Origin of the sequence: Paenibacillus sp. J2TS4, from assembly GCF_018403245.1 — a bacterium.
Taxonomy (GTDB): Bacteria; Bacillota; Bacilli; order Paenibacillales; family NBRC-103111; genus Paenibacillus_L.
Map to the genome: position 1 here is coordinate 1 of NZ_BOSH01000021.1, position 57,671 is coordinate 57,671.

The 57,671-nt window shown below is 47.9% G+C and carries 60 protein-coding genes and 1 tRNA gene (1 of these 61 running past the window's edge); 57 read left to right on the forward strand and 4 right to left on the reverse strand.

Translation table 11 applies throughout. From position 1 onward, the window contains the following. Positions 1-19 precede the first annotated feature (19 nt). Positions 20-142 carry a hypothetical protein gene (locus tag KJS69_RS30070; protein ID WP_283777490.1) on the forward strand — a complete coding sequence of 41 codons (123 nt, stop codon included), beginning with the start codon at positions 20-22 and terminating at the stop codon, positions 140-142. Between the two features lie 465 nt (positions 143-607). Here the strand turns inward: KJS69_RS30070 and KJS69_RS27225 are convergent, their stop codons facing one another. Continuing rightward, positions 608-1,129 carry a hypothetical protein gene (locus tag KJS69_RS27225; RefSeq protein WP_213587056.1) on the reverse strand — a complete coding sequence of 174 codons (522 nt, stop codon included), beginning with the start codon at positions 1,127-1,129 and terminating at the stop codon, positions 608-610. A 207-nt stretch (positions 1,130-1,336) separates the two neighbouring features. On the opposite strand from KJS69_RS27225, the gene KJS69_RS27230 reads away from it, so the two are divergent. From KJS69_RS27230 to rsmI, 10 genes are all read left to right on the forward strand, one after another. Beyond that, complete coding sequence (locus tag KJS69_RS27230) at positions 1,337-1,525, forward strand: sigma factor G inhibitor Gin (protein ID WP_213587058.1); 189 nt, start codon at positions 1,337-1,339, stop codon at positions 1,523-1,525. A gap of 166 nt (positions 1,526-1,691) precedes the next feature. After that, positions 1,692-3,176 (forward strand): aminotransferase class I/II-fold pyridoxal phosphate-dependent enzyme, encoded by a 1,485-nt coding sequence (locus tag KJS69_RS27235; protein ID WP_213587060.1) that lies wholly within the window; start codon positions 1,692-1,694, stop codon positions 3,174-3,176. A 197-nt stretch (positions 3,177-3,373) separates the two neighbouring features. Further along, positions 3,374-4,033, forward strand: coding sequence for a dTMP kinase (gene tmk / locus KJS69_RS27240; RefSeq protein ID WP_213587062.1), 660 nt, complete (start codon positions 3,374-3,376; stop codon positions 4,031-4,033). A gap of 18 nt (positions 4,034-4,051) precedes the next feature. Further along, a complete protein-coding gene (locus tag KJS69_RS27245) occupies positions 4,052-4,381 on the forward strand; it encodes a cyclic-di-AMP receptor (protein ID WP_213587064.1) in 330 nt (109 codons plus the stop codon). A gap of 35 nt (positions 4,382-4,416) precedes the next feature. Continuing rightward, complete coding sequence (locus tag KJS69_RS27250) at positions 4,417-4,863, forward strand: YaaR family protein (RefSeq protein ID WP_213587067.1); 447 nt, start codon at positions 4,417-4,419, stop codon at positions 4,861-4,863. A 15-nt stretch (positions 4,864-4,878) separates the two neighbouring features. Next, entirely contained in the window at positions 4,879-5,856 is a 978-nt protein-coding gene (gene holB, locus KJS69_RS27255) for a DNA polymerase III subunit delta' (RefSeq protein WP_213587069.1), read from the forward strand. A 2-nt stretch (positions 5,857-5,858) separates the two neighbouring features. Beyond that, positions 5,859-6,662, forward strand: coding sequence for a PSP1 domain-containing protein (locus KJS69_RS27260; RefSeq protein ID WP_213587071.1), 804 nt, complete (start codon positions 5,859-5,861; stop codon positions 6,660-6,662). Positions 6,663-6,687: 25 nt separating this feature from the next. After that, the gene (gene yabA, locus KJS69_RS27265; protein WP_213587073.1) at positions 6,688-7,023 is read left to right on the forward strand and encodes a DNA replication initiation control protein YabA; all 336 of its coding nucleotides are present in this window, start codon (positions 6,688-6,690) and stop codon (positions 7,021-7,023) included. Between the two features lie 102 nt (positions 7,024-7,125). Continuing rightward, on the forward strand, positions 7,126-7,911 hold the full coding sequence (locus KJS69_RS27270) for a tRNA1(Val) (adenine(37)-N6)-methyltransferase (protein ID WP_213587075.1): 786 nt from the start codon (positions 7,126-7,128) through the stop codon (positions 7,909-7,911). After that, positions 7,908-8,786 carry a 16S rRNA (cytidine(1402)-2'-O)-methyltransferase gene (gene rsmI, locus KJS69_RS27275; protein WP_213587077.1) on the forward strand — a complete coding sequence of 293 codons (879 nt, stop codon included), beginning with the start codon at positions 7,908-7,910 and terminating at the stop codon, positions 8,784-8,786. The genes KJS69_RS27270 and rsmI overlap by 4 nt, the downstream gene beginning before the upstream one ends. Positions 8,787-8,977: 191 nt before the next feature. Here the strand turns inward: rsmI and KJS69_RS27280 are convergent, their stop codons facing one another. After that, positions 8,978-9,232, reverse strand: a complete 255-nt coding sequence (locus KJS69_RS27280; RefSeq protein WP_213587079.1) for an AbrB/MazE/SpoVT family DNA-binding domain-containing protein — start codon at positions 9,230-9,232, stop codon at positions 8,978-8,980. A gap of 377 nt (positions 9,233-9,609) precedes the next feature. Between KJS69_RS27280 and KJS69_RS27285 the strand changes: the two genes are divergently transcribed. Together KJS69_RS27285 and KJS69_RS27290 are read left to right on the forward strand one after the other, a co-directional pair. Further along, positions 9,610-10,881 (forward strand): HD domain-containing protein, encoded by a 1,272-nt coding sequence (locus KJS69_RS27285; protein ID WP_213587081.1) that lies wholly within the window; start codon positions 9,610-9,612, stop codon positions 10,879-10,881. 47 nt (positions 10,882-10,928) lie between these two features. Beyond that, entirely contained in the window at positions 10,929-11,696 is a 768-nt protein-coding gene (locus KJS69_RS27290; RefSeq protein WP_213587083.1) for a TatD family hydrolase, read from the forward strand. Here KJS69_RS27290 and KJS69_RS27295 read toward each other — a convergent pair. Then, on the reverse strand, positions 11,682-12,902 hold the full coding sequence (locus KJS69_RS27295) for an ABC transporter permease (protein WP_213587085.1): 1,221 nt from the start codon (positions 12,900-12,902) through the stop codon (positions 11,682-11,684). The genes KJS69_RS27290 and KJS69_RS27295 overlap by 15 nt on opposite strands. Continuing rightward, complete coding sequence (locus KJS69_RS27300; RefSeq protein ID WP_213587087.1) at positions 12,895-13,647, reverse strand: ABC transporter ATP-binding protein; 753 nt, start codon at positions 13,645-13,647, stop codon at positions 12,895-12,897. The genes KJS69_RS27295 and KJS69_RS27300 overlap by 8 nt, the downstream gene beginning before the upstream one ends. Before the next feature lie 495 nt (positions 13,648-14,142). Here KJS69_RS27300 and KJS69_RS27305 point away from each other — a divergent pair, with 495 nt between their 5' ends. The 44 genes from KJS69_RS27305 to pabC form a co-directional block, all read left to right on the forward strand. Continuing rightward, complete coding sequence (locus KJS69_RS27305; protein ID WP_249730731.1) at positions 14,143-15,282, forward strand: resuscitation-promoting factor; 1,140 nt, start codon at positions 14,143-14,145, stop codon at positions 15,280-15,282. A 147-nt stretch (positions 15,283-15,429) separates the two neighbouring features. Then, positions 15,430-15,975: a ribonuclease M5 gene (rnmV, locus tag KJS69_RS27310; protein ID WP_213587090.1), complete on the forward strand. Its 546-nt coding sequence runs from the start codon at positions 15,430-15,432 to the stop codon at positions 15,973-15,975. Further along, a complete protein-coding gene (rsmA, locus tag KJS69_RS27315; protein WP_213587092.1) occupies positions 15,976-16,866 on the forward strand; it encodes a 16S rRNA (adenine(1518)-N(6)/adenine(1519)-N(6))-dimethyltransferase RsmA in 891 nt (296 codons plus the stop codon). It begins immediately after the preceding gene. 58 nt (positions 16,867-16,924) lie between these two features. Then, positions 16,925-17,797: a sporulation peptidase YabG gene (yabG, locus tag KJS69_RS27320; RefSeq protein WP_213587094.1), complete on the forward strand. Its 873-nt coding sequence runs from the start codon at positions 16,925-16,927 to the stop codon at positions 17,795-17,797. 314 nt (positions 17,798-18,111) lie between these two features. Continuing rightward, positions 18,112-18,387 carry a biofilm formation stimulator Veg gene (gene veg / locus KJS69_RS27325; protein ID WP_213587096.1) on the forward strand — a complete coding sequence of 92 codons (276 nt, stop codon included), beginning with the start codon at positions 18,112-18,114 and terminating at the stop codon, positions 18,385-18,387. A gap of 96 nt (positions 18,388-18,483) precedes the next feature. Further along, positions 18,484-18,672, forward strand: a complete 189-nt coding sequence (locus KJS69_RS27330) for a small, acid-soluble spore protein, alpha/beta type (protein ID WP_213587098.1) — start codon at positions 18,484-18,486, stop codon at positions 18,670-18,672. Positions 18,673-18,805: 133 nt separating this feature from the next. Further along, positions 18,806-19,660, forward strand: coding sequence for a 4-(cytidine 5'-diphospho)-2-C-methyl-D-erythritol kinase (gene ispE, locus KJS69_RS27335; protein WP_213587099.1), 855 nt, complete (start codon positions 18,806-18,808; stop codon positions 19,658-19,660). Positions 19,661-19,778: 118 nt separating this feature from the next. Next, on the forward strand, positions 19,779-20,615 hold the full coding sequence (purR, locus tag KJS69_RS27340) for a pur operon repressor (RefSeq protein ID WP_213587100.1): 837 nt from the start codon (positions 19,779-19,781) through the stop codon (positions 20,613-20,615). After that, the gene (locus tag KJS69_RS27345; RefSeq protein WP_213587101.1) at positions 20,612-20,998 is read left to right on the forward strand and encodes a RidA family protein; all 387 of its coding nucleotides are present in this window, start codon (positions 20,612-20,614) and stop codon (positions 20,996-20,998) included. Before purR ends, KJS69_RS27345 begins: the two co-directional genes overlap by 4 nt. Before the next feature lie 122 nt (positions 20,999-21,120). Further along, positions 21,121-21,408 carry a septation regulator SpoVG gene (gene spoVG / locus KJS69_RS27350; protein WP_213587106.1) on the forward strand — a complete coding sequence of 96 codons (288 nt, stop codon included), beginning with the start codon at positions 21,121-21,123 and terminating at the stop codon, positions 21,406-21,408. 306 nt (positions 21,409-21,714) lie between these two features. Further along, positions 21,715-23,103, forward strand: a complete 1,389-nt coding sequence (gene glmU, locus KJS69_RS27355; protein WP_213587108.1) for a bifunctional UDP-N-acetylglucosamine diphosphorylase/glucosamine-1-phosphate N-acetyltransferase GlmU — start codon at positions 21,715-21,717, stop codon at positions 23,101-23,103. Positions 23,104-23,139: 36 nt separating this feature from the next. Then, positions 23,140-24,087: a ribose-phosphate diphosphokinase gene (locus tag KJS69_RS27360; protein WP_213587110.1), complete on the forward strand. Its 948-nt coding sequence runs from the start codon at positions 23,140-23,142 to the stop codon at positions 24,085-24,087. Positions 24,088-24,188: 101 nt separating this feature from the next. Further along, positions 24,189-24,803 (forward strand): 50S ribosomal protein L25/general stress protein Ctc, encoded by a 615-nt coding sequence (locus KJS69_RS27365; RefSeq protein ID WP_213587112.1) that lies wholly within the window; start codon positions 24,189-24,191, stop codon positions 24,801-24,803. Between the two features lie 312 nt (positions 24,804-25,115). Continuing rightward, positions 25,116-25,229, forward strand: coding sequence for a zinc ribbon domain-containing protein (locus KJS69_RS27370; RefSeq protein WP_374706748.1), 114 nt, complete (start codon positions 25,116-25,118; stop codon positions 25,227-25,229). 29 nt (positions 25,230-25,258) lie between these two features. Further along, complete coding sequence (pth, locus tag KJS69_RS27375; RefSeq protein WP_213587114.1) at positions 25,259-25,819, forward strand: aminoacyl-tRNA hydrolase; 561 nt, start codon at positions 25,259-25,261, stop codon at positions 25,817-25,819. Positions 25,820-25,911: 92 nt separating this feature from the next. Then, entirely contained in the window at positions 25,912-26,142 is a 231-nt protein-coding gene (fin, locus tag KJS69_RS27380; RefSeq protein WP_213587116.1) for an anti-sigma-F factor Fin, read from the forward strand. Between the two features lie 99 nt (positions 26,143-26,241). Further along, complete coding sequence (gene mfd, locus KJS69_RS27385) at positions 26,242-29,763, forward strand: transcription-repair coupling factor (protein WP_213587119.1); 3,522 nt, start codon at positions 26,242-26,244, stop codon at positions 29,761-29,763. Continuing rightward, the gene (locus tag KJS69_RS27390) at positions 29,750-30,844 is read left to right on the forward strand and encodes a peptidylprolyl isomerase (RefSeq protein WP_213587121.1); all 1,095 of its coding nucleotides are present in this window, start codon (positions 29,750-29,752) and stop codon (positions 30,842-30,844) included. The genes mfd and KJS69_RS27390 overlap by 14 nt, the downstream gene beginning before the upstream one ends. A gap of 369 nt (positions 30,845-31,213) precedes the next feature. Further along, positions 31,214-31,756, forward strand: coding sequence for a stage V sporulation protein T (gene spoVT, locus KJS69_RS27395; protein ID WP_213587123.1), 543 nt, complete (start codon positions 31,214-31,216; stop codon positions 31,754-31,756). Between the two features lie 144 nt (positions 31,757-31,900). Further along, positions 31,901-33,679, forward strand: a complete 1,779-nt coding sequence (locus KJS69_RS27400) for a putative polysaccharide biosynthesis protein (RefSeq protein WP_249730732.1) — start codon at positions 31,901-31,903, stop codon at positions 33,677-33,679. Between the two features lie 31 nt (positions 33,680-33,710). Beyond that, positions 33,711-35,183: a bifunctional methyltransferase/pyrophosphohydrolase YabN gene (yabN, locus tag KJS69_RS27405; RefSeq protein WP_213587127.1), complete on the forward strand. Its 1,473-nt coding sequence runs from the start codon at positions 33,711-33,713 to the stop codon at positions 35,181-35,183. Positions 35,184-35,284: 101 nt separating this feature from the next. Beyond that, positions 35,285-35,557: an HU family DNA-binding protein gene (locus tag KJS69_RS27410; RefSeq protein WP_213587129.1), complete on the forward strand. Its 273-nt coding sequence runs from the start codon at positions 35,285-35,287 to the stop codon at positions 35,555-35,557. Continuing rightward, positions 35,557-35,820, forward strand: a complete 264-nt coding sequence (locus KJS69_RS27415; RefSeq protein WP_213587132.1) for an RNA-binding S4 domain-containing protein — start codon at positions 35,557-35,559, stop codon at positions 35,818-35,820. The genes KJS69_RS27410 and KJS69_RS27415 overlap by 1 nt, the downstream gene beginning before the upstream one ends. Positions 35,821-35,958: 138 nt before the next feature. Beyond that, positions 35,959-36,240 carry a sporulation protein YabP gene (yabP, locus tag KJS69_RS27420; protein ID WP_213587134.1) on the forward strand — a complete coding sequence of 94 codons (282 nt, stop codon included), beginning with the start codon at positions 35,959-35,961 and terminating at the stop codon, positions 36,238-36,240. After that, complete coding sequence (gene yabQ / locus KJS69_RS27425; RefSeq protein WP_213587136.1) at positions 36,237-36,815, forward strand: spore cortex biosynthesis protein YabQ; 579 nt, start codon at positions 36,237-36,239, stop codon at positions 36,813-36,815. Before yabP ends, yabQ begins: the two co-directional genes overlap by 4 nt. Before the next feature lie 16 nt (positions 36,816-36,831). Beyond that, the gene (locus KJS69_RS27430; RefSeq protein WP_213587138.1) at positions 36,832-37,158 is read left to right on the forward strand and encodes an FtsB family cell division protein; all 327 of its coding nucleotides are present in this window, start codon (positions 36,832-36,834) and stop codon (positions 37,156-37,158) included. Positions 37,159-37,247: 89 nt separating this feature from the next. Continuing rightward, on the forward strand, positions 37,248-37,727 hold the full coding sequence (locus tag KJS69_RS27435; protein WP_213587140.1) for a S1 domain-containing RNA-binding protein: 480 nt from the start codon (positions 37,248-37,250) through the stop codon (positions 37,725-37,727). Positions 37,728-37,852: 125 nt separating this feature from the next. After that, positions 37,853-37,926 (forward strand) — tRNA-Met (locus KJS69_RS27440). Between the two features lie 320 nt (positions 37,927-38,246). Then, the gene (gene spoIIE, locus KJS69_RS27445) at positions 38,247-40,739 is read left to right on the forward strand and encodes a stage II sporulation protein E (protein WP_213587142.1); all 2,493 of its coding nucleotides are present in this window, start codon (positions 38,247-38,249) and stop codon (positions 40,737-40,739) included. Between the two features lie 389 nt (positions 40,740-41,128). Next, complete coding sequence (locus tag KJS69_RS27450; RefSeq protein WP_213587144.1) at positions 41,129-41,890, forward strand: vWA domain-containing protein; 762 nt, start codon at positions 41,129-41,131, stop codon at positions 41,888-41,890. Further along, complete coding sequence (locus KJS69_RS27455) at positions 41,874-42,797, forward strand: protein kinase domain-containing protein (RefSeq protein WP_213587145.1); 924 nt, start codon at positions 41,874-41,876, stop codon at positions 42,795-42,797. Before KJS69_RS27450 ends, KJS69_RS27455 begins: the two co-directional genes overlap by 17 nt. Positions 42,798-42,835: 38 nt before the next feature. Further along, entirely contained in the window at positions 42,836-44,263 is a 1,428-nt protein-coding gene (gene tilS / locus KJS69_RS27460) for a tRNA lysidine(34) synthetase TilS (protein ID WP_213587147.1), read from the forward strand. 47 nt (positions 44,264-44,310) lie between these two features. After that, positions 44,311-44,850 (forward strand): hypoxanthine phosphoribosyltransferase, encoded by a 540-nt coding sequence (hpt, locus tag KJS69_RS27465; RefSeq protein WP_213587149.1) that lies wholly within the window; start codon positions 44,311-44,313, stop codon positions 44,848-44,850. Positions 44,851-44,939: 89 nt separating this feature from the next. Then, positions 44,940-46,943, forward strand: a complete 2,004-nt coding sequence (ftsH, locus tag KJS69_RS27470) for an ATP-dependent zinc metalloprotease FtsH (RefSeq protein ID WP_213587151.1) — start codon at positions 44,940-44,942, stop codon at positions 46,941-46,943. 202 nt (positions 46,944-47,145) lie between these two features. After that, positions 47,146-48,084, forward strand: coding sequence for a quinolinate synthase NadA (gene nadA / locus KJS69_RS27475; RefSeq protein WP_213587153.1), 939 nt, complete (start codon positions 47,146-47,148; stop codon positions 48,082-48,084). A gap of 39 nt (positions 48,085-48,123) precedes the next feature. Continuing rightward, the gene (gene nadB / locus KJS69_RS27480; RefSeq protein ID WP_213587155.1) at positions 48,124-49,737 is read left to right on the forward strand and encodes an L-aspartate oxidase; all 1,614 of its coding nucleotides are present in this window, start codon (positions 48,124-48,126) and stop codon (positions 49,735-49,737) included. Beyond that, a complete protein-coding gene (nadC, locus tag KJS69_RS27485) occupies positions 49,730-50,596 on the forward strand; it encodes a carboxylating nicotinate-nucleotide diphosphorylase (protein WP_213587156.1) in 867 nt (288 codons plus the stop codon). The genes nadB and nadC overlap by 8 nt, the downstream gene beginning before the upstream one ends. Beyond that, positions 50,593-51,357 (forward strand): type III pantothenate kinase, encoded by a 765-nt coding sequence (locus KJS69_RS27490; protein WP_213587157.1) that lies wholly within the window; start codon positions 50,593-50,595, stop codon positions 51,355-51,357. Before nadC ends, KJS69_RS27490 begins: the two co-directional genes overlap by 4 nt. A gap of 229 nt (positions 51,358-51,586) precedes the next feature. Continuing rightward, entirely contained in the window at positions 51,587-52,459 is an 873-nt protein-coding gene (hslO, locus tag KJS69_RS27495) for an Hsp33 family molecular chaperone HslO (RefSeq protein WP_213587158.1), read from the forward strand. Positions 52,460-52,484: 25 nt separating this feature from the next. Beyond that, the gene (locus KJS69_RS27500; protein WP_213587159.1) at positions 52,485-53,423 is read left to right on the forward strand and encodes a peptidylprolyl isomerase; all 939 of its coding nucleotides are present in this window, start codon (positions 52,485-52,487) and stop codon (positions 53,421-53,423) included. A gap of 99 nt (positions 53,424-53,522) precedes the next feature. After that, positions 53,523-54,461: a cysteine synthase A gene (gene cysK, locus KJS69_RS27505; protein ID WP_213587160.1), complete on the forward strand. Its 939-nt coding sequence runs from the start codon at positions 53,523-53,525 to the stop codon at positions 54,459-54,461. Between the two features lie 77 nt (positions 54,462-54,538). Then, positions 54,539-56,137: an anthranilate synthase component I family protein gene (locus tag KJS69_RS27510; RefSeq protein ID WP_213587161.1), complete on the forward strand. Its 1,599-nt coding sequence runs from the start codon at positions 54,539-54,541 to the stop codon at positions 56,135-56,137. Positions 56,138-56,139: 2 nt separating this feature from the next. After that, positions 56,140-56,709: an aminodeoxychorismate/anthranilate synthase component II gene (pabA, locus tag KJS69_RS27515; protein WP_213587162.1), complete on the forward strand. Its 570-nt coding sequence runs from the start codon at positions 56,140-56,142 to the stop codon at positions 56,707-56,709. A 157-nt stretch (positions 56,710-56,866) separates the two neighbouring features. Further along, positions 56,867-57,671 carry the 5' portion of an aminodeoxychorismate lyase gene (pabC, locus tag KJS69_RS27520; RefSeq protein ID WP_213587164.1) on the forward strand. Its footprint extends 74 nt past the window's final position, so the window shows 805 of its 879 coding nt (coding positions 1-805); its start codon is at positions 56,867-56,869; its stop codon lies beyond the right edge, outside the window.

A 57,671-nucleotide genomic window follows, 5' to 3' on the forward strand; every position in this document is an offset into this window, starting at 1 on the left:
TATGCGGAATCTTTGATCGATGAAATGTCAAGAAGCTAGCTCGACCCAAGCAGTGGTTTCCGATGCCGACCTCGAAGTGATTCGAGAAGTGGCTCAACCGGTGCGGAAGGACGTGGCCAAGCGAATAAGCCTTGCCGGCTAGGATGCCGGTGGGGCTTTTTTCTTTATGTTTGGTTCTTTGATGGCCGGTGTCCGCATTTCTTAATGATTAGACCAAGGCTTGAATAAAACGATATGGAACAACCGACAATATGGAAAGAAGCCGCCTTTCGGAAAGATCGGGGAAAGCCTGCAAAAGTACAAGTCTTCGGCAGGTTCTCAGAGGAAAACAGCTAATGTAACGCAAAAGTTCATTTGAATAAGCCTTTGCCTGGTTTTCAGATTTTGATGGGGTTGGACATGTACGATTGCGTGTCTTCTTTAGTTTACCGATTTCATGTGAACTTACCCGATCTCCTGCATGTCATTGAACTTTTCGAGGAGTTCCTCAGTTTGAAAAAGCGAAATGAATGCTGTTGTAGTACCGCATTTCCTTGGACTTTTAGTTCTCCCCTTAATCTAAGTGCCAAAGAAAAGAAGCTCCTCTTTCTTCATGGCCCCTGATGGATCAAGTGGAATAAAGCGACAGCTCATTTCCGGAAATTTTGACCAGACCGGTGGAATTTATTTTTTTCAGTTTTAGGAGCAGCCCAATTCTAGGTAATAGCAACCAACAATGAATGTAAAGGAGAGTGAAGAATACAGAACCAGGTACCCAGACATATGCTATTCCAATAATAGCCGTGCCAATCACGAGCAGATGTAAGTGGATGGATAATAATCGCTGAATCCGGATATAGCTCTCAGGGAGATACCCGTTCCATAGAAGGTCCTTTTTCCAAACCCAAGTAAACTCCGCTGTTCTGGAAGTAAATCGAATCAACAGCCGAATGAGAATATAGTATAAATAATGAAAAACCGGCAAGCCTAGCAGCAGAGTAATCGTACCGCTATAGTGCCACATTAAGCCGACAATCCCCCATACCAGCAGCAATATTATGTAAATAGAAGAATAAATTTTTCCAAGGCCGCATTTCTTCAACAGCGCATAATTGTAAATCGTAGCCTCTTTTGATAGTCCCTTGTTCATGCCAGTCCCCCAATGAGATCCCCTTAGTTGCACTATAATAATAGTATATTGGAATTAGGAATAAAGAAAAAGAGCTTGTTTATCCAGAAGTACAGACACCACCGCGCGTAGAAGTACATAACAATAAAGAAAGCAAAATAGCGGATAGCGTTTTAAGAGTTTTCATTTAGGGTATACTGATAGAAAACGAGAAGCGGGGTGGGGAGGATGGAGGAGGCCAAACAGCAGTCGACATGCATCATTTGCGAACAGCCTAAAGAGGAAGGCATTCGAATTATTACACAATTTATATGTGCGACCTGTGAGGAAGAGATCGTTCATACTGATGTGCAGGATGAGAAGTATCCTTTTTTCATTCATCAGCTTAGGCAGCTATGGTATCGCAAAGACGCATAAATCTTCGATAAGAGCGCAAAAAAAGCTTTATTATCAAAGCTTTTTTTCATATAGTAAAGGGGAATAAGTGTTAAGCTTATTCTTCTTTTTTCTTGAATAGGGATAGGCGATCGGCATCGATTCCGTCGATAGTTAAGGATGAAGCGTATTGGATGGAGGATCAACCTTGTCAGTTAAAAAAGAGATAGTTCATGCACCGCTATATGAAACTTTGTTAGGCTGTCATTTTCAAAGAAATTCTAGTTTCCATGTCCCCGGGCATAAAGGAGGCCGGGCTCTTCCCGCACAATTCAAAGGAATGCTTGAACAGGTGATGTCTATTGATTACACCGAGATCACTGGTCTGGACGATCTTCACCAGCCCGAGGGAGTGATTAAGGAGGCTCAGGATTTGGCTGCCGATTGTTTTGGGGCGGATCGGACTTTTTTTCTTGTTAATGGAAGCACGGTAGGAAATCTGGCCATGATTACAGCGGTTTGCGGTCGGGGAGATATCCTTATCGTGCAGAGAAACGTTCATAAGTCTGTCATTCACGGCTTGATGATCGCGGGGGCCAAGGCAGTGTTTGTAGCCCCGCAATCGGACCCGGAAACTGGATTGGCCGCCGGAATTTCCAATAAAGACCTTGTGGAAGCCCTGGATCGGTACCCCCAAGCCAAGGCTGTTTTCCTCACCAACCCAAATTACTATGGAATGGCGATGGATTTGGAGCAGACGGTCCGTCTGGTTCATTCCAGGGGAATTCCGCTGTTGGTGGATGAAGCTCATGGAGCACACTTTGGCTTTCATCCGGAGCTGCCTCGGTCCGCTTTATCCGTGGGGGCTGACGCGGTCGTTCAGTCGAGCCATAAAATGCTGACCGCGTTAACCATGGGGGCGATGCTTCATGTGCGCTCCACCCGAATTGATCCTAATCAAATTTCCGGCAGATTGTCTATGCTGCAGAGCTCCAGCCCATCTTATCCGATTATGGCTTCCTTGGATCTCAGTCGGAGTATGCTTCAATCGAAAGGGAGCGAGCTGTTCACACCGGGACTTCAATGCGTCAAGGAATTACGGCAGCACATACTCTCCCTAGACGTTTTTGGTGTTGTAAGCGGTCATAAAAATGAAGTTTATGCTGCCCTGGACCCTTTTAAAATAACGCTGTGGGACCGAATCGGGACTTTATCCGGATTTGATTTGCAGCAGCAGCTAGAGCAGAGAGGCTGCATGACGGAAATGGCCGACCCCCGCCATGTTCTTCTGCTATTCAGTTTGGCTTCCGAGCCCAGGGACGTAAACCATTTGTTGAGCGCTTTATTAGATATTAACGACAAATTAGGGCTAAAAGAGAAGGAAAATCCACTGGCTTTGGCGAATAATAGGGTAGCCCCTCCAATGCCACCTATTTCTCAGCCCATTCCCTTCGACCTAGACCATTCGCTGCTACTTGATCATGTTCGAACGCTTCCGCTTGAGGAGACAGCCGGGTTTCGCTCCGCTGAAATGGTGATTCCTTACCCTCCTGGGATACCGGTATTATATCCGGGAGAACCGATTCTTAAAGAAACAACAGATTATTTGCAGGTTCTCGCTGCAACGGGAGCTCGATTTCAAGGAATATCGGATCGAAAGCTGTCCACTCTAAAAGTTGTAAAAGATCATTAACCATTGAGAAGATAGCTGCATAGGGTATATAAGCCCAATAGGTGATGAATTTAATCCAGTCAACATTGTTTAGCAGAGCAGGGAGTACGGAGAATAAGCAAGTACAGCAATTTTATAAATGATCTGACGCTTAGCGGAAATATTATAAAAAATAACGATTATACTACTTTTTGTTTATAGTCACCGGGAGGATTTCAGTGGAAGGAATATTCGTAACTTTTGAAGGTCCGGACGGATCCGGCAAAACGACACAGCTTAAAATGCTCGCCGAACGATTGCATAGCAAAGGATATGACGTCGTAGTAACCCGTGAGCCGGGAGGAACCCCGATCAGTGATGAAGTTCGTCGAATCTTGTTATCTCCGGATAATGAGGAGATGATCGATCAAACGGAAGTGCTCCTGTACGCCGCTGCACGGGCCCAGCACGTTCATGAGAAAATTATCCCTGCACTCGAGCAGAAGCGTATCGTGTTGTGTGATCGGTATATTGACGCAAGCGTTGCATACCAAGCATATGGTCTTGGCCTTGATCTGCAAACAGTTCTGGCCATAAGCCAATTTGCCAGCGGAGGATTGCAGCCTGTAAGAACTTATATGCTAGATGTTCCCGTCGAGGTAAGCCGGCAGAGATTGCTCGATAGAAGCTCTGGAGGCAGCGGTCCAATGCTGGACCGAATTGAATTGAAAGGCAACGAATATCATGCGAGGGTGAGGAAGGGATTTCTGGCGGTTGCTGAATCGAATCGGGAAAGAATTCGGTTAATACAAGCAGATAGGCCCCTGCAGGAGATAGCTGATGAAATTGCCGAAGATTTTGAAAAGCTTATACACCCCGACTCCAAAGTTAGGGTATAATAATAGGGAGGGATAACTATGAAACTTGTTATTGCCGTAGTTCAGGACAAGGACAGCAACCGACTGTCTAACGCCCTGGTTAAAGAAGGCTTCCGCGCCACCAAGCTGGCGAGTACGGGAGGATTTCTTAAGGCAGGGAATACCACCTTCATGATTGGGATTGAGGATGATCGGGTCCCGGAAGTAATGAAAGTCATTAAAGCAAACTGCAAGGTCCGCGACCAACTGGTCACTCCTGTATCGCCCATGGGAGGCTCGACGGATTCCTATATTCCATTTCCTGTGGAAGTACAAGTGGGTGGAGCTGCTGTCTTCGTAATCCAGGTGGAAAGATTCGAACATTATTAAGCGGTAAGTTTCCGCATTAAGGAAGGTCTGACGGGATGAAGATTATACCGGGCATGCGACCTCTCGCTAAAGATATCAAGCCACTGGATCAGTCGATGAACCAACAGATTCAGCCTAAGCATTTCTCCGAATTTATGCGGAGACATGATCAACAAGCTACATCAGACGAATTGCAACGGATAATGGATCAAATCCAACTGCAGGGCGAGCGTCTTTCGAAGTCGATGACGCTTAGAGAGCTGCGTCAGTATAAGCTGCTCGTCAAGAAGTTTCTGGAAGAGACAGCCCGGCGTGGCGTCCATCTCAAAGAATCCAAGGGATGGGACCGCAGAGGTCGGGCCAAACGTTATAAACTATTAGAGGAGATTGACGCCGTTCTCCTGTCTATGGCTGATGAACTGCTGGAGCAGGAGAACGGTAAGATCGAGCTGTTGAATAAAATAGGGGAAATTCGCGGCATGCTCATCAATCTCCTCTATTGAAACGAGGCGAGGCCATTGTCCTTTGAAGCGATAGCCGGACAGGCTCAAGCAAAAAGAATATTACAGAATGGATTGCGGACGGGACGATTATCCCACGCTTATATATTTAGCGGTCCGGCAGGATCAGGACGCAGAGAAATGGCGACGGCGCTTACGAAGGCCATTTATTGTACGGAACAGATCGACGATAGTTGTGGACAATGTCTCAACTGCCGCAAGGTAGAGCATAATAACCATCCCGACTTGGTCTGGATAGAGCCGGATGGCGCATCGATCAAAATCGATCAGATTCGTGAGCTGCAGAAGGAGTTCGCTTATCGTGCGACCGCTGCCCATACGAAAATTTATGTTCTGAATGAAGCGGATCGAATGACGATCCAAGCGGCAAACAGTTTGCTTAAATTTTTGGAGGAACCTATCACGAAGATCGTGGCTGTACTGATCACGGAGAATGGACATGCTTTGTTGCCGACGATTCAGTCCAGGGCTCAGTGGATTTCTTTTGTTCCGATGAATCCCCTAGAAATGTCTGCTATACTCAAAGAGGAGGGATTGCCGCCCACTTTGGTGTCCTCTGCGGTACATCTGACCGCCGGTTTGAAAGCGGCGAGGGAACTGGCCGCCGCCGACTGGTTCGCAGAAGCAAGGAATACGGTCTTGCAGCTGGCCAAGGAATCGTTGACGAAGCTTCCATCGGCCATGATTACATTACAGCAGAAAGTGTTTAAAGCTAACCTTGCTGAACATATGGAAACCTTGATCGATCTGTGGATGTTATGGTTAAAAGATATGGTTCGTTTGCGCTGCGGACATAAAGAAAATTTAGTTTATATAGATCAGACGGACTGGATGTCTCCACTGGCCCTGAGCCGAGAGGTGGAATATTGGATTCAAGGAATGGAGCGGGCGGTTGAAGTCCGGAAACGGATCAGGTTTCACGCCAATCCCCAGCTAACGCTCGAAAAATGGATGATTGACTTACAGGGGGGGTAGCTTTGTATTCAGTAGTGGGTGTCCGCTTTAAGAAAGCGGGTAAAATATTTTATTTTGATCCTATTGATTTGCCTATCGCTAAAGACGACAATGTCATTGTAGATACGGCTCGGGGATTGGAATATGGCAAGGTCGTCATCGGTAAGCGGGAGGTTCCCGAGAATGACGTCGTTTTGCCCCTTAAGAGAGTCATTCGCATCGCGGATGATCGAGATGCGGAATTGGTGCAAGGTAATAAAACGGCAGCTAAAGACGCTTTTGGAATTTGTCAGGATAAAATTAAAGAGCATCAGTTGAAGATGAAGCTCGTTGATGTAGAATATACGTTTGACCGCAATAAAATCATTTTCTATTTTACGGCAGAAGGCCGGGTGGATTTCCGCGAATTGGTCAAAGACTTGGCGAGTATATTCCGGACGCGTATAGAACTAAGGCAAATTGGAGTCAGGGATGAGGCGAAGCTGCTTGGAGGCATTGGCCCTTGCGGAAGAATCTTGTGCTGTTCCTCTTTTCTGGGAGATTTCGAACCGGTGTCCATCAAGATGGCGAAGGATCAGAATTTATCTTTAAATCCGACCAAAATTTCCGGATTGTGCGGAAGATTAATGTGCTGCTTGAAGTATGAGCATGATAATTACGAAAGTGTGAAGGATGAGCTCCCGAAGGTTGGGAAGATCGTAATGACCTCCTACGGAAGCGGCAAAGTACTAAGTATTAAAGCCAATGAGAAACTAATTAAAGTTCAACTGTTCGAACAGAATAGAATTTTGGACCTTCCTTCGGAAGACGTTGTCGAACAGGAATAGCGGATTTGAACGTCGGGGTGAAACCGTGGACAAAAAAGAACTTTTTTTACAAATTGAGCAGATGGAAGAACGACTGGGTTCGACTCTGGCCGACCTCGGTTCCTTGAAGAAACAGCTTGTCCTTTTAATGGAAGAAAATCACCGTTTGACGAACGAAAATCAACAGTTTAGGAAGTTATTAAAAAAAGACGCTTCTAATGAAGCCAAACATCAAGAAGGGAAAGAAACGCCAGTCATAGGGGAAGGCTACGATAACTTGGCAAGGCTTTACTATGAAGGCTTTCATATATGCAACATTTATTACGGACACCTTCGCAATGAAGGAGACTGCTTGTTCTGCTTATCTTTTTTGAATAAATGAACGAACCGTAGAGATGTCTCATCTCTGCGGTTTTTTTGCCACAGGGCTATTTATATTAATAAAGAATAATGTCCAATAAATTTGGTAAGAAAGGAAATAGTGATGGAATCGATAGTGCTCCAGCCCGAAGAACGAGTGGATGATTTATTAACAAATGATTTAAAAATTATTCAGAGCGGGGAAGTGTTCAGCTTTTCGATGGATGCCGTCCTGCTTTCCCGGTTTTGTTCCGTGCCTCCTCGGGGGAAAATTATAGATCTATGCACAGGCAATGGCGTTATCCCTTTGCTGCTGACTACCCGTACGAAAGCCAGCCTATGGGGAGTGGAAATCCAGGAGCGGCTGGCGGATATGGCGAAGCGTAACGTACGGCTTAACCAACTGGAATCACAGGTACATATGGTACAGGGAGATTTAAGGGGGATCCACGAGCATTTCGGATACGGGAAGTTTGATTTGGTTACGGTGAACCCTCCCTATATGAAAGCCAATACCGGCGATCAGAATTTGAACCCTCATGTGGCGGCGGCGCGCCACGAAATTTATTGCACGTTGGATGACGTGGCGGCGGCCTGCAGTCGGCTAGTGAGAACGGGAGGAAAGGTAGCGATGGTTCATCGTCCGTCGCGGCTGGTGGAAATATTACACGCGATGAGCAAATATAGGCTCGAAGCGAAGCGGATTCGGTTTGTCCACCCTCGGCAAGGAGAGGAGAGCAACATGGTATTAATAGAAGCGATTCGCGATGGTCGGCCGGAGGTGAAGCTGCTGCCTCCGCTAATTGTTTATAACGATAACAATGATTACTGTGAGGAATTAATGGAAATCTATTACGGAAGCCAGAGCACGGAAGTGGAGAAGGCAGCGGACAGAGGAGAGGAAGCATGAATATTCAGCAGAGCTTTCGACAGGAAGGAAAAGCGGGGACCCTATACCTGGTGGGGACACCGATAGGCAATCTGGAGGATATTACGTATCGGGCGGTTCGAATATTGAAGGAAGCCGATTGGATAGCGGCGGAGGATACCCGTCAAACGCGCAAGCTGCTGACCCATCTTGAAATTACTAATCGGCTGGTCAGTTATCATGAGCATAATAAAGAAGCCAGTGGGGCAGAGCTGATCCGCAGGATGGAGCAAGGCGAATCCGTCGCTTTGGTATCCGATGCAGGGCTGCCGGCTATTTCCGACCCTGGCTACGAGTTGGTTCGGGCAGCTATAGAGCAGCAAATCCCGGTAGTCCCGATTCCGGGGGCTAATGCCGCCCTTTCGGCTTTGATTGTGTCTGGATTGCCGACAGATAAGTTTGTTTTTGTCGGTTTTCTCCCGAGGGATCGCAAAGGAATAGTGAAAGAGCTTACTCTATGGAAATCGGTACAAGCGACATTGCTGTTCTACGAATCTCCTTATCGAATCGCCAAAACTCTCGGGCTGATGTTAGAGGTATGGGGGAACCGGGAAATCGCTTTAGTAAGGGAATTAACGAAAAAATACGAGGAAGTGGCAAGGGGCCGTCTAGAGGACTGCATCAAGCATGTAAGCGAAGTGTCTCCTTTAGGGGAGTATTGCATAGTTGTTGGAGGAAGTGAGCAGGCTAGCCTGGAGGCTGCTGAGGAAGAGGCATGGTGGAAAGAAATGACGCTGGAGGAGCATGTGGCACATTACGTGCGGCAAGGAGTCGATCGCAAGCAAGCCATCAAAAAAGCGGCGCTCGATCGAGGAGTGCCCAAACGGGAAGTCTACAATCAATTAATACAGGATTAAAAAACGAACTCTATTATAATAGAAGAAACACGTTAAGGTGAGAGTACATTTTCTCATGATGACATAAAAAACGGAAAAAAAGATCCCTAAGCGGCAGGCCTATATAATGCTTCTACACTTAGGGATTAGAGGAGATATGAAAAGGTTAGAATTAACAAATTATTGATTATACCTATTATACAACATAATTTTTATTTTGTCACAGGTGCAGGCATTTCTGTTACACAATTATGACAAACAATTTTTCCTTTAAAGTAAGTTACGTCTTCGGCATTACCGCAAAAGATGCACGCCGGCTCATATTTTTTGAGCATAATTCTTTCGCCGTCGACATAAATCTCTAAAGCATCCTTTTCTCCGATTCCTAGAGTACGGCGAAGTTCTATTGGAATAACAACGCGTCCCAGTTCGTCAACTTTTCTTACAATTCCGGTAGATTTCATCATTGGAAACTTCACCTCACATTATATTAATCGTCATTATTCGACATTATTTTACTTTTCTATAATACCAACTCTTCCCATAATAGTCAACTAGATTTGTATGACTATTTCTTCCATTTAAAGGTAAGAAATGGACCTAATGATAGTTACTAGTTTGAATATGTATAAAAATGGCCTAAATTTTAGGGTGTGGATCATATTTCTCTTGACTTCGCTGTTAACTTTCTCACTTTTTTGAGATAATTAAGGAAATAATTGGAGCGACGAAATTCCTTTTGTTATCCGATTTTTTATATATTTTTCGACAAACTCCTGACGACTTTGTCGAATTTCAGTCAAAATAGTTCTTTCTATTCGAAATTCAAAGGAGGAGCCGGGAGATGAAGGAAGAAAAAGTGTTTAAGGATCCGGTCCATAAATATATTTACGTGCAAGACAAGACCATTTGGGATTTAATCAATACGAAAGAATTTCAGCGTCTTCGTCGGATACGGCAGCTGGGCACCTCTTATTTAACTTTCCATGGGGCGGAGCACAGCCGATTTTCCCATTCTCTCGGAGTCTATGAGATTACACGCAAAATCATCTCTTTATTCGAACGAAATCGTTACCCCGATTGGCCGCGTGATGAACGGCTGCTCTGTCTGTGCGCGGCACTGCTCCACGATCTAGGTCATGGTCCCTTCTCTCATTCTATAGAAAAAGCATTCTCCATGAACCACGAGGAGTGGACTTGCCGAATCCTGCTTGGAAACACCGAGATCAACGAAGTACTGCGCCAAGTGGATTCCCGCTTTCCCGATCAAGTGGCGGCGGTAATCAACAAATCGTATACAAAAGAAATAGTGATCAGCTTAGTGTCCAGTCAATTGGATGCTGATCGAATGGACTATTTATTAAGAGACGCTTATTATACGGGCGTCAATTACGGCACTTTCGACATTGAACGAATTCTTAGAATGCTGAGGCCCTACAAAGGACATCTCGTCATTAAAGAAAGCGGGATGCATGCCGTGGAAGATTATTTGATGTCCAGGTATCAGATGTACTGGCAGATTTACTTCCATCCCGTTACTCGCAGTGCGGAAATCTTGTTGGATAAAATATTGATGCGTGCGAAAAGGTTATTCGAGGATAGATACCCATTTCGCTTCATGCCGAAACCGATTCCGTCTCTTTTTGAGAAAAATATATCGGTAAACGAGTATTATTATTTGGATGAAGCGCTTATGCAGACCGTTCTGATGTATTGGAGTGAGGAGAACGATGAAGTGCTTTCGGATTTATGCTCGCGTTTTTTGAACCGTCATTTATTTAAATATGTTTCGGTCAAGAAAGAAGACGAGGAATTAATAGAGGAATTAAAGAACTGGATGGGCAAGCTCGGATGGAGTCCCGACTATTATGTCGAAATTGATTTTCCTCAGGATATGCCTTATGATGTGTACCTACCTGGAGAAATGGAGGAGAATCTGCCTATATTGTTGCTGGACGAGCATAAAGGTTTGAGTGAAATATCGACTCGATCCGATATCGTTCGGTCGATCAGCGGAATCCGCAGAGGGCAGAACCAATTGTATTTTCCGGGGGAGCTGCGTTCTTTCAAGGAAGCGCCGGAGTCCATTAGAAGGTTATTAAATCCGGACCGCTAATAAGGCGGTCCGAAGCAGAGTCAAGAAAGGAGTAGAAATAGAACAATATGCTAACGGATACTCATGCTCATCTTAACAGTGAAAATTTTGACGAAGACCGGGATCAGGTCATTGCGAGGGCCGTGGAACACGGAGTCACGAGAATAGTCAATGTAGGCTTTAATCGGGAAACGATTCCCGCCTCCTTGGCACTCGCAGAAAAGTATGACTTTATTTATTCGACGGTCGGCTGGCACCCCCAGGACGCCAAGGACATGAAACCGGACGATTTGGAATGGATCGAAGCTTTATGCAGTCATGAGAAAGTCGTAGCCATAGGAGAGATTGGGCTCGATTATTATTGGGACAAATCCTTTAAAGAAACACAGGAGCAAGTATTTAGAGAGCAGATTCGATTGGCGCGTAGAGTGGGGCTGCCGATTGTCATCCATAATCGCGATGCCCATGCGGATATCGTTCGAATTTTGCGAGAGGAGCAGGCATCGGAAGTAGGCGGCATTATGCACTGCTTCTCGGGAAGCTGGGAAACGGCAAAATTATGCTTGGATATGAACTTCCATATTTCTTTTGGCGGCCCGATTACGTTCAAAAACGCAAAGCAGCCGAAGGAGGTGCTGGAGAAGGTGCCCCTCGATCGACTGCTGATTGAAACGGATTGTCCCTATCTGGCTCCCCATCCATATCGGGGGAAGAGGAATGAATCGGCTTATGTCCGGCTGGTGGCCGAGTCCGCTGCGCAGTTGAAAGGAATCGCGCTGGAAGAAATAGCCGAAATCACGACAACTAACGCTATTCGCTTGCTAAAGCTGAAGTGACGTCCGCTTCAGCTTTTTGCGCATTCCGATGAAGCAGTACATGCTGATGAACATCAGCATAATGGCGACCATGGCCCAGGAATATCCGACAGCTTCGCATTGCCACAGGAGGACGGCACTAAGAAGCAAGGTTTGGCCCAGCAGGCTGGCAAAAGAGATGCGAATGATCGCCGATTTTTTGTCGCCGGGGCTTATCGGATACAGCTTTAGCCAGAACGTATACCGATGGTATTGATCCAGGGAAGACATCTGGACACATGACATCCATACAAATACGGCGAATGCGGCGGTTTTCCAAATCGGATTCGGGAGTAGAATAAGGAGCAGAGCGCCGATCAGGGTTAATCTTATAGCTATGCTTGCCGTTTCCGAGCGGATGTAAGTCTTCGTAAATAAATATAAATATGTGGACTTAGGATGAAATGGAAAGCGCGAAGTAACAGCCGTCAGCCAACGCCGCGGTTTGACACGATTCGGCAGATGCTCCACTTCAATAAACCAGCTAAAAAACAAATAATGCATCGATTTGTGAGCTTGTTCTTTTTGAATAAGATATTCCCAGGGAACGGGGTATTGGGACATCTTTCTGTAGGCGATCCACAGAATAACGATCCATACCAGACTGAGCAATCCTGCAGCAGGAACTCCTTGTTCATATAAGGTATATACGACACTGGCTGAAGCTATCCATCTGACCCATCGAACGATCCAGCGAGAGCGCTTATGAACAACCTTGCCTTCTTGCCAGCTTCCCAATAAATTCCCCCATTTAACCAGCAATAAAAATCCGACGAGCAGTAGAAAAATCGGAGCTTCTGGCTTGGCAATTTTATAAAGCGGCCATAGCACCAGAGTCATCAGGATGGCAGCAGCGGCCTGCCAAAGAAAGCTGTACCGCAGCGCTCGGTTAAAATAGGTGCCAATGCGGCTTTCCGCCGGAAGCAGAAACACCCGATCGGCTTGCTGCAGAAAGGTCCGAATCGGACTGTGTGCGATCGGCCAGGTGATAAGGGGGACAACCAGCCAATAATATGCAAAGTTCTCTGGCAATGTTTCAAGCCACTGGATGTAAACATACATTCCTCCAATAAGCGCAAAGAACAAGAAACCTTGACTCAGGCTTCTTCCAACATAACTCCAATAATAGGCTGCCTCCTTCCAGAAGGCCCGGCGCCTGCTTCCCCATAGCTGAACGGGATTAATCATGGTTGATTCCCCCGTTTTGAATCAGTTTATAGAAGATATCGTCGAGTGATTCGCCCGGCAGCCCTGCCGTTTCCCCTAATTCGACAAGCGTCCCCGAGGCCAGGATAACTCCTTCATGAAGGACGAGAAAACGGTCGCAATATTTTTCAAGCGTCGAGAGGATATGAGAGCTGATCAAAAAACTGGCCCCCACCTGCTTGAATGTCACCATTAAATCCAACAGTGAGCGAATCCCGAGCGGATCCAATCCAAGAAATGGTTCGTCAATGATATAAAGCGGCGGTTCAACTAAAAAGGCATTCATAATCATGACTTTTTGACGCATTCCTTTGGATAAGTGCGATGGAAAATACCCGGCTCTTTCCTTCATGTGGAACAACTCCAGCAAGGCTTGCGATCTTTGCTCAAAATCCTCCTTCGACAGTCCGTAAGCGAGAGCGGTCAGCTCCAGATGCTCCCTAATTGTCAATTCTTCATACAATTCAGGGCTTTCCGGAACATAGGCGAACGCGGAACGGTAAGCTTCCGGGGCCTCAGCCAAAGTCTGCTGCTGAATTCGAATGCTGCCCTTTTGCGGTTTGAGCAAGCCCAAAATATGTTTTATTGTCGTGCTTTTACCAGCTCCGTTTAAACCGATCAATCCAATCATTTCCCCTTTATTCACAGAAAAGGAAATATTTTTGAGGACGGGCCTGTGGATAAAATACCCTCCGGAAAGATTTTCAAGGGTTAAAATGGACGTCAAACCTCCCACTCCTTTTTACCATAATATGTAAAATATAATCGTCTCTTGTCTGAGTTTATTATAAACCGAAGGGGGTCTATTTCCTAATCACAAACGAATTATCGAAAAATAGTGAGATAACCATGAAGAATAGATAGAGATAGATGGGTTATGTTCAAAAATTGGATGAATTAGGTTAAATTCAGCGATAAAACGAATTTTTACATGGGGCCTTTGCTCTTTACAAGGTTGATCGGTAGAGCGTATGATAACTTTCATGAAAGCTTAAAGTGATCGCCGAATTTCTAAAGACTGAAAATAAATTATGGATACAATTCCGAAGTCTGACATAGATTTTTGTCTAAAGGGGGGAAAGCCAAGTCAAGGACGCCGCAGTGTGGACTTGTCAACGAAAGGGAAATTACGGCTGATTAACGAAATCCAATTATCTTAGTCGCGTCAGATCTTACTCATGCATAACAGTCGACGGCGGGGCTTTGAAGGAGGACCGAAGAAGTGGGCGCAATCCAGGTTGAGAACACCCATGTAAAACGATCATCCAGCATGTCCTTCGCATTGCGTTGGAAGCATGAAAACCTGCGTTTGGTAACTTTAACTGCATTAGCTTCATTCGCATTGACTTTCATGTTTTTCATGTTGTTATACGGTACGGCAACCAAAAGCGTTTCTTTGGTAATTAACGGGGAAGAGAAGACCGTTCAAACTAAACAGTGGGTCTTGAGCAAGCTGTTGGAAGAACAAGCCATACCTGTAGATGAATATGACCGCGTTTCAGCGGATCTCGATACCCAAATCAAGAACGGCGATCAATTTGCGATTGATCATACGCAGCCTGTTCTGGTTACAGCTGATGGGGAGACCAAAACATTGTATACAACCGGAAAAACGGTTGCCAGTGCGTTAGAAGATTTAAATATATTCGTTGGGGAAGTAGATAAAGTTATTCCCGCCATAGATAGTGAGCTCCTTGCGGGCACGGATATTCAGATTATTCGTGTAACCAAGCAGATCGAAGAACAAACTGTACCGGTTGCGTTTGAGACCGTAACCCAGGATGACGCCAATTTGCTCAAAGGAAAAGAGCAGGTCGTTCAGGAAGGGAAGGAAGGCAGCAAGCTGGTTCAGACCGAGAAGGTTTTTGAAGACGGACAGTTGGTCGCGCAGAGTGTCGTGGGCGAATCCATTGTCGAGGAAAGCGTCAATAAAGTCATTGCGATTGGTGTTAAAAATCCTGTCGTTGCTTTATCGGCCGCACCGGAAGGCGGCGAGTTTATTCCGGATGACGGCGGGCCGGTTCAATATAACAAAGTTTTGAACAACGTCACTCTTACGGCCTATACAGCAGGTGCTGAGTCCACAGGCAAAAGCCCGGGGGATGAGGGCTACGGCATTACAGCGTCAGGAACAACGGTTACTGAAGGCCGGACGATTGCTGTTGACAAGAGCGTTATCCCTCTGGGATGGTGGGTCTATATTGAAGGGATCGGATATCGCCGGGCGGAGGATACTGGCGGTGCCGTTAAAGGAAATAAGATCGACGTTTACTTCGAGAGCGAATCTTATGCCAACAAATTTGGTGTTAAGCGGGGCTATACCGTTTACGTAATCGGGCCTAAGAAACCGGCTACGGATTAGACTTGGTTTTTTAACCGATTAGTGGTATAAAATAAAAGACAATTATGTATGACAAGAAGAGGAGGAACCCCTCTTCTTTTTGCATGTTATCGGCAGTTTCAAGCGAAATCCATATACTTTGAAACTGGCCAGAAATAGGGTGACAGGGTGATTAAAGAGTTAATTGTGGTAGAAGGCAAGGACGATACGGCAGCCATTCGGCGAGCGGTGGAGGCAGATACGATCGAGACGGGCGGGTCTGCTATTAACGAAGAGATTTACCGCAGGATCGAGCTGGCTCAACAACGCAGAGGCGTTATCATCTTGACTGACCCGGACCACGCAGGCGAAAAGCTGAGAAGACTCATTACGGCCAGAGTCCCCGGCTGCAAGCATGCATTTCTTAATCGGGAGGACGCCTTATACAAGGACGACATCGGTGTGGAGAATGCTTCTCCGGAAGCGATTCGCCATGCGCTGGATAATGTTAAGACCGACTTCAACCAGAAGGAATCGAACATCACCTGGCAGGATCTTATAGAGGCCGGGCTGATCGTCCATCCTCAAGCGTCCAAACGCCGGCTGGAGGCAGGGAAGCTGCTTGGGATAGGCTATGCTAACGGTAAGCAGTTTCACAAGCGCTGCCGGATGTTCCAAATAAGTCGGGCTGAATTTAATCAGGCTATCGAAGAATTAGCCAGAAGAGGGTTGTAGATGGATAAACAACAACAGATGGGCGGGGACATCTCCACGCCAAATCGGACGAGAGAGATTGTAGCCCGTTACGGATTTTCATTTAAAAAAAGTTTGGGACAAAATTTTTTGGTAGACCGAAATATTTTGCACAAAATTGTCGGGGCTGCGGATTTGGGACCAAAGGACGGTGCGCTGGAAATTGGACCGGGCATCGGATCATTAACCGAGCAGTTGGCTAAGCAGGCCCGGGATGTACTAGCTATCGAGATTGATCAGCGCCTGATTCCTATTCTTGGAGAGACGTTAACACCTTATTCCAATGTCAAGATCGTACACGGAGACGTATTGAAGCTGTCCCTGAACGAATTGCTAACAGAATACCTGGGGGATTGCGAGCGAATAAGCGTCGTTGCCAATCTGCCTTACTACGTGACGACTCCTATCGTGATGAAGCTGCTTGAGGAAAGACTGCCGCTGCAAAATATTGTCGTGATGATTCAAAAGGAAGTGGCGGATCGGATGGCGGCCGATCCGGGAACTAAAGATTATGGCAGCCTGAGTATTGCCGTAGCCTACTATTGCGAGCCTGAGCTGGTAACCGTCGTTCCTCACTCCGTGTTTATTCCGCAGCCTAATGTTGATTCTGCCGTGATCAAATTAAAAGTGAGGGACAAGCCTCCGGTCGAGGTGGAGGACGAGGCTTTCTTCTTCGAGGTGGTACAGGCTGCTTTTGCTCAGAGGCGGAAAACGATCGCTAACAATCTGCTGGCCAGATTCTATGGCAAGGGAGAACGGGCCCGGCTGGAAAAGATTCTGGAAAGCGCAGGAATTGATCCCACACGGCGTGGAGAAACCCTGTCTATTCACGAATATGCCCGTCTCAGTAACCAAATCCGGGGCTCTTTGTAAGTTCATATACACCAAAAGCCCATCCCGGCCATAAGATAGTCGAGGAGGGGATTTGGCGATGAAGCAAGGCGATCTGGTCACGAGGAAATCTTACGGCGGAGACATCATCTTCAGAATCGAAGCTATGAATCGATACAAGACGTGGTTAAAAGGGATCAATTACCGGCTGTTGGCCGATTCTCCGTGGGAAGATTTGGAGTTAGTCGATTCCGCAAGATTTTATCAGCAGGAAGAAACTTTTCAACGAAGCGCGGATGAATCCGTACGTCGGTTTGATGCGCAGTATAAACAAATGCAAAAGAAAAACAGCACCCGCGGAGCCCACAACAAAGCTCGCCATGCCCGATCCTATTTTGAGCTGCCGGGAAAGGTGCTCCATATGGATGGAGACCTTCGGTATCTGAAAAAGAGCATGCAGCTTTACAAACAGCTTCGGGTGCCCGCTGAAGGAGTACACGTTCATGAGTCCGCCATGCCTTCGGCGCTCTATAAGCTGCTTCCGCAAACTCAGCCTGATATTGTCGTTATAACCGGACATGATGGATTAGTCAAAAGTGAAGGCAATCCGGATGTAATGAATCTGAATAATTATAAAAACTCCCAGAATTTTGTCAAGGCTGTAAAAATTGCCAGACAGTATGAACGAAACCGGGACTCGTTAGTGGTTGTCGCGGGCGCGTGTCAGTCCCACTACGAAGCTCTGTTATTAGCCGGTGCCAATTTTGCCAGCTCGCCGTCCCGAATATTAATTCATGCTCTGGACCCGCTGATAGTCGCTGCGCGGGTGTCCTTTACCTCGATTAAGGACACGATTCACATAGGTGATATAATTCATCAAACTCAGTCCGGGTTGGAAGGCCTCGGCGGCGTCGAAACCCGAGGCAGCTTCAGATTAGGCTTGCCTGACCTGAAGTCAAACTACGAAGCTTAAAAAGTATGTTTGTTTCAACTTCTTGCCATTTTCATTCTAATGCACCTGATCAAAGGTGCTTTTTTTGTTTGGCCTGCCCTGACTGCGGCTTGAAATAGTTGGCAGGGCATCATGTCGTCTATTCGTAACATAATTACTAATAAATAACCCATACTATAGCTAAATTTATTGAGACGTATTGACAGGGATAAAATAACAAAAGGTCAAATTAACCGTTGACAATATATTTGTCATGCTGATATAATATTTACCCTTAATTGACAAGCTGCCCATCTTGAGTTATAATGGACTAAGGAAAGAGGTGGTAGCTTACAATGGCTAAAAATGCGCTATTGGAGATCAGACGCAGTTTAGAGCCCCATGTTGGGCAGAAGATTGTGTTGCGTGCAAACGGTGGTCGGCGAAAGACCATTGAACGATCCGGAGTTCTGGAAGAGACCTACCCTTCTGTTTTTATCGTGAAGCTTGATCAAGAACAGCATGCTTTTAAACGAGTATCTTATAGTTATGCGGATATACTGACGGAGTCCGTGGAAGTAACCGTCTGTCAAGATGAAGGACAACTCCGCATCTCTTATATACAACATTGAACGCACGGAATTTGACAGCAAACCCCCATCGGTTTTGCTGTTTTTTATTTTCTCGGATGACACATAATAAACTAAAACCGAAAGGAGGTTGAACTGATGGGACGCAGAAGACGAGGTGTCATGTCCGAGGAATTCAAATATGAATTGGCCAAGGATCTTGGCTTCTACAACACAGTGAAAGAAGAGGGCTGGGGCGGAATACGAACCAAGGATGCCGGTAACATGATTAAGCGGGCAATTCAAATCGCTGAGCAGGCAACCGGAGGGCCCAACCCGAAACGCTAGCCGCTATTTATTTTGCCTCTGAGACGACGTTCTCTGCATAAGCCGGAAGCATGGCCTTCCCGGCTTTTTTTTTGGTTCAGCCATTGTTATAATATGTTAAGCTGTCTACGGTAAATGCGAAGAAGGTGAACGCATGAAAGTATTTGAAAAAGCACCGGCTAAAATCAACCTGTCGCTGGATGTATTATCTAAGCGGGAAGATGGGTATCATGAAGTGGAAATGGTTATGACGATGGTTGACTTAGCGGACCGATTGGAAATGCAGGAGCTCTCCAGAGATACGATCATCATCTCCAGCCAGGCGGGATACATTCCTCTCGATGAGAAAAACCTTGCCTTTCAAGCAGCCCGGCTAATTAAAGAACGCTATGACGTGCGCAGAGGCGTCTACATTCACTTGGATAAAAAAATACCTGTCGCTGCCGGTCTGGCCGGCGGTAGCAGTGACGCGGCGGCTACCTTGCGGGGATTGAACCGTTTGTGGGAGCTGAATATCTCCAACCAGGAGTTAATGGAGCTGGGGGCCCAGCTCGGTTCCGATGTTCCTTTCTGTGTCCAAGGCGGCACGGCTCTTGCCAGCGGACGGGGTGAGCGGTTGGAGCCGCTGCCCTCTCCACCGCAATGCTGGGTGATCCTGGCCAAACCGCCCATCAATGTTTCTACGGGGGAAGTTTATGGAAAGCTGAAAGTGTCTGAAATCCAGAACCATCCTTCTATCCCCGCAATGGTGCATTCGATTCGTACGGGCCGATTTGATCTGATGTGCCGCTCGCTGGGAAATGTACTGGAAGAGGTGACGCTTGACTTGTTCCCGGAAGTGAGGCAATTGAGACAAAGCATGGAACGACTAGGCGCGGATGGCGTTCTGATGTCGGGAAGCGGTCCGACGGTATTCGGGCTAGTATCGAAATACTCTAAAGCGGCGAAGATTTATAACGGCTTAAGAGGCTTTTGTAAAGAAGTGTATGCTGTGCGGCTATTAATATAACACCCTTAACTTCACTTGTATAAATACGTATAAAAATGGTATATTTATTATTAATATTCGGTTTTTCGGAATATGGTATAAAATACCGATTCGTTGAATATACGGTTAGAGGTGTGTAATGAGAAAATTAAAACGCAGTGCAAGATTGGTGGAAATGACGCAATACTTGCTTTATCGGCCTCATTCCTTGATTCCATTAACCACTTTTGCCGAACGTTATCAAGCGGCCAAGTCATCCATTAGTGAAGATTTGGCGATCGTTAAAGAAGTGTTTGAAGCCGAAGGCATCGGAGAACTTCATACATTGGCGGGAGCGGCCGGGGGCGTTAGATTCATCCCCAAGTATCCTAAATCGGCTGCTATAGAATTGATTCGCAAACTATGCGTAATGCTGGAACAACCGGAGCGTATTCTTCCGGGAGAGTATTTATATATGTCCGATATTTTGGGCGAGCCGTCCATTATGAATGATGTCGGTAAATTATTTGCTACCGCTTTTGCCGACCGGGACATTGATGTGGTTATGACTGTAGAGACGAAAGGAATTCCGCTAGCTTATGCAACGGCCACTTATTTGAATTTGCCAGTGGTCATCGTTCGAAGGGACAGTCAAGTGACAGAAGGCTCGCTGGTCAGCATCAACTATGTTTCGGGCTCAAGCAGGAGAATACAGACGATGTCTTTGGCAAGAAGGGCGTTGAAGGAGCAGTCCAAGGTGCTGGTCATTGACGACTTTATGCGGGCTGGCGGGACCGTCCAGGGAATGATGGATCTTCTACAGGAGTTCAAGGCGACTGTTCAGGGCGTAGGAGTTTTGGTGGAGTCGGAGGATGTGCAGGAAAGGCTTGTAACAGACTATGTGTCTTTAGCCAGACTATCCGGCGTCGATATCAAATCAAGGCGATTGACCGCCGTACCTGGAAATTATTTTGATGATAAGGACGTGATGAAATGAAACCGATCCTCATTGCAACCGAGAAAGCGCCGGCCGCAATCGGTCCCTACTCTCAAGCGGTTCAGTTTGGAAACGTGTTGTTCACTTCAGGACAAATTCCTCTAGGTCTGGATGGGCAGATCGTAGAAGGGGGAATTAAAGAGCAGACTCATCAGGTCTTCCAAAATTTAAAGGCGGTGCTGGAGGAAGTTGGAGCAGACCTTCAGCATGTATTAAAAGCAACAGTGTATTTGAAGGATATGGGACAGTTCTCAGAGGTTAATGAGATCTACGCTGAATATTTTGGCAATCATAAGCCGGCCCGCTCCACCGTGGAGGTAGCCCGGCTTCCCAAGGATGTCCTTGTCGAAATCGAACTGATTGTAGCGATTGGTGTCGAATAATAATTTAATGGAAATTTATTTTAGAAAATACCATTTTTTTATCAATCAAAAGAAGGATTTTCCAACATAATGTGGAAGTGTATACCAAGTCTTTTTGATGATAAAAGGTGGTGAAACTTGAAGTGCAAATTACAGATGTAAGACTCCGCCGAGTCAACACAGAAGGAAGAATGAAGGCGATTGCATCGATTACGATTGACAACGAATTTGTTGTTCATGATATTCGTGTCATCGACGGAAACAACGGGATGTTCGTAGCTATGCCTAGCAAGCGTACGCCTGATGGGGAGTTCCGTGACATCGCCCATCCGATTTCTTCGACCACTCGTGAGAAAATTCAGGCCGCAGTTTTGGCCGAGTATGAAAGAGCGGCCATTGAGGAAGAACAAGTAATAGAAGAAGGGGCGTAAGTTATCCTTACGCCTGCCACGTGAAGAGAGCCTGTTTAAAGGGCTCTCTTTTCTTTTTGCACAAAGTGAGCTATATTCTATAGTGTCGGCAATAAAGATTTCATAGCTCATGTAGTGGAGAAAGAAAGATGCTTCCAGGGCGAGTTTTGGCTTTGTATTCCTACCATCCGAAGGCCTAACCAATAAAGGGAATACAAAACAAGATGTTTGAAGCTTCGGAGGCACTTTCCTTCGGAACGGAATGACAGCTTTCTTTAATGCCACGTATATATAGTGAACTTTATAAAAAACATGGAGTGATCTGATTTGCAGATTAACAGCATTATTCTGGCAGCCGGTTTAGGTAAACGGATGAAGTCCAAGCTGTATAAAATGCTTCATCCCGTTTGTGGCAAGCCGATGGTAGGTCACGTCCTCGACTTGTTGGATGGAATAGAAACCAATCGCAAAGTAGCTATAGTAGGCAATGGAGCGGATGAAATTAAAGCTTATTTAGGAGACCGTGCCGAGTATGTGTTCCAGGCTGAACAGCTCGGTACCGGTCATGCGGTGCTGCAAGCCAAGCCCCTCCTTGAGCATGAGCAAGGGATGACGATCGTTATATGCGGGGATACGCCTCTGGTGAAAGAGGAGACTCTTAAGGAGATGATTCGCCTGCATCTGGAACAGCAGGCCGCAGCCACCATCCTGACCGCTACCATGGCCGACCCAAGCGGATACGGCCGGATTACGAGAGACGATCAAGGAGCGGTAGCCGGCATTGTCGAACAGAAGGATTGCTCGGAGGCTCAATTATTAATCCAGGAGATTAATGCGGGAACTTATTTATTCGATAATCAGAAATTATTTCAAGCCTTGAATCAGGTAACAAATAACAACGCCCAGAAGGAATACTATTTAACGGATGTAATCGGAATATTGAAGGCCGAGGGCGAGACCGTTATGGGATACAATACTTCAGATCCTGCCGAGGCGGTCGGCATCAACGACCGGATAGGATTGGCTGAAGCCGAAAAACTAATGAGAGAACGGATCCTTCGTCATCATATGTTGAATGGAGTGACGATACTGGACCCGGAACAAACCTATATCGGCTCCGATGTGGAAATAGGTCAAGATACCGTTCTTCTTCCCGGAACGGTATTGAAAGGAACAACGAAAATCGGTGAAGATTGTGTGATCGGTCCTTATTCCGAAATTGAACATTCGATTCTCGGGGAGGGTGTCACGGTCAGGCAATCCGTTCTGCAGGAGGCCGAGGTAGGGAATCATTCCCATGTTGGTCCGTTCGCCTATTTGCGTCCCGGAGCCAAGCTCGGTGAAGAGGTTAAAGTCGGCGATTTCGTCGAAATCAAAAATGCCACACTTGGCGACCAAACCAAAGTATCTCATTTGAGCTATGTAGGCGATGCAGTGATCGGAAAAAATGTTAATATTGGTTGTGGAGCGATTACGGTCAATTATGATGGCTTAAAAAAGCATCTGACCGAAGTGGAGGACGAGGCGTTCATCGGCAGCAATGTCAATTTGATCGCCCCTGTCAAAGTGGGCAAAGGAGCCTATGTTGTGGCCGGATCGACCATTACCCTTCCCGTGGAGGAAGGCGATCTGGCAATCGCCAGAGAAAGACAAGTAAACAAGTCCGGCTATGCCGATAAACTGCGCAGCCGCATCCAAGCGAGAAACAGCAAATAAGACTAGAACCGGTCTGCCAAGGAGGAACGGCTAGAAATGCCATATTGCGATCCAAAGTTAAAAATATTTACTTGTAATTCCAATCCCCAGCTAGCTCAGGAAATTGCTGATTATGTAGATGTTCCCCTCGGAAGCGCGGATATCGTCCGCTTCAGCGACGGGGAAATCCAAATCAAGCTCGAGGAAAGCGTGCGGGGGTCGAACGTTTTTTTAATCCAGTCAACATGCAGTCCGGTTAATGACCACCTGATGGAAGTTTTGGTGATGACGGATGCTCTCAAACGGGCGTCGGCCAAGAGCATTAATGTAGTTATCCCGTATTACGGCTACGCCCGACAGGATCGCAAGGCCAGATCCCGGGATCCGATTACGGCCAAGCTGGTAGCGAATCTGCTGGAAACTGCCGGTGCGCACAGGGTCATTGCTATGGATTTGCATGCGATGCAGATTCAAGGCTTCTTTGACATTCCGGTGGATCACTTATTGGGGGTTCCCATTCTCGGTCAATATTTCCGGGATAAACAATTGAGCAACGTCGTTGTTGTCTCTCCAGACCATGGCGGGGTTGTCAGAGCAAGAAGACTGGCTGACTATTTGACTGCTCCGCTGGCCATTATCGACAAGAGAAGGCCGGAGCCCAACGTTAGTGAAGTCATGAACATTATCGGAGACATCCGCGGGAAGACGGCGATCCTGGTGGATGATATTATTGATACAGCAGGTACGATGACGCTGGCTGCCAATGCGCTAATGGAATATGGCGCTCATGAAGTGTATGCTTGCGGAACCCATGCCGTTCTGTCGGGCCCGGCGATGCAGAGAATTGACGAATCTCCGATTCGTGAGCTGCTGGTCACCAACACGATCCCGATTCTTCATCGGGAGCCATCGAGTAAGATCAAGACGCTTTCGGTAGCGTCTTTGCTGGGAGAAGCGATTATTCGCGTGCACGAGGAACAATCGATCAGCAATTTATTTGAATAGCTATAGTTTTGAACCTCCAATTATAGGGTAAATTAACAATTAAGTAATATGCTCGGCGTTATGGCCGCATATTCTTTAATCTATGCTTGGAGGTGCTTTTTATGTCGGCTTCCTTGATCGTGCAGCAACGGCCTGATTTAACGAAGTCCGAAAGAAAGCGATTGAGGCAGGAAGGATTTGTACCCGGCAGTGTATACGGTAAAACTTTGGGAAGTGTTTCCGTTTCGGTTAATAAAAAAGAGCTTGAACAGTTGCTAAGAAAGAACACTCACGGGGTTATCGACATGACGATGCCTGACGGGGGCAAACAGCCCGTCATGATTCAGCAGTTGCAGAAAGAGCCGCTTTCCGGGGAGTTGCTCCATATCGATTTCCATCTGATTCGTATGGATGAGCCTGTCCGCTCCATGATTCCGGTGGAAATTACCGGAGAAGCTCAGGGAGTTAAGGAAGGGGGCATTATGCAAGTCCGAGCCCATGAGCTGGAGGTCAAATGTCTTCCCCGCCACCTGCCCTCGTCGATTGCTGTCGATGTGTCCGGCTTAGGGATTGGGGATAACTTTACCGTATCGCAATTGAATACGCCCCAAGAGCTGGAGATTTTGTCGGAGGCGGATGAGGTGATCGTCTCGATTCTGGCTCCTCAGAAAAATGAGGAGGAAGAACCGCCTGCTGCGGAGGCAGAAGGAGAGCCGGCGAATGGGGAGCCGGAGTAAATCATTAAATCGTCGAGCTTCTTCAAGAGACAGTACATATTTGGGCCCGGTTCCTTTTACTGAGAAAGGAACTCGGCCCTATTTGTTTCTGCTCTGCATCCTTGGATGCCTGATTTGTAAGGTGATTCTCTTGACTGTGCCTTACAGAACTTCAGCCAAGAAAGCCCTCGCCTTTAGGCAGGGGATGAATAGGCTTAGGACAAGGGCTGTCTTTAGACAGCCCTTGTCCTATAGTGATTTGTTGTAGTTGTGCATGAATACTGATAAAATCAACCTATAGGACAAGAATATAGAAGATGGACGTTTCATCAATTGCTAATGTTTATCGCATACAAGGCGGCATTGCCGGGTATCCAAGTTGTAGAAGGAAACCCTGCATACACTTCGCAAAAGTGCCCTAAATGCGGGAAACGAAATAAGGCTTAATTTACTTTTAAAGGTGGATGTGTTCGGCTATGAAATGTTTTATCGGGCTCGGTAATCCGGGGAGAGCCTACGAAAATACGAGACATAACGTCGGCTTCATGGCAGTAGATTGGTTTGCGCGCGAATTCGGAATAGCGGTTAAACAAAACAAATGCAAAGCTATGATGGGAGAAGGCGTCGTGCAGGGGAAGAAGGTATGGTTGATCAAGCCAATGACCTATATGAATTTGTCGGGGGAATCTCTACGCGCTTTTCTGGACTACTACAAATCGGAATTGGAGGACGTAACCGTTCTTTATGACGATCTGGATACCGCCTTCGGTAAGTACCGACTCCGGTATCAGGGAAGCTCGGGAGGGCATAACGGCATTAAATCGATCATTCAGCATACAGGCACCCAGACCTTTGACCGGATAAGAATTGGCATTTCCCGTCCCGCTCCGGGCTCGGATATCGCCGATTACGTCCTGTCTCCTTTTACAAAAGAAGAATTCAAACAGCTTCCGGATACGCTGGACCGAATATGTGAGGCGATGGTTTATTCGCTGGATCATACCTTTGAGCAAACGATGGCTAAATATAACGGCTAGCCGTCTCGGTCTGCATCCTGTTGTTCCATGCTTAGAATTGATAAGATCCGGGCATACTGAGAAGGAATAGGATGACTCCGGGAGGCATAAACATGTCAATAATTTATATATGCAGACACTGCAGAAGTAACGTAGGCCAGATTGATAGCGATATGGTGAGCGAGTCTCGGCTCGGGTTTCAATTCTTGACCCCCGGCGAACGCAGAGATATAATATCGTATAACCCGGATGGGAATGTCACCGTTAAAGTCACTTGCGATTACTGCAAGGAAGCGTTGGAGGCCAACCCTGAGCTCTCCTTGCTGGGCAACCCGCTGCAATAATCGGAATATGTCCATATAGAGCGTTTATTACTGAGGAATGTTAATGGCCTTGGCAGTTCCGCCGAGGCTTCTTTTTGATTGTCGAGAGGAGTGAATTCATTGCGGTCGCTAATTGAAGCGTTGTCTCAAGACACCGAATACCAAACCGTCGTATCCGGATTACGATCCGGGATGCGAGAGCAGCTGATTGCCGGCTTGGCCGGTTCCTCGCGTCAGGTAATGATCGCAGCTTTGGCCGAGGAGCTTAAGCAACCGATTCTGGTGGTCACGCATAATATGTTTTCCGCGCAAAAGATTGTGGAGGATCTGAATGAGTTCCTTCCTTCCGAGCAGGTGCTGCTATTCCCGGCTCAGGAGCTGCTTGCTGCGGAAACGGCTGTGTCCAGTCCGGAAACGCTGGCCCAGCGTATTGATGCGCTAACGCGCTTGTCCGCCGGATTCCGGGGAATTCTGGTGACTCCCTATGCAGGCTTGCGTAAGCTGCTGCCAAAGAACAAGGTTTTCTCAGAGGCGCTGTTCACCGTTAAAGTTGGAGAGGAACTGGATCTGGATTCTTTCCTGATCCGTATGACAGAGTTAGGCTATGAACGGGTGGACCAAGTAGAGAAAAAGGGAGAAATGAGTGTGAGAGGCGGGATCATCGATCTTTTCCCACTGACCTCGCCAACCCCTTACCGAATAGAGCTGTTTGATGTCGAAGTGGATTCCATTAGAACGTTTGACGTCACTAATCAGCGTTCCATAGATAAAACAGATACATTGGTAATTCCCCCAAGCAAGGAGATTATTGCCGAAGGAAAGCGTTTTCTTAATGCGGCCGAGCATGCTTATGATTTGCTCCAGGAGCAATTGGCCAAAATGACGGATCGCCAAGCGAAGGAAAAGCTGGATGAGGAAATCCGAAGCGACATAGAGCTGTTGAGGGAGCGGCAATCTTTTCTTGGAATCTACAAATATATTTCCCTCCTATATCCGGAAAGACATACTTTACTGGATTATATGGACAAGGATACCTTGCTCATTCTGGATGAACCTTCCCGGCTGCTGGAAACCGCCAAGCAACTGGAGAGGGATGAGGCCGAATGGGTTACAGGCTTGCTGGAAGAAGGCAAAACCTTGCCGTCCTTTGTTCTTTCAAAAACTCATGACGTGCTGCTCTACCGCAGACCGTTCCCAACCCTGTACGTTTCTCTGTTTCTTCGCCAGGTTCCGCAAACTCAGCCGCAAAATATTGTCAACTTTATGAGCCGGGCCATGCAAAACTTCCATGGTCAAATGAATCTGCTGAAAGCGGAAACCGAGCGATGGAAAAAAAGCGGCTATAAGGTAGTTATGCTGGCCAGCGGAGAAGAAAGAACGGAGAGAGTGCGCCGGGTGCTCCAGGATTACAAAATCGATGAACCGATTTTGTTGAACGGGAACCTTCAGAGTGGCTTTGAGCTGCCTTCCGTCCATCTCGTAGTGCTGACCGAAGGGGAGATGTTTTCCCAGAAGCAGCGCAAAGCCCGCAAAGTAGACAAGAAAATCGAAAATGCGGAACGGATCAAGAACTACCAGGAACTGAAGGTTGGCGATTATGTCGTACACGTCAACCATGGGATTGGCAAGTACGTCGGCATTGGGACTCTGGAAATCAACGGAATCCATAAAGATTATTTGCATATCTTGTATGCTGGCGGAGATAAGCTGTCCGTCCCTATCGATCAAATCGAGTTAATCCAAAAATACGTCGGTTCGGAAGAAAAAGAGCCGAAGGTTTATAAGCTGGGCGGAACAGAATGGAACCGGGTCAAGAGCAAGGTACGCTCTTCGGTTAAAGATATCGCGGATGATCTGATTAAGCTTTATGCGGAGAGACAATCTACTCAAGGATATCCTTTCTCCAAGGATACGCCGTATCAGCAGCAATTCGAGAGTCTGTTTCCGTACGATGAGACTCCGGATCAGAATCGGGCGATTGAAGAGATAAAGCAGGATATGGAGCAGTTGCGCCCCATGGATCGCTTGCTTTGCGGCGATGTCGGTTACGGCAAAACCGAGGTGGCCATTCGCGCGGCTTTCAAAGCCGCTATAGACGGCAAGCAGGTGGCCGTTCTCGTCCCGACGACTATTTTGGCGCAGCAGCACTATGAAACCTTCCGTGAGCGGTTCGCCGAATATCCGTTCAACATTCAAGTACTGAGCCGTTTTCGTTCCAAGAAGGAACAGAACGAAACTATAAAAGGAATTAAGACGGGGACCGTCGATATCGTCATTGGAACTCATCGGCTGTTGTCGGCAGATATAGTATTCAAAGAGCTGGGATTGCTGATTGTCGATGAGGAGCAAAGATTCGGGGTTTCCCATAAAGAGAAGCTCAAACGGTTTAAAACAAACGTCGATGTTCTGACATTGACTGCTACTCCTATTCCGCGTACTCTGCATATGTCTATGCTGGGGGTCCGGGACCTGTCCGTCATAGAGACTCCTCCGGAGAATCGCTTTCCGGTGCAAACTTATGTGGTGGAGCACAGCAACGCTCTGGTCCGTGAGGCGATCGAGCGGGAATTGGCGAGAGAAGGTCAGGTTTATTATTTATTTAACCGGGTGCAGGGGATTCAACAAATTGCCGACCAGATATCGATGCTGGTTCCGGATGCCAAAGTGGCGGTTGCTCACGGACAAATGTCCGAGCAGGAGTTGGAGAGAACGATTCTCGACTTCCTGGACGGGGAATACGATGTGCTTGTGAGCACGAGTATTATTGAAACCGGGGTCGACATTCCTAACGTCAACACGCTGATCGTTCACGATGCCGATAAAATGGGGCTGTCCCAGCTTTATCAGCTGCGCGGAAGAGTAGGGCGTTCGAACCGGATCGCTTACGCTTACTTCACCTATCAGCGGGACAAGGTGCTGACCGAGGTTGCCGAGAAAAGGCTGCAGGCTATAAAAGAATTTACAGAGCTTGGCTCCGGGTTTAAAATTGCAATGAGAGATTTGGCCATTCGCGGAGCGGGCAATCTGCTTGGGGCGGAGCAGCATGGCTTCATTGCTTCGGTCGGCTTTGACCTTTATTCTCAAATGCTGGCGGAGGAGATTGCTAAGCGCAAGCAGGAATTAGGCGGCGATGAGAAGCCGGAGCCCTCGTTCTGGAACACTCAGCTCGATCTTCATATCGACGCATATTTGCCGTCGGATTATATTTACGATAGTATCCAGAAGATAGAGATTTACAAGAAGGTTGCGAATGTCACAACTTTGGAAGAGGCTGCCGATCTCGAGGAAGAGCTCGTGGACCGGTTCGGCGATCTGCCTCCGGCTGTCAACAATTTATTGGCGGTGGCGAGGTTGAAGGTCTATGGCTCGCTGTATGCGATAGAGTCGATCGTGCAAAAAGGGGACGACTATACTTTGCGGATTCATTCCAGTCAAAACGGAGCGATCGAAGGGAAGAAGCTGGTGGCGTTATCCCAGCAGTTTGAAGGCCGCATGAAAGTGAAACCCGGAGCTCAAATTGAAATCACTCTCAAATGCAAAGGTCTCAAGCCAGAACAATCCATAGCATTGTTAGACCGGTTTTTGGTACAATACAGGGAGGCTTTTAAAGAGAAGGGAGAATTGCAAAATGCCGTCAAATAAACGCAGCAAGACTAGAGTGCTTGTCATAAGCCTTGCCCTGCTACTGATCATGGCTATGTTGAGCGCCTGTGGGGACAAGAACAAACCCGGGGCCGGAGCACAGGATGTAGATTTGGCCACCTATAAAGGCGGGTCCGTCACGCAAAAAGAGTTCGATACTTTTGTCAACACGGTTACTCTGTTTGATCCTCAATTTGCATCTGTCAAGGAAATTCCGGAATTTCAGGAATATTTGCTTAAACAAATGGCCGCTTTGGACATTATGATGGGACAAGTATCCGAGGAGAGCAAGAAGAAAGCCGAGGCTGAGGTTTCGAAGCAAATGGAAGAAATTAAAGGCTTCTACGAAACTCAGGGCAAGGACGCTCTGAAGGATCGATTGAAGGAACTGAACATTACCGAAAAAGATTTGGAAAACTATATTCAAAGCAGTATGGTAGTCATGACTGATCTCGACAGTAAAGTAACAGATGAACAAGTACAAGAATATTATGATAATCTCGTGAGCGAGAAAGTGTTGGATATCGCAACCGTCAGCCATATTCTTATTGGAACGCAAGATCCGGAGGGGAAAGAGATCCGAACTAAGGAAGAGGCTCTTACTCGTGCCAATGAAGTCAAAGGCATGCTGGATGGGGGAGCCGATTTCGCCGAGCTGGCGAAGCAGTATTCGGATGATCAGGGCTCCAAAGAAAACGGTGGTAAATATGAGAACGAACCATTATCTGCCAAAAAATGGGTCCCTGAGTTCCAACAAGCGGCGGAAGAGCTGCCTGTAAACACGATCAGCGATCCGATCGAAACTCAATATGGATACCATATTATGAGAGTGGATTCCAGAGCGCCGCGCCCATTGGATGAGGTTAAGGATAAAATTCGGGAATCCATCACCTCCGAGCAAATCGGTACATTCATTGAGACTGAACTGCCTAACTATGACTTTAAAACCAATCTGCCGGAGCCGGAAGCGCCTGAGGCGGAAACGCCTGATTCTGGTGAAGCTCCGGAATCAGACAAGCCTGCTGACGGGGGAACTCCAACCGAGTCGCCGGACCCATCGGCTTCCCCTGCTGCTCAATAATCCATTGGACAAGCATTCCTTCATAGGGATGCTTGTTTTTTGTAGCAGCTTGTTCTTGGTGAGGCTGACTGAGGGGAATAGCGGTCGGAAACTTGTGAGAGGGGGAAACTGACGGAAGGGGATAATAGAAGAAGCTCGAGGGTAGAACAGCTGCGAAATTCCAATATTCGTCAAATGCTGGGCGGCTTTCAAAGTTCTATGGATTTCCATAGTGTCGGCAATTAACAGTGCATGGAGTGGATATTTATCTTTAATACCGGATCTACAGTTTGAAATGTATAAGATTTTGGAAATCGAAGAATACTTTAAATACACTTTTTCTCCAGTGAATCTGACTTCATCAAAGGAAAGAGAGGCATCAACGACAATATGAAAGCAACTGGAATCGTTCGTCGAATAGACGATTTAGGCCGCGTGGTCATCCCTAAAGAAATCCGTCGAACCCTCAGGATTAGGGAAGGAGATCCGTTGGAAATTTTTGTAGACAGAGATGGAGAGGTTATCCTAAAGAAATATTCGCCGATCGGCGAGCTTGGCGATTTCGCCAAAGAGTATGCGGAGTCTTTGTATGAGAGCACTAACCATGTTATTCTAATCTCCGACCGCGATACGATTATTGCCGTGTCCGGCGCGTCGAAGAAGGATTACATGGAGAAACAAATCGGTGCTTTGGTGGAGAGCTCCATGGAGAGCCGTAAATCGGTGCTGGAAAGCAACCCTGGCTCGTATGACATATGCAAAGATATGAAGGAAAATTACTCATCTTATGTCATTGCGCCGATTGTAGCGGGAGGAGACCCTATCGGAGCGGTCATCATGTGCAGCAAAGATGAATCGGCGAAAATGAGCCAGATGGAGCTCAAAATGGCGGAAACGGCTGCTGGATTTTTAGCTAAACAGATGGAGCAGTAATTAACGGTTTATCCATCCTTCTTGGGCTTCCTTAAGGTAAGGTGATGTCACCTTCTGTACAGGAGGCTTTTTCAATTTGCCAAAGGATGAGTTATAATGGGGACATCCGTTTTATGGAAATGGCATGGAAGATGGGAATTCTCTATGAATAATACTCGTAAGCCGGAGGCGGATGTTCCCGGTAAAAGTCTCCTCAAAGGAGCCGCCGTTCTCGGTGCGGCTGCCATCATTTCGAAGCTGCTCGGGACATTGCAAAAGATTCCTCTGCAAAACATGGCGGGAGACGGCGTATTTGGAATTTACAATGCGGTGTACCCTTTATATATTCTGATTTTGACTGTGGCTACGGCCGGAATCCCTATAGCTGTCTCCAAATTTGTTTCAGAACAGACGGTTCTGGGACGTCACGACGAAGCCAAAAGAATATTTAAATTAGCTACGGCTGTCCTGAGTGTAACGGGATTGCTTTGTTTTCTCCTTTTATATGCCGGTTCGGGATTCATTGCTTCTTGGATGGGAGTAGGCCAGACGGAGAAGGCCATCCGCAGTGTTTCTTTCGCTCTTCTGCTTGTGCCTGTGATGGCTGCTTTAAGAGGATATTTTCAGGGTATCCAGAATATGGTCCCCACAGCGGTTTCCCAGGTAGTTGAGCAATTTGTGCGAGTGTGCACAATGATTGTGCTTTTGTTGTATTTTACGAGATTGGGCAGGACGGACGACTGGATAGCTGCCGGAGCGACCTTTGGTTCCGCGGTAGGGGCTGCAGCAGGATTAATCGTCATGCTGCTATATTGGTGGAGACGGCGAGAGCCGGATTTCCCGGCAATTGGGCCGCGGGACGAGTTTAACTCGGAGTCGAACCGGGAGCTGAGCCGGGATTCGAACTCGAAGCCGAAGCAGGCCGTGGAAGACGATGAATATGCCACATCAGCCGAAGAAGGAAAACGTCCTTCCGCCATGGGGAGCGAAGGGCCAGTAGAGCCTGCTTCTTCAGTTATCCGCCGATTTCTCCGATATGCGCTTCCGATTTGTCTTGGCTCTCTGGTCGTTCCGTTGTTGACGTTGGTCGACACGTTCACGATGCCGCGACTTCTGATGGTCCGCGGGACGGACGAAGCAGGTGCAATGTATGCCTTCGGCCTATACAATCACGGACTGCCTCTTGTCCAGCTCGTATCGATGATCGCTACTTCTATGTCCGCCGCTTTGATCCCGGCCATTGCCGTGGCGAAAATTCGCAATGAGCCCGAGGTGATCCGTGTTCGTTCGGAATTGGCGATCCGATTCACCTGGCTTATTGGCTTAGCCGCATCCTTTGGGCTGGCGGCAACGGCTATTCCGCTGAATATTATGTTTTTTAAATCGGCTGAAGGCTGGGAAGCGATGGCGCTGCTTGCCTTTACAGCAGGATTTAGCACAGTTAATATTGTCACGTCAAGCATTCTGCAAGGGATGGGAGCTGTCAAGGTTCCAGTGATTCACCTGCTCGTTGGAGTCGTGATCAAAATCGCACTCAATCTGCTTCTCATGCCGCTGTGGGGGATTCAAGGGGCGGCGGTGGCTGCAGTTCTTGCTTACGGTACGGCTAGCGGCTTGAATTACCGCTATTTATATAAACACGCCAGGGTCCGTATTTCTGCCTCCTCCGCGATTTATAGGCCGCTGCTGGCGGTGGTCTGTATGTGTGGAGCCATATTCATTATTTATTTCGGTCTGGATGCGATGATGAAGGTCTGGACTCCGGGGTTGTCGTTAAGAATTCATAATACTATCCTTAGTTTAGCGGCAGTAGCTGCAGGCGGCATCGTTTACTTGCTCGCCTTGTTCAAAACAGGGGCCATCAGCCGTTCCGAATTGGCGCTGGTTCCCAGCATAGGACAAAAAGCAGAGCCTATATTGGTTCGAATAGGTTTATGGAAGTAAATTTGGTTTAATACACTTAGGAGGGTTGCCCGTGTCCGCTCATATTACAGTCGTTGGCTTGGGAACGGGAGACGAAAGCCAATTGACCTTGGGAATTTGGAATAAGCTGCAGCAAGCTCCAAAGCTTTATTTGCGCACCGAAGAACATCCAGTGGTCGGGTACATACGCAAAAACGGGATCGCTTACGAATCATTTGATAAGCTCTACGAGCAGGTGCCGACATTCGAGGAAGTTTACGGAAAAATTGCGGATCGACTTGTTGAATTAGCCCGGCAAAGCGGGGAAGAAATCGTCTATGCTCTGCCCGGTCATCCCTCGGTAGCGGAGCGAACGACCCAATTGCTGAGACAGAGATGTCCGAACGCGGGGATCGGGCTAAGCATTATGGGAGGAGAAAGCTTTCTTGATCAGACTTTTCTCCGGTTCGGGTTCGACCCTATTGAAGGATTTCAACTGCTCGACGGAACCAGTCTGCAGGAAGGACAGCTCAACCCGGCGCTTCATACGATCATTGCCCAGGTCTATGATTCCTTCATCGCTTCGGATGTCAAACTAACGCTTATGGAGCTTTACCCGGATGATTATAAGGTTTTTGTAGGCCATTCCCTTGGAGTGGATGGGAAGGAGATTATTTCCGAAGCAGCCTTGTATGAGCTTGATCGGTTGAGCGGATACGGCAATCTATCTGTGATCTGGGTTCCTAAAGCAGATAGCAGGGAGCTCTTCCATCGTACCTTCACCCGCCTGCGCGACATTGTTGCCATTCTTCGGAGTCCGGATGGCTGCCCGTGGGACAGGGACCAGACCCATGCCAGCATACGCGGCAATCTGATTGAGGAAACGTATGAAGTGCTGGAGACGATTGATGATGACGATCCCGAAGCGATGTGTGAGGAGCTTGGCGATTTGCTGCTGCAGGTGGTCATGCATGCGCAGATGGAAGAAGAGGCCGGCACGTTCTCTATCCGCGATGTCATTCAAGGCTTGAATGACAAGCTCGTTCGCCGACATCCGCATGTGTTCGGGGAAAGCTCCGCCCATAATGCCGGTGAGGCATTGTCCAATTGGCAGCAGATGAAGCAGGAAGAGAAGAAAAGCAAAGGCATCGATCCCGATCAAATCTCCATTCTTGCCGGCATACCAAGAGATTTGCCTGCTCTGCACAAGGCCATTAAGCTGCAAAAACGGGCGGCCAAGGTCGGATTCGACTGGCCGGACCTGGAAGGGGTGTACGCTAAAATCCAGGAGGAGCTCGAAGAACTTCGAGAAGCGCAGGATGCCGATGCCCGTAAAGCGGAGCTTGGAGATTTGCTATTTGCGGTTGTAAATCTTGCCCGATTCCTGAAGATCGATCCGGAAGAAGCCCTCGCCGGAACAAATCGAAAATTTATGCAAAGATTTGAGTATATTGAGGAGCAACTGCGTTTAAACGGAAAAACTTTTGACCAAACTGATTTACAAGAGATGGAAGCCTACTGGCAAAAAGCAAAAAAAGTTTTGTAAAATGTTTTTTGGCAGCAGGATTTTCCTAATCCACAAAGAATACTTAAGGCATATGGCATATCCTTAATGTGGACTAATGACAATTTGGGAGGTAACAAACTATGAATAAAACGGATTTGGTAAATAACATCGCTCAAAAAAGCGGACTGGCTAAGAAAGATGTAGAATCTGTATTAAACGGACTTCTGGGAGAAATCACCGACGCCCTTTCCAGCGGGGAAAAAGTCCAATTGATCGGTTTCGGAACTTTCGAAACTCGCAAACGTTCCGGACGGACCGGACGCAACCCTCAAACCGGTAAAGAAATCGCTATTCCTGAATCGATTGTACCGGCCTTTAAAGCGGGCAACAAACTTAAAGAAGCCGTTAAGTAATGAGGCTTGATAAGTATTTGAAGGTCTCCCGTCTGATCAAGAGGCGTACGGTAGCTAAGGACGTTTCGGAACAGGGGAGAGTATGGATCAATGGACGGGAAGCTAAAGCAAGCAGCACAGTCCAGGTTGGTGATGAGCTTACGATTCAATTCGGTCAGAAGAATGTCGTTGTGCGGGTGGACAAGCTCTCCGAATCGACTCGTAAAGAAGATGCAGCCTTGATGTATACTTTGCTGCGAGAAGAGCCCCGGACAAACGAATGAAAGATTAAGAGACTAAGTTTAAATTAGTCTCTTTTTTCTACCAGTGGCTTCCAGATTTTTACTAACAAACTATCGTTTCACTGGTTCTAAAATCGGACATCCCCCCATAAGGTAATGTTAGAGGGAGGGGTACATGCCATGGTGGAACAGGGAAAAGTGAAGCGGCAGGAAGTAAAGATGCTAAATCGGAAGCTGCTGGAAATCTCCGGTGTATTGAATGTCGAAAGCTTTGACAGCGAAGAGTTCTTGCTGGAAACGGAATGCGGATTTCTGACTATCAAGGGCCAGAATTTACACATCAAAAATCTAAGTCTGGAACAAGGTCTTGTAGCCATTGAAGGCTTGGTCCACGCACTGGCCTATTTAGAAACGGGAACCCAGGGAAAATCAAAAGGCTTGTTCGGTAAACTGTTCAAGTGACACTGCACATTCAGTTTCTCACCATGGGTACGATGTTCGCCAGCGGAATCGGTATGGGCATTCTGTTTGAAGTCTATCGCGTGCTGACTGGGCAGCTTCGCGTGCCGCGCTGGCTTATTTCCATCCTTGATTTAATTTATTGGGGCGTTGTTACGGTATCGGTTTTTCGCGTGCTGTATTACAGCAACCAGGGACAACTCCGGTTGTTTATATTTATAGGCCTGTTAGCGGGCGGAACCTTCTACTGGGCCTTTTTGAGAGAGGGAACAGTTTACGTCATCCGGGCCATCATCCGCTTTATTATTTGGCTCGTCAAGCTGTTGCGGAGACTAATCGAAATCTTTATAATCAAACCGATTCAACTGCTTTACAAATGTTTAATCATTCTTATTGGCTTTTTGACGGCAATTGCTATTTTCGTATACAAAATTGTGGTAAAATTATTATACCCCGTCATCCGGTTATTCATTCGTCCGTTTTTGCTGGTGTGGAGCAAGATTCGTTGGCCCCGGTGGGCGACAAACGGGTGGAGGGCCATTCGTCATTTTTTTCTAAAATGGTTCCGAAAATCATAGGAGGAAGCGGGATTCCATGGTACAGGTAAGAAATACATCCACGAAAAATAATTCCATGATCGGCGCTCGCCGGCGGATACGTCTGCTGATGATCGCTGTTTTCTGTGTGTTGATATGGGCATGCGTAACCGTCTGGGACCAATCGGACAAGCTCGCCGAGAATTCGGAGAAACTCGCAGTACTCGAAACCAAGCTGGCAGAAGTTGAAAAATTGAACGAAGAATCAAAGAAAGAACTAAGCCGGTTAAACGATCCGGAATATAAGGAAGAGAAGGCTCGTAAGGATCTTCAGGTTGCCCGGGAAGGCGAAACGATATTTGATATCGCGAAACCGTCTCCCTAGACCTTTGCCTTGTTGACCTCTAATTCCGCTTCATGTATAATCTCCATAGCCAGTGTTTTGAATTTTCTAAGGGAGGAACATAATCATTTATGGCAATTGAAGTGGGCACCAAATTAGAAGGAAAGGTGACAGGGATCACTCACTTTGGAGCTTTCGTCGAGCTTCCTGAGGGAGGAACTGGCCTCGTTCACATCTCGGAGATAGCCGATAACTATGTTAAGGATGTCAACGATCACTTGAAGCTGAACGATACAGTTATGGTCAAGGTGATCAATGTCGACAAAGACGGTAAAATCGGTTTATCAATCAAACAAGCTGTTGATAAGCCTCCGGCAGCTGAAAGGCCTGCTCGTCCGGAACGTCATGGCGGCGGATCGTATGGGGATCGAAGAGAAGGCGGAGGGTACCGCGGCAATGACCGAGGTGGACGCCCATTTAAACCTCCCATTGGCAAGTCTTCCTTTGAGGATAAGATGGTCAGATTTTTAAAAGATAGCGAGGAACGCATCTCGTCTCTCAAGAAAAACACGGAGTCAAAGCGTGGAGGGAGAGGCGCTAGACGCGATTAATATACGAAATTTGTCCGCAAGCCCAGTGACGGGTTTGCGGGCTTATCTGTTCCCAGCTCCTTGAATCGGCAGCCGGGCAGGACTTGACTTTCAGGTTGGATTTGGTATATAGTATTGCTTGTTATGGCGGCGTAGCTCAGCTGGCTAGAGCGTACGGTTCATACCCGTGAGGTCGGGGGTTCGATCCCCTCCGCCGCTATTATAGTTAGTCTTCTCGTTTATATATTCCTATCTCAGACGGCTTCCGAATTCCGGGAGCTTTTTTTTTTGAGAACCGTCCCTGCTTCGACACGAGCGCTCGGCAAGATTGGCGGCTTCCCTCGCCCTAAACTGGCACAGGCTACTACAAAACGCAGAATTCGGTAGCCTTGACCTCGTTTTTTCGCGCTAAAAAGAGCGGGTTCTGCGTATTTTTTGTCGGAAACTTTTTCGATTCTATCCTCTCATTCTGACAAACTTTCTAATAGATTCTCCCTATAATAGAGGACACAAGAAATCCGGTTAGGTGGTGTCCAATCTATGCAAAAGCAATCAAGTGTACATGAAATGAAGGAACATTGCTCTTCATGGCTGAGACAGATCAAGCTAGGTACAAGGCAACGTCTGACGGACAGTCGGATAATGCAAGCTTGGTTGGTCAAGCGGTGGGCCGTTCTGCTTGTCGTTATTGCCTTCTTGCTGGGGAGGGCAACGATTCTGGATGAGCTCTCGCCTTTTGCAATTGCTTACTTTGCTGTCTTTTATTATGTTCGCAAGGATTTGCTTCATTGGGTAGGAATGGCCCTGTGTGCGGGAAGCCTATTGTCCAGCCATGGCAATGCAGGGTACATAGTGGCGCAGATGCTTGTATTTCTTCTTATTCAAAAAGGATTGGAGAAATACGAGAAGGCCGAGCTGTCTCATGTTCCTCTATTGGTGTTCATAACCAATTTCTCGGTGAAGCTGTTCAGCTATCTTGTGGCAGCGAATTTGTCGTGGTATACACTTATGATGACGGGGATAGAATCGGTGCTGAGCTTGATTTTGACACTGATTTTCGTTCAAGCCGTCCCGGTATTTACTCTGGCTCGCAAAAAGCATGGCCTAAAAACGGATGAAATCATATGTTTGATTATTTTGCTAGCTTCGGTTATGACAGGTACGGTGGGCTGGATCGTCGGCAATGTTACGGTAGAGCATGTGCTCTCCAGATACTTGATTCTATTATTTGCTCTTGTCGGGGGAGCACCCTTGGGGGCTTCTGTCGGGGTCATTACAGGCTTGATTCTTAGCCTGGCGAATGTAAACGCTATTTATCAGATGAGTCTGCTTGCTTTTGCCGGGATGCTGGCCGGATTGATGAAAGAGGGCGGTCGTCTGGCAGTGGCGCTGGGCATGCTGATCGGTTCTTCGATCCTATCTATTTATATTGGCGATCAGACGGCTTTTTTGCACTCTACCTGGGAATCGACGGCGGCTGTGCTTCTATTTTTATTAACGCCAAGAAGCGTTATTCAAACGTTGGCTATGTATATTCCGGGTACTCAGGAAAATTTAAAATCTCATTATGATTATGCAAAGCGGGTAAGAGATATTACTGCGGAAAGGGTGCAACAATTTTCTGAAGTGTTCCGCCAATTGTCACGCAGCTTTAAACAGCTGACGACAGAAGGCTACGCCGTTAACCGGGAGGGCGAGGTGGAACACTTTATGAATACCGTATCCGGCAAATTCTGTTCCAATTGCGGCAAACGCGATGCTTGCTGGAGCCGGGATTTTGACAAAACCTATAAATACATGACGGATATGATGTCCGCAATTGATAAAGACGAAGCCCCTTCTAAGCGGGAAATCCCGAAGGAATGGACCCGCGCATGCATTAAGACGGAGCGGGTATTGAATACGATGATTCACGAGTACCAGCTTCATAAAAATAATTTACACTGGAAAAAGCAAATATTAGAGAGCCGTCAGCTCGTAGCCGATCAATTAACCGGCGTTTCCCAGGTGATGGAGGATTTGGCCAAAGAAATTAAAAGGGAGGGACAGGAATTATTTTTGCAAGAGGAGCAAATCCGCAGCGCACTGGAGGAGCTGGGACTATCTATTCATAGTATAGAAATTATTAATTTGGAGGAGGGAAATGTAGAAATTGAAGTCGTTCACCAATATTTGAAGGGCTATGATGAATGCCGGAAAATCGTCGCCCCCCTGTTATCTGATATTATAGGGGAAAATATAGCGGTCAAGAGGGAGTATGCTTCTGACAGGGGAGACGGGTACTATACGGTCATGTTTGGCTCAGCGAAGGAATATGAGGTGGAGACCGGGATTGCCGGTGCAGCTAAAGGAGGGGATCTGCTGTCGGGCGACAGCTTCAGCACAGTGGAGCTGGGTAACGGCAAGTTCGCGGTAGCGCTAAGCGACGGGATGGGCAACGGTGAACGGGCACGGGCGGAGAGCAGTACGGCGCTTAATATTTTGCAGCAGCTGCTGCAATCGGGGATGGATGAGAAGCTGGCGATTAAATCCGTCAATTCCGTCTTGATGCTTCGTTCACCGGACGAAATATTCGCAACTGTCGATATGGCTCTGATCGATCTTTATAGTGCACAGACGACTTTTATGAAGATTGGATCGACACCGAGCTTCATCAAACGGGAGAATGAAGTGATATCTATTATGGCAAACAATTTGCCCGTTGGAATATTACAGGAAATTGACGTGGATCTCGTCAGCGTTCAACTGAAGCCGGGAGACGTACTTATAATGATGACGGACGGAATATACGATGCTCCTGGGTATGCAGTGAATAAAGAGATGTGGATGAAAAGGGTTATTCAAGAGATGGAGCTCGCAGACCCACAAGACTTCGCTGATTGTTTGTTAGAAAGAATTGTGCGCTATCAGAATGGGGATATCTTGGATGATATGACAGTCATAGTAGCTAAAATCGAAAGGTTTCAGCCGGAATGGGCTACGTTCAGCTGGCCTGGCGTGTCCCGTATTGAACGGCCTAAAGTGGTTAGCTAGGGGGGCTATGGCATGTCTAGGTAAAAGGGGGTGTATAGCTAGTCTTGATTCTATGCGGTTCTAAGCGTAATCGAGTGGCTGGTTAACAAATCGGGGGGTAGTCGGCAGCTATTAGAGAAATAAAATAGATAGAGACAAGACAGAGAACCAGAGTGGTGCCGGAATGGGTCCGGCACTATTTATTTTGTTCAGTGATCCTGTAGGCTCCTTCCATAAAGTACTTTGGTGTATAGTAAGGCGTTAAGGTACTTTTAATAATTTTGCAAGCTGATGTACTACCTCTTCTTTAGACAGGATTGTGCCGTATAAAGTCTACCAAAAGGGCAACACTGATTAATAGGATGGTAGGAAAAACAAGACGGCCATTCGGACTAAGGGAGGGGCGGAACATGAAACAAATTATTTTGGTGACCGACGGCTGCTCGAATGTCGGAATCAGTCCAATTGCTGCTGCGGCGAGAGCTCTGGCAGAAGGAATTGTAGTGAACGTCATCGGGATAACGGATGACGGAGAAACGGGCATTTATGGAATAGAAGAAATTAATGAAATTGCCCGAGCGGGAGGCGGATTGAGCCGGCTCGTTGCCCCAAGCCGAGTGGCGCAGACGATGCAAATGATGACGCGCAAGACCATGGTTCATACCATTCACGATGCTGTTAATCGGGAGCTGCGCCAGATCGTCGGCCCGGATGCGGCGCTGGAATCGATGAACCCGGAGCAGCGCTCCCAGGTTGTGCAGGTGATCGACGACCTGGCGGAGACGTCCGGTCTGAAGGTGGCGCTGCTGGTTGATGCGAGTGCAAGCATGCGTCCCAAGCTTGAGGCGGTAAGAGAGGCGATAGGCGATCTGATGCTGAGCCTCCAGGCTCGCAGGGGGACGAGCGAAATAGCGGTGTTTCATTTTCCCGATGTTCAAGGGGGACGGGAAGTGTGCATGGATCTGGATTGGACGAATCGACTTGCAAATGTTCGCAATTTATTCTATAAAATAAACATGAAAGGTACGACGCCCACCGGACCCGCTCTGCTCCATGTGGTCCAATTGCTGTCCGAAGAACGGACGGGCGGAATGGAAGGTGGAGAACCGGTCAGGCCGAAGGCTTGTTCACAACCGGGCAAGGACGGGATGCTGAGTGACTACGTCGTCTGAAATAGATTTTGCACCCGGAGCGAGAGTCGTCGGCAAGTGGAGGCGAACTCCATATCAAGTCGAGAGGAAGCTCGGCGAAGGGGCGAACGGCAAGGTTTACCTCGTACGCAGGGACCGCCGTTGGTTTGCTTTGAAAATCGGCTTCAACACGGTCGATCTGCAATCCGAGATCAATGTGCTGAAGAAGCTGTCGCAAGCGGCTGGTGATTTTCGGCATTTCTTTGTCGATGCGGACGATGCGGAAATTAATGGCAGCGTTCACTCGTTCTACGTGATGAGATATGTGCGCGGAGAGCCGCCCGATGTATTTCTCAAGCAATCAGGTCAAGAATGGCTGGACGTTATCGGCTTGAACTTGCTGCGCAAGCTGGTTAATTTGCATCGGCAAGGATTTGTTTTTGGAGACTTGAAGTTGGAGAATGTTCTGGTTTCCCGCTATGGGCAGGTAGAATTGATTGACTTTGGCGGCGTTACGCGGCTTGGAAATGGAGTCAAACAATTTACCGAAGTATATGATCGGGGGTATTGGAACGGAGGCAGCCGTACAGCGGACGAATGCTATGATTTATTCTCGTTTGCTATCCTCTGCATGCAGTTGCTGGGAAGCCGCAGGAGCTGTATTTCCCCCCAGCTGATTCCTCAGAATCGAAGCGTAGAATTGCTTCTGGAGGAACTGGAGGCCGACCCGGCCTACTCCGGCTGCAAGATGTTCCTGCACAAGTCGCTCACCGGCCAATTTAATTCGTCGCTTGAAGCCTGCAAGGATTGGCAAACGCTGCGGATAACATCTGCGGTGCTGGGAAGCAAGAGTCCCTGTCTCCCGGCGGAGGCAGGCCGATGGGTCGCCTACGGCTTCGCTGCTTCTCTACTAATGTTCGGGGTGGCGCTGTACATCGTATGGTCATGATCAGATTTTCTGCTCACCGAAAGGAAAGAGTACGCCAAATGGAGCTTATCCGCAAAGTAGAACATACCATTATAGAAGAGCGGCTGTTTGAACCAGGAGATCGCATAGTCGTTGCCGTATCGGGTGGTCCCGATTCGGTAGCCTTGCTGCATCTCCTATTCCTGCTTTCCAAGGAGTGGGACTGGCAGCTCATGATCGGCCACGTCAATCATTTATTCCGTGAAGAATCGGAGGAGGAGGCCAGGTTTGTGACGGGATGGGCCCGCGAACTCGGGATTCCATGCGAGGTCGGTGTTGTAGATGTTCCCCGCTATATTGAACAGACCGGCGACAATCCCCAGAACGCGGCCAGGCAGCAGAGGTATCTGTTTCTCGCCTCCGTCGCCAAACAATTCGGCACCGATAAACTCGCCCTGGCCCATCATGCCGATGATCAGGCGGAGACCGTTATGATGAGGCTGATTCGCGGTACGGGACCGGCGGGACTGGTTGGAATGACGGCGAGCAATAAGCTGGATGGCCTGCAACTGATCCGCCCGCTGCTTCGTATTTATAAAGAAGAGCTGGAGCAATACTGTCATGAGCGCGAGCTGACCTATTATGTGGATGGCAGCAACCTGGAGCGTAAATATTTTCGTAACCAAGTTCGACTGGACGTTATTCCTAAGCTGTCCGAGTACAATCCAAATTTTGTTGAATCTCTCCATCGTCTGTCCTTCATGATGAAAGATGAAGATGATTTTATGGAAAAAGAGATTCAATCGCTTTATGAACGAATGGTCCGTACGGATACCGCAACGGGCGAAAGAACATTTTCAACAAAAGTGTTCACCCGTTTACATGTTGCTTTACAAAGGCGATTGATTAAACTAATATTAAATTATCTCAGTTTATGCGCGGATTCCGTTGATTTTGCCACTGTGGAATCGCTGCGCGAGGCAATTATACAGAGACGCTCCTCCAGCCTTACGCTGGATGTAAGTGATCAGATCCGCTTTTTTAAAGAATATGATCGTATTGGTTTCGTGCGAAACTATTCTCCCGCCCGTCCGTTCCGTTACCCGTTGGGTTTGGAGCAGGGCGATTTGTATTTAGCCGAAGCGGGGATCTATCTGGAAACCTTCGTTTCGGAAGCCCGTGAACATCCTGATTGGTCTTCATGGCCGGCCGAAGATCGGGCGGTTTTGGATCTGGATCGGCTCGAGCTCCCGATCATCGTTCGCAGTCGTCAAGACGGAGACCGGATGCAGGTTCTTGGTTTAAATGGTTCCAAAAAGGTGAAAGATATTTTCATCGATGCTAAAATCGCCCACAGGGAGCGGAACCTTCTACCATTGGTTGTTGACGGAGCCGGCCGGATTATTTGGATACCGGGAATTAAACGTTCCGTGCATGCTAGGGTGACGGACCGGACGACCCGATTTTTACATATAAGGGTTAGCCGGAAAGGAATGCAAGGACTTTAGTATGTACGCTTTCGTTTTTTCATAGAATAAAGTAGGAGGTTTCTTTGTTGCATAACGACATACAAGAAGTGCTGTACACCAAGGAGCAACTTGAGCAAAAGGTGCGAGAGCTGGGTCAGAAAATAACCGAGGACTACCAGGATAGGAATTTATTTGTTATCTGTGTCCTGAAAGGCGCATTTATTTTTATGGCCGATCTTGTTAAACATATTAACGTACCGCTCGAGCTCGACTTTATGGCGGTGTCCAGTTACGGGCAGTCGACTAAATCATCGGGGGTCGTCAAAATCATTAAGGACTTGGATGTGCCGCTCGAAGGTCGGGATGTTCTGATTGTCGAAGACATTATCGACAGCGGCTTAACGCTGAGCTACCTGATCGACATTCTGGAAAGAAGAAACGCCCATTCGGTTTCGGTAGTGACTATGTTCGATAAGCCTGCGCGTCGAACCGTTGAGCTAGAGCCGGACTACAAAGGATTCACCCTTCCGGATGCATTCATAGTCGGGTATGGACTGGACTATGCGGAGAAATACCGGAACCTGCCTTATGTCGGCATTTTAAAGGAAGAAGTTTATTCTTCCTAAGCCGCAAAAGTCTATTTTCCGTTCTATTGTGAAGGCGAGACCTGCTGTGGTAAAATAAAACAAGTGTGCCGCTTGAGAGGAGGTAGGGGATGAATCGGGTCCTCCGAAATACCGGATTTTATCTAATTCTCTTTTTAGTTGTTATCGGAATTGTACGTTTTATCAGTGCTCAAAACGATATCGAGGAGCAAATTTCGTACAATCAATTTCGCGAAGAATTAAAGAACGCAGCAGCCCAAACGACGGGGGATAAGATTGAAAGAGTCATCGTCAAGCCGGAAGGCTATACCTACGTCATAAAGGGAAAGTATGAGTCGGGTAAAAGCTTCAAGACCCGGGCCCCTTTGGATGAAAGGGTCATTGCTCTTATTGAAGAGAGCGGCGTGTCAGAAGAAGTGTATGAGAAAATGGACGAGGGCAGTATATGGGTTACGTTCTTGACGTCCATTATTCCGCTTGTCATTATCTTCATCCTGTTCTTCTTCTTGCTGAACCAAGCTCAGGGCGGCGGCGGCAAGGTGATGAATTTTGGCAAGAGCCGGGCCCGTTTGTATAATGAAGAGAAAAAACGGGTTACCTTTGAAGATGTCGCCGGGGCTGACGAGGAGAAACAGGAACTTGTCGAGGTCGTGGAATTTCTCAAAGACCCGCGCAAGTTCGCTGCGGTAGGAGCGCGTATCCCCAAGGGGGTCCTGCTTAACGGGCCGCCAGGAACAGGGAAAACACTCTTAGCGAGAGCCGTGGCGGGAGAAGCGGGAGTCCCGTTCTTCAGCATAAGCGGTTCTGATTTCGTAGAGATGTTCGTTGGTGTCGGGGCTTCCCGTGTCCGCGATTTATTCGAGAATGCGAAGAAGAACTCGCCATGTATTATCTTTATTGATGAGATTGACGCCGTTGGCCGTCAGCGCGGCGCCGGATTAGGCGGCGGGCATGACGAGCGTGAGCAGACGCTCAATCAGCTGTTGGTAGAGATGGACGGGTTCGGCGCCAATGAAGGGATTATCATTATTGCTGCAACTAACCGTCCGGATATTCTCGACCCTGCATTATTGCGTCCCGGACGCTTTGACCGTCAAATTACGGTCGATCGCCCGGATGTGAAGGGCCGGGAAGCTGTGCTCAAAGTGCACGCCCGGAATAAACCGCTGGCCAAGGATGTCAAGATGGATGTACTGGCCAGATATACGACAGGCTTTACCGGAGCCGATCTGGAGAACCTGCTGAACGAGGCAGCGTTGATCGCGGCACGCCGCAACCGAAAGGACATCGGGATGGCGGAAGTGGAGGAAGCTTTCGACAGAGTTGTCGTAGGAACGCAGAAGAAGAGCCGCATTATCAGTGACCGCGATAAGAAGACGCTGGCTTATCATGAAGCGGGGCATGCCATCATTGGCTACTACGCAAGGGATGCCTGGATGGTTCATAAAGTGACGATCGTACCGCGCGGACGGGCCGGTGGTTACGTCATGATGCAGCCTAAAGAAGCGGAAGATCCGTTAGTCGTTACCAAGTCCGAGCTTCTGGATCAGGTGGTCGGACTGCTGGGGGGCCGCGTCTCCGAGGAGCTGTTTATCGGGGAGATTGGTACCGGAGCTTACGACGATTTCCAAAAAGCCACATCTATCGTGCGCCGCATGATTGTTGACTATGGAATGAGCGATAAGCTCGGACCTATGCAATTCGGCCATACCCAAGGCCAGGTTTTCCTGGGAAGGGATCTTGGACACGAGCAGAATTACAGCGATGCTATTGCTTACGAAATTGATCAAGAGATGCAGCTTATGATTCGCGAATGCTATGACCGTGCGAAAAGCATTCTGAAGCAGCATGAGGATAAGGTGCATCTGGTTGCGAATACACTATTGACCAAGGAAACACTCGTTAAAGAACAGATTATCCATCTGATCGAGCATGGTACGGTAGGCGAGGAAACCGGATCGGAAGATTCGGGTTCGAAGTCAGGTAATGAATCCGCTTATGATGCCTACAAAAAAGAGGAAGAACTGAAGGTCAAAATTCAAGGCCAGGATCAACAGAAGGAAACGAATAAATTCGGTTCCGAACGGGACAAAAACGAAAACGAAGAAGAATAAAGGGAAGGTCACCAAATCCGGGAAGCGTCCATGCGAGGCTCCCGGATTTTATTCGATTCCCCGGTTTTTCCGCATTGACACCTTCTTTAAGGTTGTGTAAATTAAGTTTAAACTTACTTAATGAATCCTTTACGGACTTTAGTGAGTTGGGGCAACCCGACCCGCTTGCCGAACAAGGGGGATACAAGGAGGAAGGGTTGGGATGGAGGCTCTCGCTTTAGCACGTAAGGAAGAGCAGAATGAGGAGCTGAAAGAACGGATTCTTCAGTTAAAGAAAGAAAAGAACGCCATTATTCTCGCTCATTATTATCAGAGAGATGAAATACAAGAGGTTGCCGATTTTCGAGGAGATTCTTTCTTGCTCGCTCAGAAGGCAGCCACTACCGATGCGGAAGTGATCGTATTTTGCGGAGTGCATTTTATGGGGGAAAGCGCCAAAATATTAGCCCCGAACAAAACGGTCATCATCCCGGATGAAAGAGCCGGTTGTCCGATGGCGGATATGGTTAACGTAGACGGTCTGCGCGCTTTGAAAAAGCAGCATCCTAACGCCAAGGTGGTCGCTTATATCAACACATCGGCCGAGGTTAAGTCGGAAACCGACATTTGCTGTACCTCCGCCAACGCGATCAAAGTAATAGAGTCGGTCGATTCGGACGAAATTATATGGGTTCCGGATAAAAATTTGGGAGACTATGTGTCTAAATTCACAGATAAGAAAATGATTATTTGGGAAGGGTATTGCAACACTCACGATATGCTGACGGTCAAGGATGTCGAGGAAATGAGAGCCAAATACCCTGACGCCGAGTTTGTGGTTCATCCGGAATGCCGCCCTGAGGTTGTCAAATTAGCCGATTTTGTAGGCAGTACAACAGCGATAATTAAGCATTGCCGAGAATCGGATCGTGATGAATTTATTGTCGGAACGGAGGACGGAACCGGCTACCAGCTTCGGAAAGACAGCCCACATAAAAAGTTTCATTTTGCCACTAAATATTTGGTCTGCCCCAACATGAAAGTAAACAATTTGAAGAAAGTTGCCAGATGCTTGGAGACGCTGTCTCCAGAAATTTATGTTCCGCCACAGGTTGCGGATCAGGCGAGACTTTCGTTAGAGCGCATGCTGCAGGTGAAGTAGCATGCGCTACTTCCTTTGTATGAGAAAAGGTGAAGCGTTATGATACCGCGCTATTTAGTCGATATTGATTTATCCAGCTCTCCTGTCAAGCAAGCAGAAATTATTGTCATCGGTGCAGGAATTGCCGGGTTGTTCACGGCCATTCGCGCCGCTGAGACACACAAAGTGTTACTGATTACGAAGAAATCTCTGCTCGAAAGTAATACTCGATATGCCCAGGGAGGAATTGCCGCTGTCATTGCGGATAACGATTCTCCGGCTTATCATAGGCAGGATACGCTCATTGCCGGCGCCGGGTTATGCGACACCGGGGCGGTGGATGTGCTAGTCCATGAAGGTCCCGAAGGAGTCAGGGATCTTATTCACATGGGCACTCAGTTCGATTTGGAGAACGGCCAATTCGCTTTAACGAAGGAAGGAGCTCACAGCAAGCGGAGAATTCTTCATGCCAACGGAGACGCGACAGGTCATGAGATTGTCCGGGCTTTATCGGAAAAGGCTTTGCAGCATTCCAATATCGAAGTATGGGACGACCATTATGTGATCGACTTAATAACGCAGGCTGGGGAATGCTATGGGGCGTGGGTACAGAAGCCCGACGGGAGCAAAATCTATGTTCAAGGCAAAGCGACCATTCTGTGCAGCGGCGGAACAGGACAACTTTATCGCTATACGACCAATCCGGTCATTGCTACTGGGGATGGGGTAGCCATCGCTTACCGAGCCGGAGCGGTTATCCGTGATATGGAGTTCATTCAGTTTCATCCCACCGCTCTTGTCTACCCGGGAGCTCCCCGGTTTCTTATTTCAGAAGCGGTGCGGGGAGAAGGGGCTGTCCTGCGGAACATTCGGGGAGAAAGATTTATGGAGCATTATCATCCGCAGTTGGAACTGGCTCCAAGAGACATTGTCGCTCGCGCTATCGTCAGTGAAATCGAAAAGACGAATTCGACCTTCGTCTTTCTGGACTTTACCCACGAGTCTGCGGAGAAAGTGAAGACGCGCTTCCCGACCATTTATGAATTCTGCCTTAATTATGGGCTGGATCTTTCTTCGGATTGGATTCCGGTTGCTCCGGCCGCTCATTATATGATGGGCGGGGTGAAGACGGATCTGTATGGCGAGACTAACGTGAAAAGGCTGTTTGCCTGCGGAGAGGTGTCGTCGACGGGAGTTCACGGGGCTAATCGGCTGGCCAGTAATTCTTTGTCTGAGGCTATCGTGTTTGGTCGAAGGATTGTAGAGAAAATTAACCAATTGGAACCGTTAACCCGGTTTCCGGAGGTACGCTTTGAGAAATCGGACCGGGAATTGCCGATCCGACCTTTTATAGAAAGAAGATTAAAACTGCAAAAAATCATGCTACGCTATGTCGGATTAACCCGAACAAGCCAGGGCTTGGAAAAAGGCTACGAAGAATTAATGAAGCAGGTTCACATTTTTGACTCCTGCCTGACCAAGAAGGAAGAATACGAATTCGCCAATATGCTTGTCTGTGCTTTGCTGGCAACCAAAGCATCGTTAATCCGGGAAGAAAGCCGGGGCGGTCATTATCGCGAGGACTTCCCGGATAAAGATGATCTGTTGTGGAGAAAGCATATTCTATTCAGCCATTCTGACGGAATTTTGGAGGAGAAAATGACCGATGTTTAATAATAATGAAACTTTTCGCAATTCCTTGCGTCTTTGGTTACAGGAGGATGTGGGCACCGGGGACGTGACCACTTTGTCGACTATTGCTGAAAGCAGCCGCTCAACGGGCATTATTCATGCCAAGGAAGCTGGAATCGTGGCGGGTCTTACCGTTGCTGAAGCTGTCTTTCGGGAAGTCGATCCGGAACTGTCTTTTACGCCGATGACCGAGGAAGGGGCCCGGATCGATAAAGGGACGCTTTTGGCGAAGGTCGAGGGCAGCACCCGCAGCATTTTGACCGGCGAACGGTTGGCGCTTAACTTGCTGCAGCGAATGTCGGGGATTGCTACCCGCACTCGGCAATTTGTCGAAGCATTGGAGGGAACGGCGGTCCGATTGGTCGACACCCGAAAGACTACTCCAGGGCATCGGATGTTGGAAAAATACGCCGTTACCGTAGGAGGAGGCTATAACCATCGTTTTGGGTTATACGATGCGGTAATGATTAAAGATAATCATATTATCGGTGCTGGCGGAATTACGCAAGCGGTCCAAGCAGCCCGCAGTCAGATTCCCCATACAATGAAAATTGAAGTCGAGGTAGAGAATTCAGACCAGCTGGAAGAGGCGCTGCAGGCTCAAGCGGATATCATTCTGCTTGATAATATGACTCCAGCACAGATGGGGCAGGCCGTGCGTACGGTTAAAAGCCGTTTCCCGCATATTGTGGTCGAAGCTTCCGGGTCCGTCACTCTGGATACGGTTAGGGAAATCGCGGAAACCGGGGTTGACGTCATTTCGGTCGGCCGATTGACTTACTCTGTGCAATCGCTCGATATTAGCCTGGACTTAAACGAACGAAAGGGGACGTCTTTATGATTTTGGTTGTAGACGTCGGGAATACGAATATTGTCCTCGGGATTTATGAAGAGAATCAGCTTCTCCATCATTGGCGGGTCAGCACTAATCGGTCGGGCTCCGCGGATGAGTATGGCATGATGGTGTACAATTTTTTCCATTATGTCGGAATTAAAATGGAGGACATTGAAGGAGTCATCATTTCGTCTGTCGTCCCGCCCCTTATGTTCGCACTAGAGCAGCTAAGCTTAAAATATATTAAAAAGACTCCGTTCATAGTCGGACCGGGAATCAAAACGGGTCTGAACATCCGCTATGAGAACCCCCGCGAAGTAGGTGCGGATAGAATCGTTAACGCTGTCGCCGGGATCGAGCTGTACGGCACTCCGTTGATTATAGTTGATTTTGGCACGGCTACGACTTTTTGCTATATCGATGAACAAGCACAATACATAGGAGGGGCGATATCCCCGGGGATTGGGATCTCGACCGAGGCTTTGTATGAGAAAGCGGCGAAGCTTCCGCGAATTGAACTTGTTAAGCCTAAAAGCACCGTCGGCCGCAATCCGGTAACCTCGATGCAGGCCGGTATTATATTTGGTTATGCCAGCCAAGTGGACGGAATTGTCACCCGAATTCGCGAGGAATTCGGTACGAATCCGAAAGTGATTGCAACGGGCGGGTTGGCGGAATTAATCGCATCGGAATCCAAGGCGATTGATGTGGTCGATCCTCTGCTCACGCTTCAGGGACTTCGATTCATTTATGAACGAAATATTTGAAGGTCGACTGGCTGTTGTCTGCGATTCTACAAAACTTGGCAAGCTTCCTTCTTTTTGATCGGATGAGGGAACAAATGAGATACTATATACTCGGCACTACTTTCCTTCGGAACGGAATGATCGCTTTCTTAAGTGCCACTTATATAGCGATATTAATTATGTCAATTATCTTAGAACGTCAAAGTTGGATATAATAACATTACTTTGTAAATATAAAGCGGGTGACCTTATGCAGGACTATTTAATTCGAGCCACTGCGCTCCAAGGCAAGGTGCGGGCCTTTGCAGCCCGCACGAACGGAGTGGTAGACGAGCTCCGCAGGAGACATGGAATGACTCCGACGACTACAGCCGCACTAGGCCGAACCATCACGGCTGGGGTGATGATGGGGGCCATGCTGAAAGGTGAGGAGAAGCTTACTATTCAGGTTAAAGGCGACGGACCGATGGGACAGATCGTCGTAGATGCCAATGCTGCGGGTGAAGTAAGGGGATATGTGGATCATCCGGAAGTAGACCTGCCGCTTAATGAGATAGGTAAGTTGGATGTTGCGGGGGCCGTCGGCCGGGAAGGATTCCTTTATGTCATTAAAGATCTGGGGATGAAAGAGCCGTATCGGGGCAGCACTCCGATTGTATCGGGGGAGCTGGGTGAAGATTTTACGTATTATTTCGCCAAGTCGGAGCAAACGCCCTCCGCCGTTGCCGTAGGTGTTCTAATTGATGTCGACCGCTCAGTCAAAGCATCCGGAGGGTTCATCATCCAATTATTACCGGGTCTGACGGAAGAAGAAATTGATACAATAGAACAAGCTTTGGGCAATCTGCCTCCTATTACGACCTTGATGGATTCCGGTGAATCGTTGGAGCACATTTTAACCTCCGCCGTAGGGGAAATTCAGCTGCTGGAGAGAATGGATATTCATTTTCGCTGCCGCTGCTCCCGGGATCGGGTAGAGAAGACGTTGATCAGCTTGGGCAAGGAAGAGCTGACCGCTATTCTGGAGGAAGAGGGAAAAGCGGAGGTCGTTTGTCATTTTTGCAACGAGGCCTATGCTTTTACGGATGAACAATTGGCTGCTGTGATAGACAAAATCAATTAGATATTGGAGTGGAGAGGAGATGAGGATGAGTAACAATAAACTGCTATGGTCGATCAACTTTGTGTTGGCCGCTATGGTTTTGCTGCTGCTGGCGGTGCTGCTGCTTCGCAACTCTGCCGATTCTCCTCTCCCTAACGACTCTTCTTCATCTAAAGAGGATAGGATTGTGGCTAAAGTTGGGGATCACGGCATTTTACTCAGCACATTAGAAGAGACGCTTTTGGATAAATATGGGTCTGAGCTGCTGAATCAAATGCTGGATCGGACAGCGATTCAACAGGAGGCGGAAGAGATCGGGATTAAGATTTCCGATGAAGAAATGGAATATGAGCTTTCCCGAATGAGTCAGGGCTATGAAAGTCTGGAAGAATATTATCGTACGATGAAGGATCAGCTCGGCCTGTCCCGGGAGGAGCTTCAGCAAGATATTCACTACAAGCTTTTATTGGAAAAAATAGCGACGTTGGACGTCAGTGTGTCGGAAAAGGAAATTGAGGATTTTCTTAAAGATCACGACGAAGAGTTTAGAGATACGGTCTATTTACGCATTTCGCTAATTGTTTCTTCCACTTTGGATCAAGCCAATAAAGTGTATGATTCCGCCCGTAATGGCGCAGATTTCGGTCAATTGGCCAGCGAGAGGTCTCTGGATACGATAACCGCCTCGGACGGAGGCGATTTAGGCTGGCTGGAGGATAACGATCCTTTCGTAGATGCGGGCATAATGAAGCAGGCTAAAGCAATGCAGGTTGGAGAGGTCAGTCAACCGATTAAACTCGATGATGGCTATGCGGTTATCAAACTGACTAATCGAAAAGTGGACTCGATCGGAACGAAGGAACAAATCCATGATGCGGTGAAAAAGAGGCTATCGTTACAGAAAGCCCCTCCCTTGAAGGAGGTCGTCGCATCTATTCGCAAGAAAAGAGGGGCCGTTATCTTCGATACCTCCCTTGCGTCTTAGGCCCAGGCGGATAAAGATGTTGACAATTCCCCTGTTCGATTGGTAAAATCGAGTAAAACCAACTGAGTTAGTCGGGAATGAAACCGGGGAGGATACATTATGGCTAAATTAGTTCAGAGTATTACGGAGTTAATCGGAGATACGCCGCTTGTTCGTTTGAATCGGATTGTTCCGGAGGATTCTGCAGAGATTTATCTGAAGCTGGAATTCCAGAATCCTGGAGCGAGCGTGAAGGACAGAATTGCGATCAGTATGGTGGAAGCCGCAGAGAAGGAAGGCAAGTTGAAGGCCGGAGATACAATCATTGAGCCGACCAGCGGCAACACGGGAATCGGACTGGCTATGGTTGCAGCCGCCAAAGGGTACAAGGCGATTCTGGTTATGCCAGAGACGATGAGTATGGAGCGTAGAAATTTGCTTCGTGCCTATGGAGCCGAGCTCGTCCTGACTCCGGGAGCCGAAGGAATGAAAGGGGCCATTCGCAGGGCGGAGGAATTGCTGGCGGAGAACGATAATTATTTCATGCCCCAGCAATTTAAAAATTTGGCGAACGTCAAAATCCATCGTGAAACGACAGGACCGGAAATTGTAGAAGCTATTCGCGAGCATGACGGAAAGCTGGACGCCTTTGTAGCGGGTATTGGCACGGGAGGAACGATTACCGGGGCCGGAGAAGTGCTTCGAGAGCATTTTCCGGATATTAAAATTTATGCAGTAGAGCCCGCGGCTTCTCCTGTATTGTCTGGAGGCAAGCCTAGTCCGCATAAAATTCAAGGGCTGGGAGCCGGATTTATCCCCGATATTCTGAATACCGATATTTACGATGAAGTGATTACGATCGAAAACGAGGATGCATTCGAAACCGCTCGGACGGTTGCTAAGGAAGAAGGGATACTCGGAGGGATTTCCTCCGGCGCCGCTATTCGTGCCGCATTGCAGGTGGCCAAGAAATTGGGTAAAGGCAAGCGAGTCGTCGCCGTCATTCCAAGTAACGGGGAACGTTACCTGAGCACTCCTCTATATCAATTTGAAGACTAACGTCTTTTCGAGCCCCTAATTGGGGCTCTTCTTTTCTACCTAACGAGGATTGAATAAAGTGGGGAGTCGGGTTGGCCATGGAGACGATAACAACATTGGATCATTGGCTGGAATGGGCTTCTTCCGGCCGTTATTCGCTGCTTCCGTATGTTCGGAAATATGCGCTGCCACCTGGAAGCGAACGGCTCATCTCCTGGGAGCAGGCATGGAAGCACGAAAGTCCGTCTTCTTTCGTATTGGAAAGCGGCAAGGGAGGGAGATACACGTTCCTGGGCCTGTCTCCCAAGTCCATGATTGAAGGGAAGGGCGAAGAAGGAGTTGTAACCGTCTTTGCCAGCGGAGAACGTCAGCGGAGAACGGGCAAGCCATTGGCCTTGATTAAAGAGTGGATGCAGCCTCATCGGGCCCCTGCCGTGTTAGGCGCGCCTAAATTCATCGGGGGCTGTGTCGGCTTCCTCGGTTATGATGTTGCCCGTTCGATCGAGAAGCTCCCTGTCACAGCTTATGATGATCTATCTGTTCCGGATTATGTTATGACGTTATATGATGAGCTATGGATCATGGATCATGAACTCCATGAGCTTTATTGCGCTGTTCATATCAGATTAGAAGATCGTAATGGGTCCACTGCCGACCAGCTTGCAGAGCTCTACGAGCAGGCGGAACGGAAAATCGAGAGCATGAAGTGTCAGTGGGATCGGATTGCTTCCGTCCAGATGGATGAAGAATGGAGGGCGGAACATTCCCGCCGTATTCGGAGGCTTGAGCAGGAATCGCTGCATATAGATGTGGCTTCGATCCAAGGGCTGCGTCCCGCTCTCCAAGAGAACGAATTTATTGAAGCGGTTCGCCGCATTCAAAGCTATATAGCTCAAGGTGACGTATTTCAAGTCAACCTTTCGGTCCGCCAAAGCAAGAAGCTGGAGGCCCGCCCGGAGGCTATCTATGAATGGCTCCGGCTGGTTAACCCGTCCCCCTATATGGGACTGCTCCGTTACCCCGGATTTCAGCTTGTTTCCGGATCGCCGGAGCTGCTGGTTCAACTCGAGGCTAACCAGGTCCGTACCCGCCCTATCGCCGGGACAAGGCCTCGCGGGATGGATCAACAGGAGGATTTGCGGCTAGCAGACGAATTAATTCATAATGACAAAGAACGGGCCGAGCATGTGATGCTGGTTGATTTGCTTCGTAATGATTTAGGGCGGATTTCCAGCTATGGATCGGTGCGGGTGGATGACTTCATGGTAGTAGAAACCTATTCGCACGTTATGCATATCGTTTCTGAAGTGAAGGGGGAGCTCGCTCAAGGCAAAGATGTATACGATGTTATTGCCGCCGTCTTTCCCGGAGGGACTATTACAGGAGCACCCAAAATCAGAACTATGGAAATTATTGAGGGGTTGGAACCGGTTAGAAGAGGTCCCTATACCGGGTCGATCGGGTGGATTGACTACACCGGAAATATGGAATTAAATATAGTTATCCGAACGCTGCTTGTAACGGATGGAGTCGGCCATGTCCAAGCCGGAGCGGGAATAGTGATCGATTCTGCGGCGGACAGAGAATATATTGAATCGCTTAACAAAGCGAAGGCTTTATGGAAATCGATCGAGCTAAGCGAACAGTGTGAGTGGGATGCCGCAAGAGCTGCAGGCGCCGAACACAAGGGGGACTAGGAATGATTTTGGTCATTGATAATTATGATTCCTTTACATATAACTTGGTGCAATATTTAGGAGAAATAGGGGAAGAGCTCCAGGTGAAGCGCAACGACGAAATCGATCTGGACGGAATCGCTTCGCTTAATCCCGACCAGTTGCTCATCTCTCCCGGACCGTGCACTCCCAATGAGGCGGGGATCAGCTTGGCGCTGATTGATCGATTTAAGGGAGAAATCCCGATATTAGGTGTCTGTCTTGGACATCAGGCTATTGGACAGGCTTTCGGGGCCGAGGTGGTGAAGGCGGACAGGCTGATGCATGGCAAAACGTCCCCTGTCCTTCATGACGGTCAAACGATCTTCCGAGGAATCCCCAGTCCGTTTACCGCTACTCGTTATCACTCTTTAATCGTAAAGCGCGATACACTCCCCGATACTCTCGGGATTAGTGCGGAGACTAAGGAAGGTGAAATTATGGGCCTTCGCCATAAGCAATATCCAATTGAGGGAGTCCAATTTCATCCTGAATCCATCATTACCGATCATGGTCTGCAATTGCTGCGCAATTTCGTGGAAACCTATAGGTAGTACTGTCAGCTTATCCCCTTAATAGTTAGGGAGTGGAAGCAGAATAATTATATGTTTTTAGGCCACGCTGAGTATATTCTTTCGGACCTCGGGAGCAGGAACGTAAGACGGCTAAAGAACGGATATATTGAGGGCATAACGCGGATGGGAGCGCGCCATGATAATTTATATAAACGGTCAATGGACTGAACATCAACAAGCCGTGGTCTCCGTATATGATCACGGTTTTCTTTACGGGATGGGCTTATTCGAAACGTTCCGCACGTACGGGGGCAAACCCTTTCTATTGGAAGAGCATCTGGCCAGATTGGAAAAAGACTGCAGAGCGCTAGACATTCGCTATAGTCCCGATAGCTCTACCATTGCTGCAATTATTGATTCGCTGCTGGACAAAAATCAACTGAGCGAGGCTTACATCCGGTTATCCGTATCTGCAGGAATCGGGGAGATTGGTCTGCCTGCGGAGGGGTATGAGACCCCGACAGTGATTGTTTATGGCAAGCCCCTTCCTCCTCGGCCTGACAAATGGGAGAAGACGGCCCGTCCGCTGCAGCGGTTAAAGCTGAGTCGGAACAGCCCGGAAGCCGGCTGGAGAATGAAGTCTTTCCATTATATGAATAATATTCTCGCCAAAAGAGAGCTAAAGCAATATCCTTGGATCTCCGGAACCGGGGCAGAAGGATTGCTTTTAAATGAGAAGGGATACTTGGCGGAAGGAATGGTCAGTAATCTTTTCTTTGTGGCGGATGGCATTTGTTATACTCCTGCGCTGGATACAGGGATTTTACCGGGGATCACCCGAGATTTCGTCATTCGTTTATGTGAGGCCAGATCGGTCCCTGTATGTGTAGGCCATTTCGATTGGGATCATTTACTTGCGGCAGAAGAAGTGTTCGTTACGAATTCAGTTCAAGAAATCATTCCGATCAATGCTTTGTATGACCTCGGCGGGCATAGGCGAC

Excerpts from the sequence above, each read along its gene's own strand:
- KJS69_RS30070 (WP_283777490.1), top strand. The coding sequence starts at position 20 with ATGAAATGTCAAGAAGCTAGCTCGACCCAAGCAGTGGTTTCCGATGCC.
- KJS69_RS27225 (WP_213587056.1), bottom strand. The coding sequence starts at position 1,129 with ATGAACAAGGGACTATCAAAAGAGGCTACGATTTACAATTATGCGCTG.
- KJS69_RS27230 (WP_213587058.1), top strand. The coding sequence starts at position 1,337 with ATGGAGGAGGCCAAACAGCAGTCGACATGCATCATTTGCGAACAGCCT.
- KJS69_RS27245 (WP_213587064.1), top strand. The coding sequence starts at position 4,052 with ATGAAACTTGTTATTGCCGTAGTTCAGGACAAGGACAGCAACCGACTG.
- KJS69_RS27250 (WP_213587067.1), top strand. The coding sequence starts at position 4,417 with ATGAAGATTATACCGGGCATGCGACCTCTCGCTAAAGATATCAAGCCA.
- KJS69_RS27270 (WP_213587075.1), top strand. The coding sequence starts at position 7,126 with ATGGAATCGATAGTGCTCCAGCCCGAAGAACGAGTGGATGATTTATTA.
- rsmI (WP_213587077.1), top strand. The coding sequence starts at position 7,908 with ATGAATATTCAGCAGAGCTTTCGACAGGAAGGAAAAGCGGGGACCCTA.
- KJS69_RS27280 (WP_213587079.1), bottom strand. The coding sequence starts at position 9,232 with ATGATGAAATCTACCGGAATTGTAAGAAAAGTTGACGAACTGGGACGC.
- KJS69_RS27285 (WP_213587081.1), top strand. The coding sequence starts at position 9,610 with ATGAAGGAAGAAAAAGTGTTTAAGGATCCGGTCCATAAATATATTTAC.
- KJS69_RS27290 (WP_213587083.1), top strand. The coding sequence starts at position 10,929 with ATGCTAACGGATACTCATGCTCATCTTAACAGTGAAAATTTTGACGAA.
- KJS69_RS27295 (WP_213587085.1), bottom strand. The coding sequence starts at position 12,902 with ATGATTAATCCCGTTCAGCTATGGGGAAGCAGGCGCCGGGCCTTCTGG.
- rsmA (WP_213587092.1), top strand. The coding sequence starts at position 15,976 with ATGGATAAACAACAACAGATGGGCGGGGACATCTCCACGCCAAATCGG.
- yabG (WP_213587094.1), top strand. The coding sequence starts at position 16,925 with ATGAAGCAAGGCGATCTGGTCACGAGGAAATCTTACGGCGGAGACATC.
- veg (WP_213587096.1), top strand. The coding sequence starts at position 18,112 with ATGGCTAAAAATGCGCTATTGGAGATCAGACGCAGTTTAGAGCCCCAT.
- KJS69_RS27330 (WP_213587098.1), top strand. The coding sequence starts at position 18,484 with ATGGGACGCAGAAGACGAGGTGTCATGTCCGAGGAATTCAAATATGAA.
- ispE (WP_213587099.1), top strand. The coding sequence starts at position 18,806 with ATGAAAGTATTTGAAAAAGCACCGGCTAAAATCAACCTGTCGCTGGAT.
- purR (WP_213587100.1), top strand. The coding sequence starts at position 19,779 with ATGAGAAAATTAAAACGCAGTGCAAGATTGGTGGAAATGACGCAATAC.
- KJS69_RS27345 (WP_213587101.1), top strand. The coding sequence starts at position 20,612 with ATGAAACCGATCCTCATTGCAACCGAGAAAGCGCCGGCCGCAATCGGT.
- KJS69_RS27360 (WP_213587110.1), top strand. The coding sequence starts at position 23,140 with ATGCCATATTGCGATCCAAAGTTAAAAATATTTACTTGTAATTCCAAT.
- KJS69_RS27365 (WP_213587112.1), top strand. The coding sequence starts at position 24,189 with ATGTCGGCTTCCTTGATCGTGCAGCAACGGCCTGATTTAACGAAGTCC.
- pth (WP_213587114.1), top strand. The coding sequence starts at position 25,259 with ATGAAATGTTTTATCGGGCTCGGTAATCCGGGGAGAGCCTACGAAAAT.
- fin (WP_213587116.1), top strand. The coding sequence starts at position 25,912 with ATGTCAATAATTTATATATGCAGACACTGCAGAAGTAACGTAGGCCAG.
- KJS69_RS27390 (WP_213587121.1), top strand. The coding sequence starts at position 29,750 with ATGCCGTCAAATAAACGCAGCAAGACTAGAGTGCTTGTCATAAGCCTT.
- spoVT (WP_213587123.1), top strand. The coding sequence starts at position 31,214 with ATGAAAGCAACTGGAATCGTTCGTCGAATAGACGATTTAGGCCGCGTG.
- KJS69_RS27400 (WP_249730732.1), top strand. The coding sequence starts at position 31,901 with ATGAATAATACTCGTAAGCCGGAGGCGGATGTTCCCGGTAAAAGTCTC.
- KJS69_RS27410 (WP_213587129.1), top strand. The coding sequence starts at position 35,285 with ATGAATAAAACGGATTTGGTAAATAACATCGCTCAAAAAAGCGGACTG.
- KJS69_RS27415 (WP_213587132.1), top strand. The coding sequence starts at position 35,557 with ATGAGGCTTGATAAGTATTTGAAGGTCTCCCGTCTGATCAAGAGGCGT.
- yabP (WP_213587134.1), top strand. The coding sequence starts at position 35,959 with ATGGTGGAACAGGGAAAAGTGAAGCGGCAGGAAGTAAAGATGCTAAAT.
- KJS69_RS27430 (WP_213587138.1), top strand. The coding sequence starts at position 36,832 with ATGGTACAGGTAAGAAATACATCCACGAAAAATAATTCCATGATCGGC.
- KJS69_RS27435 (WP_213587140.1), top strand. The coding sequence starts at position 37,248 with ATGGCAATTGAAGTGGGCACCAAATTAGAAGGAAAGGTGACAGGGATC.
- spoIIE (WP_213587142.1), top strand. The coding sequence starts at position 38,247 with ATGCAAAAGCAATCAAGTGTACATGAAATGAAGGAACATTGCTCTTCA.
- KJS69_RS27450 (WP_213587144.1), top strand. The coding sequence starts at position 41,129 with ATGAAACAAATTATTTTGGTGACCGACGGCTGCTCGAATGTCGGAATC.
- tilS (WP_213587147.1), top strand. The coding sequence starts at position 42,836 with ATGGAGCTTATCCGCAAAGTAGAACATACCATTATAGAAGAGCGGCTG.
- ftsH (WP_213587151.1), top strand. The coding sequence starts at position 44,940 with ATGAATCGGGTCCTCCGAAATACCGGATTTTATCTAATTCTCTTTTTA.
- nadA (WP_213587153.1), top strand. The coding sequence starts at position 47,146 with ATGGAGGCTCTCGCTTTAGCACGTAAGGAAGAGCAGAATGAGGAGCTG.
- nadB (WP_213587155.1), top strand. The coding sequence starts at position 48,124 with ATGATACCGCGCTATTTAGTCGATATTGATTTATCCAGCTCTCCTGTC.
- nadC (WP_213587156.1), top strand. The coding sequence starts at position 49,730 with ATGTTTAATAATAATGAAACTTTTCGCAATTCCTTGCGTCTTTGGTTA.
- KJS69_RS27490 (WP_213587157.1), top strand. The coding sequence starts at position 50,593 with ATGATTTTGGTTGTAGACGTCGGGAATACGAATATTGTCCTCGGGATT.
- hslO (WP_213587158.1), top strand. The coding sequence starts at position 51,587 with ATGCAGGACTATTTAATTCGAGCCACTGCGCTCCAAGGCAAGGTGCGG.
- KJS69_RS27500 (WP_213587159.1), top strand. The coding sequence starts at position 52,485 with ATGAGTAACAATAAACTGCTATGGTCGATCAACTTTGTGTTGGCCGCT.
- cysK (WP_213587160.1), top strand. The coding sequence starts at position 53,523 with ATGGCTAAATTAGTTCAGAGTATTACGGAGTTAATCGGAGATACGCCG.
- KJS69_RS27510 (WP_213587161.1), top strand. The coding sequence starts at position 54,539 with ATGGAGACGATAACAACATTGGATCATTGGCTGGAATGGGCTTCTTCC.
- pabA (WP_213587162.1), top strand. The coding sequence starts at position 56,140 with ATGATTTTGGTCATTGATAATTATGATTCCTTTACATATAACTTGGTG.